The 56,127-nt window shown below is 73.6% G+C and carries 58 protein-coding genes and 1 tRNA gene (1 of these 59 only partly in view); 32 read left to right on the plus strand and 27 right to left on the minus strand.

Translation table 11 applies throughout. The annotated features are described in order from the left end of the window. Positions 1-249: 249 nt before the first annotated feature. The 4 genes from pssA to sodN all read right to left on the minus strand — a co-directional run bounded on the left by pssA (position 250) and on the right by sodN (position 3,558). Positions 250-1,077: a CDP-diacylglycerol--serine O-phosphatidyltransferase gene (gene pssA / locus ACI799_RS16130; RefSeq protein WP_456597999.1), complete on the minus strand. Its 828-nt coding sequence runs from the start codon at positions 1,075-1,077 to the stop codon at positions 250-252. Positions 1,078-1,087: 10 nt separating this feature from the next. After that, complete coding sequence (locus tag ACI799_RS16135) at positions 1,088-1,744, minus strand: phosphatidylserine decarboxylase (protein WP_456589262.1); 657 nt, start codon at positions 1,742-1,744, stop codon at positions 1,088-1,090. Positions 1,745-1,793: 49 nt separating this feature from the next. After that, positions 1,794-3,041 (minus strand): PP2C family protein-serine/threonine phosphatase, encoded by a 1,248-nt coding sequence (locus ACI799_RS16140; RefSeq protein WP_456589261.1) that lies wholly within the window; start codon positions 3,039-3,041, stop codon positions 1,794-1,796. A gap of 112 nt (positions 3,042-3,153) precedes the next feature. After that, on the minus strand, positions 3,154-3,558 hold the full coding sequence (sodN, locus tag ACI799_RS16145; protein ID WP_456589260.1) for a superoxide dismutase, Ni: 405 nt from the start codon (positions 3,556-3,558) through the stop codon (positions 3,154-3,156). Positions 3,559-3,609: 51 nt separating this feature from the next. Here sodN and ACI799_RS16150 point away from each other — a divergent pair, with 51 nt between their 5' ends. Continuing rightward, entirely contained in the window at positions 3,610-4,008 is a 399-nt protein-coding gene (locus ACI799_RS16150; protein WP_456613475.1) for a S26 family signal peptidase, read from the plus strand. Here ACI799_RS16150 and ACI799_RS16155 read toward each other — a convergent pair. Then, positions 3,994-4,596, minus strand: coding sequence for a dTDP-4-dehydrorhamnose 3,5-epimerase family protein (locus ACI799_RS16155; protein ID WP_456613476.1), 603 nt, complete (start codon positions 4,594-4,596; stop codon positions 3,994-3,996). The two genes, ACI799_RS16150 and ACI799_RS16155, sit on opposite strands and share 15 nt — an antisense overlap. 53 nt (positions 4,597-4,649) lie before the next feature. Here ACI799_RS16155 and ACI799_RS16160 point away from each other — a divergent pair, with 53 nt between their 5' ends. Beyond that, the gene (locus ACI799_RS16160; RefSeq protein WP_456589257.1) at positions 4,650-5,846 is read left to right on the plus strand and encodes an NAD(P)-dependent malic enzyme; all 1,197 of its coding nucleotides are present in this window, start codon (positions 4,650-4,652) and stop codon (positions 5,844-5,846) included. A gap of 67 nt (positions 5,847-5,913) precedes the next feature. Here the strand turns inward: ACI799_RS16160 and ACI799_RS16165 are convergent, their stop codons facing one another. Genes ACI799_RS16165 through ACI799_RS16175 form a run of 3 tightly spaced genes read right to left on the minus strand, consistent with a single transcriptional unit; the run spans position 5,914 to position 9,889 of the window. After that, the gene (locus ACI799_RS16165; RefSeq protein ID WP_456613477.1) at positions 5,914-7,341 is read right to left on the minus strand and encodes a pyridoxal phosphate-dependent decarboxylase family protein; all 1,428 of its coding nucleotides are present in this window, start codon (positions 7,339-7,341) and stop codon (positions 5,914-5,916) included. After that, a complete protein-coding gene (locus tag ACI799_RS16170) occupies positions 7,338-8,681 on the minus strand; it encodes an MFS transporter (protein ID WP_456589255.1) in 1,344 nt (447 codons plus the stop codon). The genes ACI799_RS16165 and ACI799_RS16170 overlap by 4 nt, the downstream gene beginning before the upstream one ends. A gap of 20 nt (positions 8,682-8,701) precedes the next feature. Further along, positions 8,702-9,889 (minus strand): RtcB family protein, encoded by a 1,188-nt coding sequence (locus ACI799_RS16175; RefSeq protein WP_456589254.1) that lies wholly within the window; start codon positions 9,887-9,889, stop codon positions 8,702-8,704. Positions 9,890-9,965: 76 nt separating this feature from the next. Between ACI799_RS16175 and ACI799_RS16180 the strand changes: the two genes are divergently transcribed. Then, positions 9,966-10,262, plus strand: a complete 297-nt coding sequence (locus ACI799_RS16180) for a hypothetical protein (protein WP_456613478.1) — start codon at positions 9,966-9,968, stop codon at positions 10,260-10,262. 84 nt (positions 10,263-10,346) lie between these two features. Here the strand turns inward: ACI799_RS16180 and ACI799_RS16185 are convergent, their stop codons facing one another. From ACI799_RS16185 to ACI799_RS16220, 8 genes are all read right to left on the minus strand, one after another. Next, complete coding sequence (locus ACI799_RS16185; protein WP_456613479.1) at positions 10,347-10,592, minus strand: hypothetical protein; 246 nt, start codon at positions 10,590-10,592, stop codon at positions 10,347-10,349. Between the two features lie 219 nt (positions 10,593-10,811). Further along, positions 10,812-11,513 carry a metal-dependent hydrolase gene (locus ACI799_RS16190; RefSeq protein WP_456589251.1) on the minus strand — a complete coding sequence of 234 codons (702 nt, stop codon included), beginning with the start codon at positions 11,511-11,513 and terminating at the stop codon, positions 10,812-10,814. Between the two features lie 62 nt (positions 11,514-11,575). Next, on the minus strand, positions 11,576-12,319 hold the full coding sequence (locus ACI799_RS16195; protein ID WP_456589250.1) for an AAA family ATPase: 744 nt from the start codon (positions 12,317-12,319) through the stop codon (positions 11,576-11,578). After that, a complete protein-coding gene (locus ACI799_RS16200) occupies positions 12,316-12,504 on the minus strand; it encodes a DUF6104 family protein (RefSeq protein ID WP_456589249.1) in 189 nt (62 codons plus the stop codon). Before ACI799_RS16200 ends, ACI799_RS16195 begins: the two co-directional genes overlap by 4 nt. Positions 12,505-12,586: 82 nt before the next feature. Continuing rightward, positions 12,587-16,378: a multifunctional oxoglutarate decarboxylase/oxoglutarate dehydrogenase thiamine pyrophosphate-binding subunit/dihydrolipoyllysine-residue succinyltransferase subunit gene (locus tag ACI799_RS16205; RefSeq protein ID WP_456613480.1), complete on the minus strand. Its 3,792-nt coding sequence runs from the start codon at positions 16,376-16,378 to the stop codon at positions 12,587-12,589. Positions 16,379-16,517: 139 nt separating this feature from the next. Next, a complete protein-coding gene (locus tag ACI799_RS16210; protein ID WP_456589247.1) occupies positions 16,518-17,327 on the minus strand; it encodes an ankyrin repeat domain-containing protein in 810 nt (269 codons plus the stop codon). A 69-nt stretch (positions 17,328-17,396) separates the two neighbouring features. Then, positions 17,397-18,161 (minus strand): ABC transporter permease, encoded by a 765-nt coding sequence (locus ACI799_RS16215; protein ID WP_456589246.1) that lies wholly within the window; start codon positions 18,159-18,161, stop codon positions 17,397-17,399. Further along, positions 18,158-19,087, minus strand: a complete 930-nt coding sequence (locus ACI799_RS16220; RefSeq protein WP_456589245.1) for an ABC transporter ATP-binding protein — start codon at positions 19,085-19,087, stop codon at positions 18,158-18,160. Before ACI799_RS16220 ends, ACI799_RS16215 begins: the two co-directional genes overlap by 4 nt. A 142-nt stretch (positions 19,088-19,229) precedes the next feature. On the opposite strand from ACI799_RS16220, the gene ACI799_RS16225 reads away from it, so the two are divergent. The 4 genes from ACI799_RS16225 to ACI799_RS16240 are packed head-to-tail and all read left to right on the plus strand — an operon-like array spanning position 19,230 to position 23,364. Then, a complete protein-coding gene (locus ACI799_RS16225; protein ID WP_456598006.1) occupies positions 19,230-20,402 on the plus strand; it encodes an MFS transporter in 1,173 nt (390 codons plus the stop codon). 10 nt (positions 20,403-20,412) lie between these two features. Further along, a complete protein-coding gene (locus ACI799_RS16230; RefSeq protein WP_456589243.1) occupies positions 20,413-20,607 on the plus strand; it encodes a universal stress protein in 195 nt (64 codons plus the stop codon). Between the two features lie 14 nt (positions 20,608-20,621). Continuing rightward, positions 20,622-21,695, plus strand: a complete 1,074-nt coding sequence (locus ACI799_RS16235) for an adenylate/guanylate cyclase domain-containing protein (protein ID WP_456589242.1) — start codon at positions 20,622-20,624, stop codon at positions 21,693-21,695. A gap of 31 nt (positions 21,696-21,726) precedes the next feature. Beyond that, the gene (locus ACI799_RS16240) at positions 21,727-23,364 is read left to right on the plus strand and encodes an ABC-F family ATP-binding cassette domain-containing protein (protein ID WP_456599551.1); all 1,638 of its coding nucleotides are present in this window, start codon (positions 21,727-21,729) and stop codon (positions 23,362-23,364) included. A 5-nt stretch (positions 23,365-23,369) separates the two neighbouring features. On the opposite strand, the gene ACI799_RS16245 is transcribed toward ACI799_RS16240, so the two are convergent. From ACI799_RS16245 to ACI799_RS16255, 3 genes are read right to left on the minus strand one after another with little or no spacing between them, the layout of a single operon-like run. Beyond that, positions 23,370-23,912, minus strand: a complete 543-nt coding sequence (locus ACI799_RS16245; protein ID WP_456589240.1) for an N-acetyltransferase family protein — start codon at positions 23,910-23,912, stop codon at positions 23,370-23,372. Between the two features lies 1 nt (position 23,913). After that, positions 23,914-25,038, minus strand: coding sequence for an alpha/beta fold hydrolase (locus ACI799_RS16250; RefSeq protein WP_456599552.1), 1,125 nt, complete (start codon positions 25,036-25,038; stop codon positions 23,914-23,916). After that, positions 24,959-25,381 carry a hypothetical protein gene (locus ACI799_RS16255; protein ID WP_456589238.1) on the minus strand — a complete coding sequence of 141 codons (423 nt, stop codon included), beginning with the start codon at positions 25,379-25,381 and terminating at the stop codon, positions 24,959-24,961. The genes ACI799_RS16250 and ACI799_RS16255 overlap by 80 nt, the downstream gene beginning before the upstream one ends. Before the next feature lie 180 nt (positions 25,382-25,561). Between ACI799_RS16255 and ACI799_RS16260 the strand changes: the two genes are divergently transcribed. Next, positions 25,562-26,332, plus strand: a complete 771-nt coding sequence (locus tag ACI799_RS16260; protein WP_456589237.1) for an SDR family NAD(P)-dependent oxidoreductase — start codon at positions 25,562-25,564, stop codon at positions 26,330-26,332. Here the strand turns inward: ACI799_RS16260 and ACI799_RS16265 are convergent. The 4 genes from ACI799_RS16265 to ACI799_RS16280 form a co-directional block, all read right to left on the minus strand. Next, positions 26,322-26,741, minus strand: coding sequence for a hypothetical protein (locus ACI799_RS16265; protein ID WP_456589236.1), 420 nt, complete (start codon positions 26,739-26,741; stop codon positions 26,322-26,324). The two genes, ACI799_RS16260 and ACI799_RS16265, sit on opposite strands and share 11 nt — an antisense overlap. 56 nt (positions 26,742-26,797) lie before the next feature. Beyond that, the gene (locus ACI799_RS16270; RefSeq protein ID WP_456589235.1) at positions 26,798-27,694 is read right to left on the minus strand and encodes an alpha/beta fold hydrolase; all 897 of its coding nucleotides are present in this window, start codon (positions 27,692-27,694) and stop codon (positions 26,798-26,800) included. Positions 27,695-27,778: 84 nt separating this feature from the next. Further along, positions 27,779-27,913 carry a methionine/alanine import family NSS transporter small subunit gene (locus ACI799_RS16275; RefSeq protein ID WP_456589234.1) on the minus strand — a complete coding sequence of 45 codons (135 nt, stop codon included), beginning with the start codon at positions 27,911-27,913 and terminating at the stop codon, positions 27,779-27,781. Further along, positions 27,910-29,541, minus strand: a complete 1,632-nt coding sequence (locus ACI799_RS16280; RefSeq protein WP_456589233.1) for a sodium-dependent transporter — start codon at positions 29,539-29,541, stop codon at positions 27,910-27,912. The genes ACI799_RS16275 and ACI799_RS16280 overlap by 4 nt, the downstream gene beginning before the upstream one ends. A 262-nt stretch (positions 29,542-29,803) precedes the next feature. Between ACI799_RS16280 and ACI799_RS16285 the strand changes: the two genes are divergently transcribed. Next, positions 29,804-30,190: a cupin domain-containing protein gene (locus tag ACI799_RS16285; protein ID WP_456589232.1), complete on the plus strand. Its 387-nt coding sequence runs from the start codon at positions 29,804-29,806 to the stop codon at positions 30,188-30,190. Between the two features lie 151 nt (positions 30,191-30,341). On the opposite strand, the gene ACI799_RS16290 is transcribed toward ACI799_RS16285, so the two are convergent. From ACI799_RS16290 to ACI799_RS16300, 3 genes are all read right to left on the minus strand, one after another. Beyond that, positions 30,342-30,416, minus strand: a tRNA-Arg gene (locus ACI799_RS16290). Between the two features lie 70 nt (positions 30,417-30,486). Then, positions 30,487-31,149 carry a DUF305 domain-containing protein gene (locus ACI799_RS16295; protein ID WP_456589231.1) on the minus strand — a complete coding sequence of 221 codons (663 nt, stop codon included), beginning with the start codon at positions 31,147-31,149 and terminating at the stop codon, positions 30,487-30,489. A 28-nt stretch (positions 31,150-31,177) separates the two neighbouring features. Then, entirely contained in the window at positions 31,178-31,903 is a 726-nt protein-coding gene (locus tag ACI799_RS16300) for a DUF3105 domain-containing protein (RefSeq protein ID WP_456589230.1), read from the minus strand. Between the two features lie 155 nt (positions 31,904-32,058). On the opposite strand from ACI799_RS16300, the gene argS reads away from it, so the two are divergent. From argS to ACI799_RS16415, 23 genes are all read left to right on the plus strand, one after another. Next, on the plus strand, positions 32,059-33,720 hold the full coding sequence (argS, locus tag ACI799_RS16305; protein ID WP_456613481.1) for an arginine--tRNA ligase: 1,662 nt from the start codon (positions 32,059-32,061) through the stop codon (positions 33,718-33,720). Continuing rightward, positions 33,720-35,213 carry a diaminopimelate decarboxylase gene (gene lysA / locus ACI799_RS16310; protein ID WP_456589228.1) on the plus strand — a complete coding sequence of 498 codons (1,494 nt, stop codon included), beginning with the start codon at positions 33,720-33,722 and terminating at the stop codon, positions 35,211-35,213. Before argS ends, lysA begins: the two co-directional genes overlap by 1 nt. After that, a complete protein-coding gene (locus ACI799_RS16315; protein WP_456599556.1) occupies positions 35,210-36,508 on the plus strand; it encodes a homoserine dehydrogenase in 1,299 nt (432 codons plus the stop codon). The genes lysA and ACI799_RS16315 overlap by 4 nt, the downstream gene beginning before the upstream one ends. Beyond that, complete coding sequence (gene thrC / locus ACI799_RS16320) at positions 36,505-37,581, plus strand: threonine synthase (protein ID WP_456589226.1); 1,077 nt, start codon at positions 36,505-36,507, stop codon at positions 37,579-37,581. Before ACI799_RS16315 ends, thrC begins: the two co-directional genes overlap by 4 nt. Further along, on the plus strand, positions 37,578-38,531 hold the full coding sequence (gene thrB, locus ACI799_RS16325; protein ID WP_456589225.1) for a homoserine kinase: 954 nt from the start codon (positions 37,578-37,580) through the stop codon (positions 38,529-38,531). Before thrC ends, thrB begins: the two co-directional genes overlap by 4 nt. Before the next feature lie 247 nt (positions 38,532-38,778). Next, the gene (gene rho / locus ACI799_RS16330) at positions 38,779-40,917 is read left to right on the plus strand and encodes a transcription termination factor Rho (RefSeq protein WP_456613482.1); all 2,139 of its coding nucleotides are present in this window, start codon (positions 38,779-38,781) and stop codon (positions 40,915-40,917) included. Between the two features lie 136 nt (positions 40,918-41,053). Next, positions 41,054-41,287: a 50S ribosomal protein L31 gene (gene rpmE, locus ACI799_RS16335; RefSeq protein WP_456589223.1), complete on the plus strand. Its 234-nt coding sequence runs from the start codon at positions 41,054-41,056 to the stop codon at positions 41,285-41,287. A gap of 114 nt (positions 41,288-41,401) precedes the next feature. After that, complete coding sequence (prfA, locus tag ACI799_RS16340; RefSeq protein WP_456589222.1) at positions 41,402-42,481, plus strand: peptide chain release factor 1; 1,080 nt, start codon at positions 41,402-41,404, stop codon at positions 42,479-42,481. 11 nt (positions 42,482-42,492) lie between these two features. Further along, positions 42,493-43,335, plus strand: coding sequence for a peptide chain release factor N(5)-glutamine methyltransferase (prmC, locus tag ACI799_RS16345; protein WP_456613491.1), 843 nt, complete (start codon positions 42,493-42,495; stop codon positions 43,333-43,335). A gap of 17 nt (positions 43,336-43,352) precedes the next feature. After that, positions 43,353-44,000: an L-threonylcarbamoyladenylate synthase gene (locus ACI799_RS16350; protein ID WP_456599557.1), complete on the plus strand. Its 648-nt coding sequence runs from the start codon at positions 43,353-43,355 to the stop codon at positions 43,998-44,000. A 172-nt stretch (positions 44,001-44,172) separates the two neighbouring features. Further along, positions 44,173-45,477: a serine hydroxymethyltransferase gene (locus ACI799_RS16355; protein ID WP_456589220.1), complete on the plus strand. Its 1,305-nt coding sequence runs from the start codon at positions 44,173-44,175 to the stop codon at positions 45,475-45,477. A gap of 3 nt (positions 45,478-45,480) precedes the next feature. Continuing rightward, positions 45,481-46,749, plus strand: a complete 1,269-nt coding sequence (locus tag ACI799_RS16360) for a glycosyltransferase family 4 protein (RefSeq protein ID WP_456613483.1) — start codon at positions 45,481-45,483, stop codon at positions 46,747-46,749. Continuing rightward, positions 46,746-47,228, plus strand: a complete 483-nt coding sequence (locus tag ACI799_RS16365; RefSeq protein WP_456613484.1) for a hypothetical protein — start codon at positions 46,746-46,748, stop codon at positions 47,226-47,228. Before ACI799_RS16360 ends, ACI799_RS16365 begins: the two co-directional genes overlap by 4 nt. Positions 47,229-47,356: 128 nt before the next feature. Then, complete coding sequence (locus ACI799_RS16370; protein WP_456589217.1) at positions 47,357-47,572, plus strand: AtpZ/AtpI family protein; 216 nt, start codon at positions 47,357-47,359, stop codon at positions 47,570-47,572. Further along, complete coding sequence (atpB, locus tag ACI799_RS16375) at positions 47,569-48,396, plus strand: F0F1 ATP synthase subunit A (RefSeq protein WP_456589216.1); 828 nt, start codon at positions 47,569-47,571, stop codon at positions 48,394-48,396. The genes ACI799_RS16370 and atpB overlap by 4 nt, the downstream gene beginning before the upstream one ends. 108 nt (positions 48,397-48,504) lie before the next feature. Next, positions 48,505-48,738 carry an ATP synthase F0 subunit C gene (gene atpE, locus ACI799_RS16380; RefSeq protein ID WP_346619795.1) on the plus strand — a complete coding sequence of 78 codons (234 nt, stop codon included), beginning with the start codon at positions 48,505-48,507 and terminating at the stop codon, positions 48,736-48,738. 55 nt (positions 48,739-48,793) lie between these two features. Further along, positions 48,794-49,357 carry a F0F1 ATP synthase subunit B gene (locus ACI799_RS16385; RefSeq protein ID WP_456589215.1) on the plus strand — a complete coding sequence of 188 codons (564 nt, stop codon included), beginning with the start codon at positions 48,794-48,796 and terminating at the stop codon, positions 49,355-49,357. Next, positions 49,357-50,229 carry a F0F1 ATP synthase subunit delta gene (locus tag ACI799_RS16390; protein WP_456613485.1) on the plus strand — a complete coding sequence of 291 codons (873 nt, stop codon included), beginning with the start codon at positions 49,357-49,359 and terminating at the stop codon, positions 50,227-50,229. The genes ACI799_RS16385 and ACI799_RS16390 overlap by 1 nt, the downstream gene beginning before the upstream one ends. 49 nt (positions 50,230-50,278) lie before the next feature. Next, positions 50,279-51,916 carry a F0F1 ATP synthase subunit alpha gene (gene atpA, locus ACI799_RS16395; protein WP_456589213.1) on the plus strand — a complete coding sequence of 546 codons (1,638 nt, stop codon included), beginning with the start codon at positions 50,279-50,281 and terminating at the stop codon, positions 51,914-51,916. Between the two features lie 3 nt (positions 51,917-51,919). Next, entirely contained in the window at positions 51,920-52,891 is a 972-nt protein-coding gene (locus ACI799_RS16400; RefSeq protein WP_456589212.1) for a F0F1 ATP synthase subunit gamma, read from the plus strand. Positions 52,892-52,940: 49 nt separating this feature from the next. Next, positions 52,941-54,383 carry a F0F1 ATP synthase subunit beta gene (atpD, locus tag ACI799_RS16405; RefSeq protein WP_456589211.1) on the plus strand — a complete coding sequence of 481 codons (1,443 nt, stop codon included), beginning with the start codon at positions 52,941-52,943 and terminating at the stop codon, positions 54,381-54,383. 592 nt (positions 54,384-54,975) lie between these two features. Next, complete coding sequence (locus ACI799_RS16410) at positions 54,976-55,353, plus strand: F0F1 ATP synthase subunit epsilon (RefSeq protein ID WP_456589210.1); 378 nt, start codon at positions 54,976-54,978, stop codon at positions 55,351-55,353. A 21-nt stretch (positions 55,354-55,374) separates the two neighbouring features. Then, complete coding sequence (locus ACI799_RS16415; RefSeq protein WP_456589209.1) at positions 55,375-55,776, plus strand: DUF2550 domain-containing protein; 402 nt, start codon at positions 55,375-55,377, stop codon at positions 55,774-55,776. A 9-nt stretch (positions 55,777-55,785) separates the two neighbouring features. Here ACI799_RS16415 and ACI799_RS16420 read toward each other — a convergent pair whose 3' ends face one another. Further along, positions 55,786-56,127, minus strand: the 3' portion of a protein-coding gene (locus ACI799_RS16420; protein ID WP_456589208.1) for a cob(I)yrinic acid a,c-diamide adenosyltransferase. The gene runs 270 nt beyond the window's last position; only the last 342 of its 612 coding nucleotides appear in the window; its start codon lies off the right edge, out of view; its stop codon occupies positions 55,786-55,788.

The raw sequence follows: 56,127 nt of genomic DNA on the forward strand, positions 1-56,127 counted from the left end.
CTGTTGATCGAGAGAGGGTCGCCGGAACCCCCCCCGCCCCCAACACCCCCCCCCCCCCCCCCCCCCCCCCCCCCCCCCCCCCCCCCCCCCCCCCCCCCCCCCCCCCCCGGGCCGGGGAGGCGCCGAACAGGCAGTCGGTGAGCTGCTCCTCGGTCAGCCGGACCTCGGAGAGGGCGCGCTCGTAGTCGGCGAGCTCGCGCACCAGCCCGACCACGGCGGGGACGTCGTCGGGCCGGATCGGCCGCACGCTCACGACAGGACCTCCTTGAGCCGTCCGGGCACCAGCCGGCCCAGCGGGGAGAGCACCGGGACGAGGACCGGGGCCAGCAGGTAGCCGTAGGCCAGCACGCACCCGGTGACGACGGGGAACAGCGCGAAACCGATCACCAGCAGCACAGCCGTGGCGACCAGCCCGTAGGGGCGACCGCTCTTGGGGCTGACCAGCGAGCGGAAGGACCGGAACCGGATGTTGGTCACCATCAGCACGGCCGGGACCGCGACCACCAGCAGCACCCAGAGCCGGTCGCGGCCCTGCATGTCGTCGCCGAACGCGAACACCGACGCGAGCACGACACCGGCCGCACCGGGGCTGGGCATGCCGATGAAGTACCGCTTGTCCGCCGTCGGGTCGATGGTGGTGTTGAAGCGGGCGAGCCGAATGGCCGCGCACGCCACCCAGAGGAAGCAGACCACCCAGCCCACCGGGTCCCACTCGTCGCGGCCCTCGGAGAACAGCGTGAACGCCAGCAGCGCCGGTGCCAGGCCGAAGGAGACCAGGTCGGCCAGCGAGTCGAACTGCAGGCCGAAGGGCGTCACCGCGCCCACCAGCCGGGCGACGGCGCCGTCGGTGATGTCGAACAGCACCGAGAGCCCGATCAGGACGGCGGCGAGGGTGTACTGGCCCCGGATGGAGACCAGGATCGCGCCGAAGCCGCACAGCATGTTGCCGAGGGTGAACAGGCTGGGCAGCGTGGCCAGGGCGCGGCGCCGGCTTCCCCGCACGGATCCGCGGACGAACTCGACGGTGGCCGTGCGACGGGTCTGCGGACGGCGCTCACCGGACGCGGAGCTGGGCACGCCGATGCCCTCAGCCGGCCGAGGGCCAGCGGGCGATGACGGTCTCGCCGCCGCGCACGCGCTGCCCCTTGGTCACGGTGAGGGTGCACTCGCGCGGCACGAAGACGTCCATGCGGGAGCCGAACTTCATCAGCCCCATGCGTTCCCCCGTCGCCAGCGTGCGGCCCGGCCCGGTGCGGGTGACGATCCGGCGCGCCAGCACCCCGACGATCTGGCGGAAGACGACCGTGCGGTCGCCGTCCCGGAGCCGCAGCTCGCTGCGCTCGTTGCGGTGCGCCGATTCCTTGCGGTAGGCCGCCAGGAAGCTGCCCCTGCGGTAGGAGCTCTCCACGACCTCGCCGCGGTAGGGGGAGCGGTTCACGTGCACGTCGACCACCGACAGGAAGACGCTGATCTGCTGCCAGCCGCCCTCGGGGGCGTCGTCGGGCGCCACCCCTTCCTGGGGCTCGCCGGCGACCATGACCACGCCGTCGGCGGGGGAGAGGACGTCGTCCGGATCGGCCGGCACGGTGTCGCACCGCCGGTCGGGATCCCGGAAGAACAGGGCCATGTAGGCCGAGAGGGCCAGAAACGGCCAGACGGCCCACCGGCGTCCGGCCACGCCGAGGCCGGCCGCGGGAAGGAGGGGTCCGGTGATGAAAGGCCACCCGGCCCGGTCGATGCGCATCGTCCTCAGACCGTACCGGCCCCGGCCCGGGATGGTCCGGACGCCGGGTTCAGGCAGGGGGCGAGGTGATGTCAGGGTCGGCCCCCTGCTCGGTGGTGCGCGACCGGGGCGGCCCGCCGTACCAGTCGAGGCAGATCATCGTGGCGTCGTCGCGGAGGTCCCCGCCGGTCTCCTTGAGCACGGCCCGGCCGAGGGCGCGGACCACCTCACGCGGGTGCAGGTCGGCCGTGTCGGCGAGAGCCCTGGCGACGTCCAGGTCGACGGCGTTGCGCTCCTGCATGCCGTCGGTCAGGAAGACGATCCGGTCCCCGGGCTCGAGCGGGAAGGGCTGGACGCCGAAGGACTTGCCGGGCACGACGCCGAACGGCGGTTCGACCCGTAGTTCGATCTCCTCCACCCGGCCGTCGCGCAGCCGCAGTGGGAGGACGTGCCCGGCGTTGACGACGGTCGCGGTGCCGGCGTGCAGATCCACCTCCACCAGCTGCCCGGTGACGAACTGCCCGGCGTCCGCGTTCTCCGCCAGGGAGTCGTTGGCGTACCTGGCCTGTTCGGCGAGGTCGAGGCCGCGGCGTCGGCCGTTGCGCAGGGCGCCGACCAGGAGTGTGGCCAGCAGGGCTGCCGAGACCTGGTGGCCGACGGCGTCGGTGATCGACAGCTGGAGGCGGTCGCGGTCGAGCGTGTAGTCGAAGGTGTCCCCACCGACCGAGCTGGCCGGCTCCAACCAGCCGGCGAGGGTGAACTGGCCGGCCTCGCACGTGTAGGACGCCGGCAGCAGTCGGCGCTGGATCTCCGCCGCCAGCGCGAACGGCGTCGTGCGCTGGCCCCACTCGAAGACGTCGGTGTGCCTGCGGGCGGCGATGACGACGTAGGCGAGCGCGTGCGCCGCGTTGCGGACGTCGGCCATCTCCTTCTGGGAGGGGTATCGGGCCAGCTCTATCTCGATCACGCCGATCGCGTCGCCCCGGTCGGTGACCGGCACGACCATCACCGCCCCGCCGGCGGACTCCCGGACGTCGGCCTCCTGCGTCCGCAGCACCTGCTCGTAGACCGTGCCGTCCAGCGGCAGCGTCTCGGCCTGCTCGGCCCCGCGCTCGCGCGCGCCCTCGACGGGCACGGCGGATGTCAGCCTGACGACGGCCCGGCCGGTGAAATCGGCGATCAGCAGGGTCACCCTGCGGGCCTCGACCATTGCGCCCAGGGCGTCCGTCACGGCCTCCACCGCCTCGATGGGCGGCGCGGCCTCGACCTTCTCCAGGAGGGCCCCGACGTCGATCACGAAGTCCTCCGAATCACGCATGGGCAAACCCTAGGCGCAGGCCCGGCGCCGCCAGGCCCGAAGGGCTGCACGAGACGTGGCTGCCGGGCCGCCCACGTGGGCGGCCCGGCAGCCGAGGGGTCCTGCGGGAGGCTCAGGCAGCGGCCTTGGTCTCCCAGAAGATCTTGTCGATCTCCGCGATGTAGTCGAGCAGCTTCTGGCCCTCGGCGGGGTCCATGCTGCCCTTGCCGCCGGCCGCACCTGCCTGCTTCGTGGCCTTGTTGAACAGCTCGTGCAGGTGCGGGTACTTCTCGAAGTGCGGCGGCTTGAAGTAGTCGGTCCACAGCACCCACAGGTGGTGCTTGACCAGGTCGGCCCGCTGCTCCTTGATCATGATCGCGCGGGTCCGGTAGACCGGGTCCTCGTTGCTCTGGTACTTCTCCTGGATGGCCTTGACCGATTCCGCCTCGATGCGGGCCTGGGCCGGGTCGTACACGCCGCAGGGGAGGTCGCAGTGCGCGGTGGCCTCCACGGCGGAGAACATGCGGAACAGACGCATGAGAGATGCCTCCGGGTTCGTGGGGTTGGATCTTCTGCGACCCTACCCCCGGTGATCAGCGCGAACACGTCGGGCGGTCGCGGTCCGGAGGGCGTTCCCGGGCTGCCGGCGCGCTGGGTGCTGGCCCGGGTGACCGGCCCGTCGATGTCACCCACCGTCCGGCACGGGGACCGGCTGGTCGTGCGGCGGCTGCCCGTCGGGTGGCCGGTCCGCCCCGGTGACGTCGTGCTGGCCCGCTTCCCGGCCCGACCGGAGCTGCTGGTGGTCAAGCGGGTGCGCCGCGCCGTCGACGGCGGGTGCTGGGTCGAGGGGGACAACCCGTTCCTGACCGACGACAGCCGGTCCTTCGGTGTCGCCGTCGCCGTCGGCCGCGTCGTGGGCCGGCTCTGGCCGCGCCCCGGCCGGCTCCCGGACGCCCCTCCGCCGGGTCCGCTCTCAGACCTCGCGTAGCTGGGCGTACCGCGCGGCGCACTCGGCCATGGTCGGCAGCAACCCCTGCTCGCGCGCCTCGGCGAGGGTGGGCGCGTTCCGGTCCTTGGCCGACAGCTGGAGCTCGAGGCCCGACGGCCAGGGCAGGTCCAGGTCGGGGTCCAGGGGGGAGATGCCGAACTCCCGGCCCGGGTCGTAGGCGGAGGAGACCAGGTAGGTGACCGAGCTGCGGTCGGCGAGGGCGACGAACGCGTGGCCCAGCCCCTCGGCCAGGTAGACCGCGCGCGGCTGCTCGCTGTCCAGCAGCACCGCGTCGTGCACGCCGAAGGTGGGGGAGTCGACGCGCACGTCGACGACGACGTCGAGCACCCGGCCGGAGGGGCAGTAGACGTACTTGGCCTGACCGGGGGGCACCAGGGCGAAGTGCACGCCGCGCAGGGCGCCCGCGCTGGAGACGCTGTGGTTGGCCTGCGCCAGGGTCAGCGGGTGTCCCAATGTCTGGGACAGCAGGTCGGCGCGATACCACTCGGTGAAACTGCCCCGCGTGTCCCCGTGCGGCGTCAGATCGATGACGTAACTGTCGGGCACGGCGAGCTCGCTGATCTCCACGTGCGCACCGTAGCGACAGGGCGGCCTCCGGCCGTGGTTACGCTGCTGTGCCCATGAGCGGAAATCCGGCCTCCGGGGACCACGTCGGCACCGACCGCTTCGCCGCCGATCCGGCGTTCGCGGTGCACGAGGGCGGGAAGCTCTCCGTGTCCTCCACCCGCTCGATCGGCTCCATCGCCGACCTCGCCCTCACGTACACGCCGGGCGTCGCCCGGGTGTCCAGCGCGATCGCCGCCGAGCCGGAGCTGGCCCGCCGGTTCACCTGGGCGCCCCGTGTCGTCGCGGTGGTCTCCGACGGCACCGCCGTCCTCGGGCTCGGCGACATCGGCCCGGCCGCGTCCCTGCCGGTGATGGAGGGCAAGGCCTGCCTGTTCAGCGAGTTCGCCGGTCTCTCCTCGGTGCCGATCGTCCTCTCCACGACCGACGTCGACGAGATCGTCGAGACGGTCGCCGCCATCGCGCCGTCGTTCGGCGGGATCAACCTCGAGGACATCAGCGCCCCCCGCTGCTTCGAGATCGAGGCCCGGCTGCGCGAGCGCCTGGACATCCCCGTCATGCACGACGACCAGCACGGCACGGCGATCGTCGTGCTCGCCGCGCTGCGCAACGCCGCGGCGGTGGTCGGCCGGGAACTGGGGGACCTGCGGGTCGTCGTCTCGGGCGCCGGCGCCGCCGGCGTCGCCTGCACCAAGATCCTGCTCGAGGCGGGGGTGGGAGAGATCGCCGTGGCCGACTCGCGCGGCGTCCTGCACCTCGGCCGCGACGGGCTGACCGGCACCAAGCGGTGGCTCGCCGAGAACACCAACCCGTCGGGGTTCGCCGGCTCCATGGTCTCGGCGCTGCGCGGGGCCGACGTCTACCTGGGGGTCTCCGGGGGCTCGGTCCCCGAGGAGGCGATCGCGTCGATGGCGGAGAACTGCATCGTGTTCTCCCTGGCCAACCCGACGCCCGAGGTGGATCCGCAGATGGCCGCCAAGTACGCCGCCGTCGTCGCCACCGGCCGCAGCGACCTGCCGAACCAGATCAACAACGTGCTCGCCTTCCCGGGGGTCTTCCGCGGCGCGATCGACGCCGGCGCGACCAGCATCACCGAGGAGATGAAGCTCGCGGCCGCCACGGCCATCGCCGGCGTCGTCGGTGCCGACCTGCGGCCCGACTACATCGTGCCCAGCCCGCTGGACCGCCGGGTCGCGACCGCCGTCGCCGAGGCCGTGGCGGCCTGTGCGCGCGACCAGGGCGTCACCCGCTGATGGAGGACCTCGTCCTCCCCGCCCTTCGCACGCTCAGGGCGGGCCCCGGGACGGGGCCGGAAGGACATCAGGGCCGGTAGACCCGGCCGAGGACGCCGGCCAGCAGCCGCTCGGCGACCGGTCGGGGCAGCGCCGCGACCAGGGCGTGCACCGGGGCCATGCGCTCGGGGAGCGAGCCGCCGGAGATCCCGGCCAGCTCGAGCAACGCCTCCACCTCGGCCACGGTCAGCGCCGCGGGGTCGATCGTGGCGGCCGCCGCCACCAGCTCGGGATCGGGCACGGGGCGGGGGAGCGCGGCGGCCGCCCGTGCCGCGTCGCGGAGATCGGCCAGCAGGGCCGTCACCCGGTCGGCGGTGGCCGCCGTGACGGTGAGGTGCAGGGTGGCCGGGAGGTCCCCACCGTCCTGGGTGAAGGGCGGCTGCGGCTGCAGCAGCCAGCCGCGGGCGGTCATCTCGTCGGCGAGGTTCAGGACGTCCACGCCGTCCGGGCCGTCCGCGGCCAGCGCCACGAGCGTGGTGGCGGGGCGCCCGACCACGCGCACCCCGGGGATGTCGCCCACGCCCTCGACCAGGGCGCACGTGGCCCGGCGCGCGCGGGCGGCGAGCTCCCGGTAGCCGTCGTCGCCCAGCCACCGGTGCACCGCCCAGGCGGCCGCCATGGCCCCGGCCGGGCGGGTGCCGGCCAGGGTCGGGTTGACCACCGGGTAGCCCGGCCAGCCGGCGGTGGTGAACCAGTGCGCGTGCCGGAGCTCGGGGGTGGCGGTCAGCAGCACCGAGACGCCCTTGGGCGCGTAGCCGTACTTGTGCAGGTCCACCGACAGCGACGTCACCCCCGGTACCGACAGGTCGAAGGGCTCCGGGACGTCGTCCAGGAAGGGCAGCACCCAGCCGCCGATGCAGGCGTCCACGTGGCAGGGCACCCCGGCGCCGGCCGCGAGCCCGGCGATCTCCCCCACGGGGTCGAGCACTCCGTGCGGGTAGGACGGCGCGCTGACGACCGCCAGCACGGTGCGCTCGTCCAGCTGCCGCACCACCGCCGACGGGTCGGCGCGGCAGGTCTCCGCGTCGACCGGGATGTCGACGACCTCCACCCCGAACAGGTGCGCGGCCTTGCGGAAGGCCGCGTGGGCGGTGACCGGCAGGAGCAGCCGGGGCCGTCCGGCCCCGCCCCGCGCCCGCCACTGCTCGCGCGCGGCGAGGACGGCGAGCTCGCAGCTCTCGGTGCCGCCGCTGGTCAGCGTCCCCACGGCATCAGGCCCGCCGCCGAGCAGTCCGAGCGCGGCGCCGACCAGGTCGTTCTCGATGCGGGCCACGCTGGGGAAGGCGGTCGGGTCCAGCGCGTTCGTCCACTGGAACGCCGCCTGGGCGGCCGCCGCCAGCTCCTCGACCTCGGCCCGGCCGGAGTCGTAGACGTAGGCCATGGTGGCGCCCCCGTGGGTGGGCACGTCGCCGGCCTGCAACGCGGTCAGTTCGGCGAGCACGTCCTGCGGGTTCACGCGGGGACCTCCTGGGCGGTCGCGGGGGTGAGGCGGTAGCGGGCGAGCACGGGCAGGCTGGCCAGGACGAGCACGGCGGGCAGCACGCTGAAGCCGAGCCGGACGGCGGTGAGCGCGGTCGAGGACTGGGTCACCGTCTCCCCACCGGTGGAGGAGACGTAGCCGGCCAGCGCGAGCAGTCCGCCGAGCAGCCCCGGGCCGATCGCGAGCCCGAGGGTCTCGGCCGCCGTCCAGACCCCGGTGAACACGCCGGCCCGTCGCCGGCCGGACGCCGCCTCGTCGGCGGCGATGACGTCGGGCAGCATGGCGAGCGGGAACATCTGCATGCCGGCGTAGCCGATCCCCACGAGGACGACGAGGGCCAGCACCAGCCCGGTCCCGCCCGCGTCGCCCACCGCCAGGCCCGCCGCCGCGGCCGCGAAGAGAGTGGCCGAGGAGAGCAGCCCGGCGCGCTTGCCCACGGTGCGGCTGACCCGCAGCCACAGCGGCATGACGAGGATCGCCGGGCCCACCAGCGCGGCGAACAGCAGCGATCCGGCGGCCGGGTCGCCGAGGACCTGGCGCGAGTAGTACGGCACCCCGGCCAGCATCACGCCGATCCCCAGCGCCTGGACGACGAACCCGGTGAGCAGCACCCGGAACGGCCGGGACCGCCACGCCAGCGCCAGCGCGGCGCCCAGCCGCTCCTCGCTGCGCACCTGGGTGAGCGTCGGCGCCCGCCGGGTCCCGGCGACCGCGCCCAGCATGCCGACCGCCAGCAGCACGGCCACGAAGACCGCCATCGCCAGGTGACCGCCGCGCCCGCCGCCGGCCAGGTCGACGACGGCGGGCGCCCCGGCGCCGGCGAGCAGGATGCCGACGGCGAGCGCCGCCACGCGCCACGACATCAGGGTGGCCCGCTCACCCGGGTCGTCGGTGATCTCCGCCGGCTGGGCGACGTAGGGCACCTGGAACAGCCCGTAGGCGGTGGCCGCCAGCAGGAAGGTCACCGCGACCCAGGTGGCGGCCACCCAGGGCGGGGCGCCGGGGCCGGCGAACACGAGCACGAACAGCGGGGGCAGGGTGACCCCGCCGGCCAGCATCCACGGCCGGCGGGGCCCCCAGCCGCTCACCGTGCGGTCCGACCGGCTGCCGATCCACGGGTTGAGCCAGACGTCCCACGCCTTGGGCAGGAACACCACCAGACCCGCGACCCCGGCGGCCACGCCCAGCACGTCGGTCAGGTAGTACAGGAGCAGCAGCCCCGGCACCGTGCCGAACGCCGCCGTCCCGATCGAGCCCAGCGCGTACCCGAGGTGGACGCCCCGGTCGAGCCGGGGACCAGGTGAGACGGCCGTCACAAGTGCTGCACGGTAGCGGCTCAGTCGCCCTTCACGTTCACCAGCTGGCGCAGCGTGTGGCGCACCTCCACCAGGTCGGCCGCGTCGGCCATGACGACGTCCACGTCCTTGTAGGCGGCGGGGATCTCGTCGAGGAACGCGTCGCTGTGCCGCCACTCGATGCCGCGCATCGACTCCTCCAGCTGCGCCCGGGTGAACGTCTTGCGCGCCTTCGTGCGCGAGAACACCCGGCCGGCGCCGTGCGGCGAGCTGTTCAGCGACTCCGGGTTGCCCAGGCCGGTGACGACGTAGCTCGCCGTCCCCATCGAGCCGGGGATGAGCCCCGCCTGCCCCTTCTCCGCCTGGATCGCGCCCTTCCGCGACACCCACAGCTGCTCGCCGAAGTGCTTCTCGTGCTGGCTGAAGTTGTGGTGGCAGTTGATCCGCTCGAGCTCCGGCGTGCTGTCGGCCCGCATGTGCCGGGCCAGGCAGTCGGCGACCCGGTCCATCATCTCCTCGCGGTTGAGCAGCGCGAAGTGCTGCGCCCAGCGCAGCTCGGCGACGTACCGGTCGAACTCCGGAGTGCCCTCGTCGAGCCAGGCGAGGTCGCGGTCGGGCAGGTCCAGGCCGTCCCGCCGGGCCCGCTCCTGGGCGATCGCGATGTGCTTCTGGGCGATCTTGTTGCCCACTCCGCGGCTGCCCGAGTGCAGGAACAGCCAGACGCGGTCGCGCTCGTCGGCGGTCACCTCGATGAAGTGGTTGCCGGAACCGAGGCTGCCCAGCTGCATCGCCCAGTTCGGCGCCGTCGTCGTGACCGAGGCCAGCACGCGGTCGCCGAGCTCCTCGGCCTTCGCCTCCAGCTCCTCCACCCGCCGCCGGGCGGTCGCGGTGAGCTTCTTGTTGTACCGGCCCGCCGACAGCGGGACCGCCCGCTCGATGTCCCCGCGCAGCGGCGCCAGGGGGCCACGTGCCCGCACCTCGTCCACCGACCAGGGTGTGCGGACGGCGATCATGCCGCAGCCGATGTCGACGCCGACCGCCGCCGGGATGATCGCCGCGCGCGTCGGCAGCACCGACCCCACGGTCGCGCCCTTGCCGAGGTGCGCGTCGGGCATGAGCGCCACGTGGGGGTCGACGATGTCGAGGGAGGCGGTGCGCTCGGCCTGCCGGCGGGTCTCGTCGTCGAGGATGCTCGCCCAGTTCAGGAGCTTGTCGGACAGTCTTTCCACCCCTGGAGTCTGCGGGTCCCGGCCGATCACGGCGAGCGGTTTGTCCCAGGGGCCGATCGTGGGTACCGAACCGCGCATGGGAACCAGCAGGGCGGCCGTCGCCGCCTCGGGTCAGTGGGTCGATCCCGACGACGGGATCCGGTACCCCGCCGGGGAGGTGCACGCCTGGGAACGCGGGCGCAACGAGACCTCCTGCGGGCTGTCGCTGCACCGCTCGCGGCTCACCCGCTTCCCGCACGTCGGCTGGCCGGACGTGCAGCCGGAGTCGGGCCGGCACGCCGAGGAGGTGCAGGAGGTCTGCCGCCGCTGCCGGGCCGCCCAGGGAGCCCGGCGGGACGACCGAGGGTGGACGCGCACCAACCCCCGCCCGTGAGCTGTGCCCAGCCGGTGCCGAGTTCGACAGCACGGTGTGCTGCGCCGTCCGCACGCCCTGACCCCCGCTGACAGCGTCGCCAGGTCAACGTGAGCGCTTGGCGGCCCTGCGTTCGGCCTTGCGTTCGGCCTTGAGTCGGGCCTTCCGCGCGCGGGCCTCGACGGCCTGGCGGGTGGTGCGGCCGTCCCTGCGGCCGAGCAACCAGCCCAGCAGTCGCGCGAGGGCCAGGTCGGGTCCGGCGTGGTTGCCCGGGGTGCCCTGGGACTGCTCGCCGAGGAAGTTCGGGTCCGGGGCGTGCCAGGGGTCGTGGCGGGGATCGGGACGAGGCATCGCGGACCTCCGGGTGTGGTGACGTCGACGGTGGGGCGCCAGTCGCTGCCCGGGGCGCCCGGCTCGGCGGGGAGCTGCGGAGTGTTCCCGCAGATGGCGAGGTGCTCGGCCTCGGCGAGCGCGCAGCCGGCGGACGGCTCCGGTGCCGGCGTCCGGCGCCGGTCCGGCCCGATGGCCCCGCTCGGACCTCCGCACACCTGGCGCACCGTGCTGCCGAACTCAGCCGGCGGTGAGCAGTCGGTCGACGGCCAGGTGCAGCTCGGTGTTCGTGTAGGCGAGCACGACGGTGGCGACGACGAACAGCGGCACCAGGGCCACCCGCTCCACGGTCGCGCCGGTGCGGATGGGGGAGAGCGCGAGCCGCTTGCGCTTCCCCAGCCAGAGCAGCGGCACCGGCACCCCGGCGGTGGTGATCGCGTCGCCGGCGATGTGGGTGAGCACACCGGCCGCGACCGCCCAGGGCAGCCAGGACGGGGAGGTCGTGTGGTCCAGCAGCAGCCAGGCGCCGCCCCACGACAGCACCAGGTTGCCCAGGATCGTGGTCTCGGTGCGACCGGGGATGACGAAGTGCAGGGCGCGCAGCGCCAGCCCGATGGCCAGCGCGAGCAGCAGCAGGCTGGACCAGAACGCGCCGGAGGCCGCCATGGCCAGCGCTCCGAAGGCGATCGGGGCGAGGACGGCGTCGTGGGTGCCCCAGCGGTGCCCGCCGGACAGCGCCCCGATCGCGCCCGCGGGCACGTCGGTGACCGGGCCCCACATGTCCGAGACGGTGGAGTTGCGGTGGTCGAGGTCGGGCAGCATCGCGAAGCCGCCGACGGCGGCGACCCAGGCCGCCTGGCCGACCGCTCCCTGCACGGGGGCCCACGGCAGGGTGGCGGCGCCTGCGGCCAGGCCGGAGAGCGCGTGGGAGTGACCGAGCACGTGCCCAGCGTGCCGCCGCGCCGAGCCGCGGCCGGGCAGGCGCTGCGGCGTGTCCCCGTCGATCAGTCGTCGAGCAGGTGGCGCAGCAGCCGCTCGGGCGCGGCGAAGAAGGTCTGCCAGTCGCGCACCAGGTCCAGCTCGGCCCACGGGCGCTCGGCGAACCCCGTCTCGTCCAGCTCGTAGACGCGGGCGCCCGGGAGCGCGGCCAGCACGGGGGAGTGGGTGGCCAGCAGCACCTGGGATCCGGTGCCGGCGACGCCGTGCAGCAGCGCCATCAGCCGGAGCGACGACCGGAACGACAGCGCCGACTCCGGCTCGTCGAGCACCCACAGCCCGCGCTCGAGGGTCCGGGACTCGAGGAAGGCCAGGAAGCCCTCGCCGTGGGAGCGCGCGTTGAGCGGCACGCCGTCGAAGGCGCGGGTGGCCGGGGAGGCGTCCATCCCGGCGAAGTGGTCGTGCATGGCCTCCGCCCGGAGCCAGACGCCTCCCTGCGGCCGTGGGCGCTGGCCGTCGAGCAGCAGGTCACGGTGCAGCTCCGAGTCGTCCACGGCCGGGGCCAACGGCCCCCAGTGCTTCACCTGCGCGGTGAGCGACGCGCCCCACGCACGGGCGACCGCCTCCAGCAGCGTGGACTTGCCGCTGCCGTTCTCCCCGACGACCACCGTCAGCGGAGCGAGCTCCATCCCGCCGGAGCGCAGCTGGGCGACGCCCGGCAGGTCCCAGAACCAGGCGTCGGGATCGGCGACGTCGGCCCGGACACGCACCCGCGACAGCGGGAGATCCGCGCCCGCGGCGGGGCCGGTCACTCGTCGAGGTCGTCGTCGTCCGTGCCGCCGCGGGCCAGCCAGGTGGCCAGCCGCTCCACGGGCACCTCGAAGTCGGGGTGCTGGTCGACGAACGCCTGCATCTGGTCGGCCAGCCAGGCCAGGGTCACCTGCTCCTCGCCGCGCCGTCCGGCCAGCTCCTCCAGGCCCCGATCGGTGAAGTACATGCCCCAGAACCTACGACGCCCGGTCCCCGAGCGGATCGGGGACCGGGCGTCGCACGGTCCGGTGCCGGCTCAGCCGGCCAGGTCAGCCGGCGAAGGCCTCGGCGACCAGCTTGCGCTGCTCGACCTCGTGCACCTTCGCCGAACCGACCGCCGGGCTGGCCGACGCCCGGCGGCTGACCCGACGCAGCTTCCGCCCCTCCGGCAGCTCCTCGGGCAGGTTGACGGCCATGAACTGCCAGGCGCCCATGTTCGCCGGCTCCTCCTGCACCCACACCACGTCGGTGGCGTTCGGGTAGCGCTCCAGCTCGGTGCGGATCTGCTCGGCCGGCAGCGGGTACAGCTGCTCGACCCGCACGATCGCGGTGTCGGCGCGGCCGTCGGACTCCCGCTGTGCCATGAGGTCGTAGGCGACCTTGCCGCTGCAGAGGAGCACGCGCTTCACCGCGCCGGCGTCCAGGGCCTCCCCGCCGACCCCCGTGTCGGGCAGCACCGGGCGGAAGTTCTGCTCGGTGAAGTCCGCGACCGGGCTGACCGCCGCCTTCGCCCGCAGCAGCGACTTCGGCGTGAAGACGACCAGCGGCCGGTGCACGTCCGACAGCGCCTGACGGCGGAGCAGGTGGAAGTAGTTGCCGGGGGTCGTGCAGTTGGCGACGGTCATGTTGTTCTCCGCCGACAGCTGCAGGAACCGCTCGATGCGGCCGCTGGAGTGGTCGGGACCCTGACCCTCCATGCCGTGCGGCAGCAGGAGGACGACGCCGGAGCGCTGGCCCCACTTGGCCTCGCCGGAGCTGATGAACTCGTCGATGACCATCTGGGCGCCGTCGACGAAGTCGCCGAACTGGGCCTCCCAGAGCACCAGTGCCTTGGTGTTGGCCACCGAGTAGCCGTACTCGAAGCCGAGCGCCGCGTACTCGCTCAGCAGCGAGTCGTAGACGAAGAACTTCGCCTGGTCCTCGGTCAGGTTGGCCAGGGGGGTGTACTCCGCGCCGTTCTCCCGGTCGATGAGCACCGAGTGGCGCTGCACGAAGGTGCCGCGGCGGGAGTCCTGCCCGGCCAGCCGGACGGGCACGCCCTCCATCAGCAGCGAGCCGAACGCCAGCAGCTCGCCCATGGCCCAGTCGATGCCGCCCTCGCTGGCCATCGCGGCCCGCTTCTCCAGCATCTTCTGCAGCTTCGGGTGCGGCGTGAAGTCCGGCGGGAAGGAGACGTGCGCGTCACCGATGGTCTTGAGGACCTCCTGCGTGACGGCCGTCTGCACCGTGGACTCCTGCGGCGTGCGCGGGTCCATCACCGGCTCGGGCTTGGAGGAGTCCTGCGCGTCGTGGGTCTCGGCGAAGGCGCGCTCCAGCTGGCCGCGGTAGTCCTTGAGGGCCTCCTCGGCCTCCTCGAGCGTGATGTCGCCGCGACCGACCAGCGCCTCGGTGTAGAGCTTCCGGACCGAGCGCTTGCGGTCGATGATGTCGTACATCTGCGGCTGGGTCATCGAGGGGTCGTCACCCTCGTTGTGCCCGCGCCGGCGGTAGCAGACGAGGTCGATGACGACGTCCTTCTTGAACTGCTGCCGGTACTCGACCGCAAGCCGGGCCACCCGCACGCAGGCCTCGGGGTCGTCCCCGTTCACGTGGAAGATCGGGGCGTTGACCATCCGCGCGACGTCGGTCGAGTAGAGCGTCGAGCGCGCCGAGCCGGGGCTGGTGGTGAAGCCGACCTGGTTGTTGATGACGACGTGCACGGTGCCGCCGGTGCGGTAGCCGCGGAGCTGGGAGAGGTTCAGCGTCTCCTGGACCACGCCCTGGCCGGCGAACGCGGAGTCGCCGTGCAGCAGGAGCGGCAGGACCGTGAAGCCCTGCTCGCCCTTGTCGATCATGTCCTGCTTCGCGCGGACGATGCCCTCGAGGACGGGGTTGACCGTCTCCAGGTGGGACGGGTTGCTGGCCAGCGAGACGGCGATCTCGGCGTCGGTGCGGAACGGGTTGCGGAACGTCCCGGTGGCGCCGAGGTGGTACTTCACGTCGCCGGAGCCCTGGACCGTGCCCGGGTCGATGTTGCCCTCGAACTCACCGAAGATCTTGGCGTAGCTCTTGCCGAGCACGTTGGCCAGGACGTTGAGCCGGCCGCGGTGGGCCATGCCGATCGCGACCTCGTCGAGCCCGTGGTCGGTGCCGGCGATGAGCACCTCGTCGAGGATCGGGATGACCGACTCCCCGCCCTCCAGGCTGAACCGCTTCTGCCCGACGTACTTCGTCTGCAGGAAGGTCTCGAACGCCTCGGCGGCGTTCAGCCGGCCGAGCACGTGCTTCTGCTTCTCGCGGTCGGGCTGCTCGTGCTTGATCTCGATCCGCTGCTGGAGCCACTCGCGCTCCTCGGGATCGGTGATGTGCATGTACTCCACGCCGACCGTGCGGCAGTAGGAGTTGCGCAGCACGCCGAGGATGTCCCGCAGCGGCATGAGCCGCTCACCGGCGAAACCGCCGACCGGGAACGTCCGGTCCAGGTCCCACAGGGTGAGACCGTGCTGGAGGATGTCGAGGTCGGGGTGGGTGCGGACCTTGAACTCGAGCGGGTCGGTGTCGGCCATGAGGTGGCCGTTGCGCCGGTAGGACTCGATGACCTCGATGACCCGGGCTTCCTTGTCGATCTGCCCCTCGCGCGTGACCCGCACGTCCGGCATCCAGCGCACCGGCTCGTAGGGGATCCGCAGCGAGCGGAAGACCTCGTCGTAGAAGCCGTCCTCACCCAGCAGCAGCGAGTGCAGCTTGCGCAGGAAGTCGCCGGACTCCGCGCCCTGGATGATCCGGTGGTCGTAGGTCGAGGTGAGCGTGATGATCTTCGAGACGCCCATGTCCGTGAGCACCTCGGGGCTCATCCCCTGGAACTCGGCGGGGTACTCCATGGCCCCCACGCCGATGATCGCGCCCTGCCCGGCGGTCAGCCGCGGCACCGAGTGGTTGGTGCCGATCGTGCCCGGGTTGGTCAGGCTGATGGTGGTGCCGGAGAAGTCCTCCATCGTCAGCTTGTTGTTCCGGGCGCGCCGGATGATGTCCTCGTAGGCGGCCCAGAAGGCGGCGAAGTCCATCTCCTCGGCGGCCTTGATCGACGCCACCACCAGGGACCGCGAGCCGTCGGGCTTGGGCAGGTCGATGGCGAGCCCGAAGTTGACGTGCTCGGGCGCCACCAGCACCGGCTTGCCGTCGACCTCGGCGAAGGCGCTGTTCATGTTCGGGAACGCGTCGAGCGCCCGGATCAGCGCGTAGCCGATCAGGTGCGTGAAGGAGACCTTGCCCCCGCGTGCGCGGGCCAGGTGGTTGTTGATGACGATGCGGTTGTCGACCAGCAGCTTCGCCGGGACCGCGCGCACGCTCGTCGCCGTCGGCACGGTCAGCGAGGCGTTCATGTTCTTGACCACCGCGGCGGCAGCGCCGCGCAGCGGGGACTGCTTGCCGTCGCCGGCCGACGGCTTGGGCGCCGGCTTGGCGGCGGGGGCGGCCTTCTCCGCGGGGGCGGCCTTCTGCGCGGGGGCGGCGGGCTTCGGGTTGCTCTTCTGCACGGGTGCGCTCCCGGTCGGCTCGGACCCGGCGGCCGGGCGCTGGACGTCCGGCGCTGCCGCGCCGGCGGGCTCCGGCGCCGCGCTGGGCGCCGGAGCGGACTGCGGCGGGGACGCCGGTGCGGGGGTGCCCTTGGCGGGCGGCGCCTGCTCGCGGTCACCGCCACCGACGGGGCTGCCCGGCCGGTAGTCGGCGAAGAACTCGTGCCACGCCTGATCGACGCTGGACGGGTCGGCGAGGAACTGCTGGTACATCTCCTCGACCAGCCACTCGTTGGTGCCGAAACCGGCGACCGGGGACGAGGTGGACGACGGGCGGGATGAGTTCACGCTTGACACGGGGTCGAGTGCCTTCTTCGTCTTGGGGCTGCGTCTGAGGGGCGTCGCTGGACCGGGTGTCGAGTCTACGCCCGTGCCGGGTCGCCGACCCGGCACGGAGCGGGGACCGCGCGCCCGTCCCGCATGGTGGTCAGTGCGTCGCGCCGTGGGCCACGAGCAGTTCGACCAGGGCGTCGTTGCCGCTGGCCTCGTGCTCGTCGGCCCGCCGGTGCCGGGCCGCCGCCACGCGGCTGATGTCCAGCGCGCTGGCACCGTCGTGGGTGGTGGCGTTGACGTCGGCTCCCGCGTCCAGCAGCAGCCGGACGATCTCGGGCACGTCCCCCGTGGCGCCCGCCGCGACCGCCGCGTGCAGCGGCGTGCGGCCGGTGTCGGGATCCCGGCGGTCGACGTCCGCGCCGGCGTCCAGGAGGAGCCGCACCAGCTCCGCGCTGCGGCCGGTGGCGGCCGCGTGCAGCGCGCCGCCATCGGGGTCGGCGCCGCGTGCCAGCAGCAGCCGGGCGGTGCCGGCGGCGCCGCCGAACGCGGCCCACGCGAGCAGGTCGACCCCCGTGGCCGGGTCGGTCAGCGCTGCGCCGCCGTCGAGCTCGGCGGTGAGCCGGTCGACGTCGTCGAGGTAGGCCGCGCTGGGGGCGTCGACCACCGCGCCCAGCTCCACCAGCACCGGGACCAGCCCGGGCGCGTGCTCGAGCGCCAGGTGCAGCGGCGTGCGGTGCTGGTCGGTGCGGGCCGAGAGGTCGGCGCCCGCCCCGGCCAGCACGCGGACGACGTCGACCCGGTCGCAGGCGACCGCCAGGTGCAGCGGGGTCCAGCCGTCCTGGCCGTCGCGCTCGACGGTGCCCTGGACCAGCTGAGGCGACTCGGCGACCGCCGTCCGGACGGCATCTGTCTCCCCGTCGGCGATCAGCCGGCCGAGTCGTTGGACCGTCATGCGAGTGGTCACGCGTTCTCCGTTCTGCGTTCGGGGCTGCTGTTCGACCGGAGCAGGGGTCGTAGGCCTGCCACTGGCGCCTCAGGCGATGTCGCGGCGGACCGCCAGGAAGGTGCCCAGGAACGCCGCCAGGAGACCGTAACCGAGCAGCAGGAGGCCGCCCTGCCACGGCGTCAGCAACTCGGGTGCCTCGAAGTCGGACGTGAGGGCCTGCACCGCCCCGCCGGGCAGCCACTTGTAGGCCGCCTGGATGGCCCCGACGGAGGCCACGATCGGCTCCACGACGTAGAGGTAGACCAGCGCACCGACGATCGCGCCGACCTGGTTGCGCAGCAGCGCGCCGACCCCGACGCCGATCACGGTGAACAGGACCAGCACCAGACCCGACAGGGCGATGGTGCGCAGGTTGTCCCCGGCCAGGGACGGCGTGGCCCCGCGGGCACCCGCGTAGACGACCGCGACCAGGACGTTGACCGCCAGGACCACCAGCGCGAACGGGAGGGCGACGAGCGCGTACGCGAGCAGCTTCGCGCCGACCACCCGGCCGCGGTGCGGGGTCGTCAGGAAGGTGGGGGTCGCGGTGCGGTGCCGGTACTCCTGGGTCATCCCGATGATGCCGAGGATGAGCAGCAGCACGCTGGCGTTGGAGCCGACGGAGAAGATCAGCTCCTCGTAGGCGGGGGTGCCGACCGCCGGCAGTCCCGGCTGGCCCTGCTGCTCCACGCCGGCCAGGGCGGTGAACAGTGCCGTGAAACCGCCGGCCAGGACGCAGGCGCCGATCAGCAGCCCGATCCACACCCGGGTGGTGAAGAGCTTGGTCCACTCGGCGCGGACGAGGTCGGTCATCGGGAGACCTCCGGGGACGTGGCGCCGGCGGCGTACTGCTCCTGGCCGGCCGTGAGCTGGAAGTAGATCTCCTCGAGGCCGCTGGTGCGGGAGCGCAGCTCGTGCAGCTCCACCCCGGCGGCGAAGGCGCGGGCGCCGACCTCGGCGGTGGTCCGGCCGGAGACGGTCAGGGAGTCGCCGTCGAGGGTGACCGGCATGCCCGCGGCGCGCAGCGACTCGGCCAGCCGCGCGATCTCCGGGCTGCGCACCAGCACCGTGCCGCCGCTCTCGGCGCCGGAGCGGAGCTGCTCCATCGAGGCCTCGCGGACCAGCCGGCCGGCGCCGACGATGACGACGCGATCGGCGGTCTGCTCGACCTCGGCGAGGAGGTGGCTGGAGACCAGCACGGTGCGGCCCTGCTCGTGCGCGAGGTGGCGGAGGAAGCCGCGCAGCCACTGGATGCCCTCGGGGTCCAGCCCGTTGGCGGGCTCGTCGAGCACGAGGACGGCGGGGTCGCCCAGCAGCGCCGTCGCCAGACCGAGCCGCTGGCGCATGCCGAGGGAGTAGCCGCCCGCCCGGCGGCCGCCGGCGTCGGCCAGGCCGACCTGGGCCAGCACCGCGTCCGCGCGCTGCAGCGGCAGCCCGGCGGCGCGGCAGTAGACGCGCAGGTGGTTGCGGCCGGAGCGGGCGGGGTGGAACGCCGTCTCCAGGACCGCCCCGACGGTGCGGATCGGCTCCCGCAGGCCCGCGTACGGGGTGCCGTTGAACGTGGCGGTGCCCGCGTCGGGCTGCACGAGCCCGAGCAGCATGCGCAGCGTCGTGGTCTTCCCCGCGCCGTTGGGGCCGAGGAACCCGGTGACGGTGCCCGGCTCGACGGTGAACCCGAGATCGCTCACCGCCCGGACGGCGCCGAAGGACTTGGTGAGCCCCTGGACCTCGACCCGCACGGGGCCGGTCGTGGGGGCGGGGGCGGTGGAAATGTCGCTCTCCTCGTCTGCTGGCCCGTGTTCCCCACCCATCCAAGCGCACGCGGGTGACCTTCCGGGAGCCCGTGGGTGCACGTTCCCCGCCACGTGGTCGACTGGGTGCGTGGGACCGGTGCGGCTGGGGCGTGCGCGGCTGGCGGTGACCGTCGTCTTCGCGGCGAACGGTGCCCTCTTCGGGAACTGGGCGGTGCGGATCCCCGCGGTCAAGACCGCCCTCGGGCTCTCCGACGCAGCACTCGGCGGCGCCCTGCTCGTGCCGGCGGTCGGGGCGCTGATCGCCATGCCGCTGGTCGGTGCGCTCAGTGCCAGGCTCGGCAGCCGGACGACGACGGTGGCCACCGCGCTGGCCTTCTTCGCGGTCCCGGTCCTGCTGGGGCTGGCGCCGTCGCTGCCCTGGCTGGTCCCGGCGCTGCTGGTGTTCGGGCTGGCGTTCGGCGGCCTGGACGTGGCCATGAACGCCCAGGCCGTCACGGTGGAGCGGGCGATCGCCCGGCCGGTGATGTCGTCGTTCCACGCGGCGTTCTCGGCCGGGGCCCTGGTGGGGTCGCTGACCGGTTCGCTGGCCGCGGCGGGGGACGTCGGGCTGCCCTGGCACCTGGGCGGCACCGGCCTGGCGCTGCTGCTCCTGACCGCGCCGCTGTTCCCGGCGCTGCTGCGGGAGCAACGGACCGAGGGGGAGGCGGGGCCGCTGTTCGCGTGGCCCCGCGGCCGGCTCCTGCCGCTGGCCCTCATCGCGCTGGTCGTCCTCCTCGCGGAGGGCGCGGTCGGCGACTGGAGCGCGGTCCACCTGCGCGACGAACTGGGTGCCTCCGCCGGGGTGGCGGGGCTGGCGTTCACCGCCTTCAGCCTGACGATGGTGGCCGGCCGGCTGGCGGGCGACCGCGTCGTCGCTGCGTGGGGGAGGGTCCGCACCGTCCGCACCTCGGCACTGGTGGCCACGGCCGGCGGGGTGCTGGTGGTCGCCGGCCCGACCGTCGCCGTGGTGCTGGTCGGCTTCGCCGCCCTGGGGGCCGGGCTGGCCTGCACGGTCCCCCTGGTCTTCTCCGCCGCGGCGGAGGGCGAGCCGGAGGCCGGGCCGGCGCTCGCCGCGGTGAGCACCCCCGGGTACCTCGGCTTCCTGCTCGGCCCGCCGGCGATCGGGGGCCTGGCCGAGCTGGTGGGGCTCTCCGCGGCGCTGGCGCTGCTGCCGCTGCTGCTCGCCGCGGTGGCGCTCCTGGCCGGCCGCACCGGCCCCGCCCGCGTGACCCCGGGCACACGGGCGGTCGTCGTCCCCTAGAGTGCCCGCCGTGAGCGAGCCCGTGACCGCCTACTCCACGGTCGTCGTCGGAACCGACGGCTCGCAGTCCTCGCTGCGCGCCGTCGCCCGGGCAGGAGCGCTGGCCGGCGCCTGCGGGGCGACGCTGGTCGGCCGGCTGCTGGGCTCCGTGCCGGCCGATGCCACCCGCGGTCGCGGTGCGCTGATCGTGCACACCACCGACTGAGGTCTGCGACGGGCATGGTTGATCCCGGGGAGGGTCCGGACCCCGGCGCCCGGGAGGCGCTGGAGCGGCTCCTGCTCGGCGGGCCGCGCCGGTACACCCGGCTGGAGGTCGGCCGGATGGCGGGGATGCCGCCGGAGCGGACCCAGCGGCTCTGGCGGGCGCTGGGTTTCCCCGACGCCGCCGACGACGACCCCGCCTTCACCGACGCCGACATCGCCGCTCTCGGGGTGCTGTCGACACTGATCGACTCCGGCTTCGTCGACCCGGAGAGCGAGGCCTCCATCGCCCGGGCGATGGGGCAGTCGCTGTCCCGGCTGGCCGACTGGCAGACCGACATGCTGGCCGACGCGCTGCTCCGCGGCGCGCAGGCCGGCGAGGACCCGGCCGCGACCACCGAGCGCGCGGTGGCGGCCGCGCAGGCGCTCCTGCCCCGGCTGCGCGAGGTGCAGGACTACGTCTGGCGCCGGCACCTCGTGGCCAACGTCGACCGGCTGCTCGCGGCCACCGGCCCCGGCGACCGGCGGGAGCTGGCGGTGGGGTTCGCCGACCTGGTCGGCTACACCTCCCGCAGCCGCGGCATGGGCGGCCGCGAGCTGGGCGCGATGGTGGAGGACTTCGAGAGCACCGCCGCCGAGGTGATCGCCCGGCACCACGGCCGCGTCGTGAAGACCGTCGGTGACGGCGTGCTGTTCACCGCCTGGTCGGCCACGGACGCCGCGGACATCGGACTGGAACTCCCTGACGCCTGGGCGGCCGCCGACCGTCCGCCGCTGCGGGTGGGAGCCGCCTACGGGGCGGTGCTCACCCGCCTCGGCGACGTCTACTCGCCGGTCGTGAACCTCGCCAGCCGGCTCACCTCGCTCGCCCGGCCCGGCGCGCTGCTGGTCGACCGGGACCTCGCCGACCGGCTGCGCGGGCTGCCGGACTACCGGGTGCGGCCGCTCCGCCGGGTCTCGGTGCGCGGCTACGACCACCTCCAGCCGTGGCTGGTCCGGCGGAGCAGGACGACGAGCGGCGAGGACGCCGACAGCGGCTACGGCGACGACGCCTTCGACGTCGAGGACGACCCGTCGGCGAGCCGGGGCTGACCCCGACCGGGCGGCTTGGCAGGCTGGAGGGGTGAGCGCCACCCTCGTCGCCCGCGGACTGGCGGCCGGCCACGGCGCCCGCGTGCTCTTCTCCGACCTCGATCTCGTCGTCGCCCCGGGCGATGTCGTCGGCCTGGTCGGGGTGAACGGCGCGGGCAAGTCCACGCTGCTGCGCACCCTGGCCGGGGAGCTCGCCGCCGAGGCCGGCAGCATCGCCCTCAGCCCGCCGACGGCCACCCTGGGCTACCTCCCGCAGGAGCACGAGCGGCGACAGGGGGAGACGGTCCTCGCCGCGCTCGCCCGGCGGACCGGTGTCACGGCCGCCCAGGCGGCCCTGGACGCCGCGACCGATGCGCTCACCGCCGGCGCGGCGGGCGCCGACGACGCGTACGGCGACGCACTCGAGCGCTGGCTCGCGCTCGGCGGCGCGGACCTCGAGGAACGGGCGGCCGAGGTGGTCGCCGAGGTGGCGCCCGGCGTCGCGCTGGACGCGCTGATGACCGGGCTCTCCGGCGGGCAGGCCGCGCGCGTGGGGCTGGCCTCGCTGCTGCTGTCCCGCTACGACCTCCTGCTGCTCGACGAGCCGACCAACGACCTGGACCTCGCCGGGCTCGACCAGCTGGAGCGGTTCGTGACCGGTTCCCGGGCCGGTGTCGTCGTCGTCAGCCACGACCGCGAGTTCCTCGCCCGCACGGCCAACCGGATCGTCGAGCTCGACCTCGCCCAGCAGCTGGTGCGGGTGCACGACGGCGGCTACGAGGCGTACCTGGCAGAGCGGGAGGTCGCCCGCCGGCACGCGCGCGAGGAGTACGAGGAGTTCGCCGAGACCAAGGCGGGGCTGGAGGCGCGCGCCCGGATGCAGCGCAACTGGATGGCCAAGGGTGTCCGCGACGCGGTCAAGAAGCAGAAGGACCCCGACAAGTTCATCAAGGCGCACAACCGGGCCTCGGCGGAGAAGCAGGCGGCCAAGGCCAAGCAGACCGAGCGGATGATCGAGCGGCTGGACGTGGTCGAGGAGCCCCGCAAGGAGTGGGAGCTCCGCATGGAGATCGCCGCCGCGCCGCGGGCCGGCGCCGTCGTCGCCACGCTGCGCGGCGCCGTCGTCCGCCGGGGCGGCTTCACCCTCGGCCCGGTGGACCTGCAGGTCGACTGGGGCGACCGGGTGGCGATCACCGGCGCCAACGGATCGGGGAAGTCGACCCTGCTGGCCGCTCTGCTCGGCCGCGTTCCCCTGGACGAGGGGTCGGCGTCGCTCGGGCCGTCGGTCCGGATCGGCGAGATCGACCAGGCCCGGGAACGCTTCCTCGGTCAGGAGCAGCTGCTCGACGCGTTCGGCGCGGAGGTCCCCGACTGGCCGACGGCGGAGGTGCGGACGCTGCTGGCGAAGTTCGGCCTCACCGCCGACCACGTGCTGCGCCCGGCGGTCACCCTGTCGCCGGGGGAGCGCACCCGCGCCGCTCTGGCGCTGCTGCAGGCCCGAGGCATCAACGTGCTGGTGCTCGACGAGCCGACCAACCACCTCGACCTGCCGGCGATCGAGCAGCTGGAGCAGGCGCTGGCCGGCTACACGGGCACGCTGCTGCTGGTCACCCACGACCGGCGGATGCTCGCCGCCGTCGCCACCGACCGCCGGCTCGAGGTCGACGGCGGGCGGGTCACCGAGCGCTGAGCCGGTCAGCCGGCGGGGGCCCCGAGCTCGTCGGCGATACCGACGGTGTCCATGCCCGCCCACGTGTCGGACACGTGGTGCGCCAGCACCATCAGGTCGCGCAGCTCGCCGCTGCGATCGCGGATGTGGTCGCGCAGCAGGGCCTCACCGCTGAAGCCGAGGTCGCTGAAGAGCGCCAGCGCCGCCCCCTGCTCGGCGACCACCTCGACGACGAGCTTCGACAGCCCCGAGGAGACCGCGCCGACCAGGGCCTGCCGGGCCAGCTCCCGCCCGAGCCCGCTGCCGCGGCGGGACGGGGCGACGACCAGGCGGACCTCGCCGACGTGGTCCGACCAGCCCGGCAGCGGCCGGACGGCGACGTAACCGGTCACCTCGTCGCCCTCGACCGCCACCCAGCGGCCGCCGGCGGAGTCACCGGTCGCCCACGAACGGACGGTCTCGGGGTCGGTGACCTCCTCCTTGATGAAGGTCAGGTCTCCCTCGGGGAGGTCACCGAAGAACCGCAGCAGCGCGTCGCAGCGATCGGGTCCCAGTTCCACCACCGTCACGTCAGGCCTCCTGGCTGGTCTCGTCGGCGTCGAGCGGGTCGCTGCGCCGGCGGACGAAGTCGATGATCGTGGGCACCGTGGTCTTCGCCGCGGTGCGCCCGACGACCAGCCCCATGTGTCCGGCGTCGAGGCAGAGCTCGTGCTTGTCGGGGGAGCCGACCAGGTCGATCAGCGGTGCGGTGGCGTCCGGCGGCACGATGTGGTCGCGGTTGGCCCGCACGGTCAGGAACGGCACCTGGATGTCGGCGAGGTGCACCGGGTCCCCACCCACGGCGAGCCGGTCGTCGACCATGCCGTTGTTCCGCACCAGCATCTCCGCCGTCTGCCGCGCGGCGGCGCCGGGGAAGGGCACGTGGTCGTCCGACCACCCCGTCATCGCCTGGTAGGAGGCGACGTACTCGTCGTTCCAGAGCCGCTCCCACAGGGTGACGTAGCGGGTCACCTCCGCCGTCGGGGTCAGCGCCCGGAAACCCTGGACGACGACCGAGGGCGGGACGTTGCCGTCCGCGTCGAGGACCGAGCCGACGTCCATCCCGCCGACGGCGAAGATGTCGGCGAGCGGCCCCATGTGCCGGAAGTCGACCGGTGTCGCCAGCACGGTGAGGCTGCGCAGCGGCGCGTCGGGGTGGTGCGCGGCGTAGAGCAGGGCCAGGTTCCCGCCGAAGCAGTAGCCGAACAGGTTGACCTCGTCGGCGCCGGAGAGCTCGAGGACGCGGTCGACCCCGGCGGGGATGTAGTCGTCGACGTAGTCCTCGAGACCGTTGCCCGCGTCGCGCTCGTCGGGCTCGCCCCAGTCGAGCATGTACACGTCGAAACCGGCCTTCAGCAGCTGCTCCACGAAGCTGTTGCCGGGCGTCAGGTCGAGGATGTAGCTCTTGCTGATCATGCTGAACACGATCAGCAGCGGTGGCCCGTAGCGGACGCCGCCATAGGGGTCGGGGTCGTTGCGGTAGTGCCAGAGCTGGGTGCGGCCCCGCTGCCAGACGACGTCCTTGGGGGTCTGCCCGACACCGGGCCGGTCGACGCCGGCGACGAGCTTGATGCCGTTACGGGCGCGCAGGGTGTTGCGCTCGACGTCGCGCCGGACGCGGTCGAGCACCGTCTGCGGGCTGGGCACCGTCGGCATCGCTGTCCTCCGTGGTCGGGGCGGTCGTCGTTCGGGCCGGGCCGGGGCGCGACGGAGAGCCGCGTCGCCGCTCCTGCTCCAGCTGGATGGTCAGCCGGCGCACCTCGCGGTCCAGGGAGCCGATCTGCGCGCGCAGTCGGCTGATGTCGCTGCCCGCGGGCAGGTTGACCAGGTGCCAGGCGCGCGCGCTCAGGTCCCGGACGGAACTGCCCGCGACGGTCTGCGCGCGGCGCAGCAGCGCGGTGGCCAGGGAGAAGTACTCGCTGCGGACCAGGTCGTCGGCCCGGGGCGCGATCGCGCGTTCGGCGGCGTCGTAGGCCTGCCGCCACATCGGGGCGCTCACCGGCGCTCCCCGGTCGCCGGCGCCGCGCGGTCGAGCGGCTGCTGCGCGAGGTCGGTCATGGTCGGTCTCCCTGTGCCCGGTGTCTGGACCCAGCGCCCCTACCCGGCTCGACCGGTGATCTACCGCACACGGCCGATACGGTGGCGGGACACCCCATCGTCTGCGAGGAGATCCCCGCTCATGCCCGACCGCTCGATCCTCGACCTGTTCCGCCTCGACGACCGCGTCGCCATCGTGACGGGGGCGTCCTCCGGGCTGGGGGCGGTCTTCGCCCGCACCCTGGCCGAGGCCGGCTGCGACGTCGCCCTGGGGGCCCGCCGGGTCGACCGGCTGGCCGACACCCAGCGCGCGGTGGAGGCGGCCGGGCGGCGCGCGATCAGCGTGGCCACCGACGTGTCCCGGCCCGAGGACTGCCAGGCCCTCGTCGACGCGGCCGTGGCGGAGTTCGGCAAGGTCGACATCCTGGTGAACAACGCCGGTGTGGGCACCGCCGCGCCGGCGACCAGGGAGACGCCCGAGCAGTTCCGGCAGGTCATCGACGTCAACCTCAACGGCTGCTACTGGATGGCCCAGGCCTGCGGCCGGGTGATGCAGCCCGGCAGCTCCATCGTCAACATCTCCAGCGTGCTGGGGCTGACCACGGCCGGCCTGCCGCAGGCGGCCTACGCCGCGAGCAAGGCGGGGCTGATCGGGCTGACCCGTGACCTCGCCCAGCAGTGGACCGGGCGCAAGGGCATCCGCGTCAACGCGCTGGCGCCGGGGTTCTTCACCTCGGAGATGACCGACCAGTACCCCGAGGGCTACCTGGAGTCGCAGCTGTCCCGGGTCCTCGTCGGGCGGAAGGGCGAGCCCGAGGAACTCGCCGCTGCGCTGGTCTTCCTGGTCAGCGACGCCGGCGGGTACGTCACCGGCACCACCATCCCGGTCGAGGGCGGGATGCTCACCAGCTGAGCGACGGGTCCGCGGCGGCGAGGTCGGCGCGGGCGGTGCACGGGCGGACCCGGTCGGCGTCGGGGTCCGGTTCCGGCAGCGCGGCCGCCCCGCTGTCGCGCAGCGGTCGCGGGCGGCGGGGGTGGCGGCTGCCGCTCCCGCCGCCCCGGTGCGGGTAGACCAGGACGCCGTTGACCGGGTCGGGCGCGGCGTCGAGCGCCGCCCGCACCGCCGGTGCGTCGCGGAAGCCGTCGCGCTGGCCCTCCTCGTCGAAGACGAACTCCAGGACGACGCCCCAGCGGTGCTCGTGCTCGTCCCAGAACCGGGCGCCGGACGTCACCGCCGTCTCGACGAGCAGGTCGTGCCAGGCGCGCAGCCATCCCGAGGCGGGGGTGCCGCCGTCGAAGACCTCGATGGTGACCCAGTTCACAGTTGTCCGACGCTATGCGGTTCCGCCGGTCACCGGTAGGGCCGCCGGAGCGGCGGTCACGCTCGGCGTTCGACGCGCTCGATCAGCGCGGTGATCCGGTCGGTGAGCTGCGGCCAGACCTCGCGCGGCAGGTCGTGGCCCATGCCGTCGACGACCAGCAGCTCCGCCCCCGGGACCGCCGCAGCCGTCGCGCGACCGCCGGAGACGTTCACCAGGCTGTCCTGCTCGCCGTGGATCACGAGGGTGGGCACGGCGACCCGGGCGAGGTCGGCGGTCCGGTCGTGCGTGGTGAGGATGGCGGCCAGCTGCCGGGCCACGCCGGCCGGGTCGTACGCCCGGTCGAAGGAGAGCCCGGCCCGGTCGCGCACCGCGGCCTCGTCGAACTCGAAGCCAGGAGAGCCGATCACCCGGTAGGTGTCCACGACGCGCTGGATCGCGCCCTCGCGGTCGCCCGCCGGTGCGGCCAGGAGCACCCCCATCGCGGCCTCGTCCGGGGCGCCCACGGCCGGGTCGCCGGTGGTCGACATGATTGAGGTAAGGCTGCGCACCCGGTCGGGGTGGGAGATGGCCACCAGCTGGGCGATCATCCCGCCCATCGAGGCGCCGACGACGTGCGCGCTGTCGAGGCCGAGGGTGTCGAGCAGGCCGACGGTGTCCTCGGCGAGGTCGGTCAACGAGTACGCGACCGAGGAGCGGTCGCCGCCGAGGATCGCCAGGACGTCCGGGGCGCCGGCGCCGTCGAGGTGGGTGGACAGCCCGATGTCGCGGTTGTCGAAGCGGATGACGAACAGCCCCTGCTCGGCCAGGCCGCGGCAGAAGTCGTCGGGCCAGCCGATCATCTGGGTGGCCAGCCCCATGACGAGCAGGACCGGCGGATCCGCCGTCTCGCCGAACGTCTCGTAGGCGAGCTCGAGATCGCCCACCCGGGCCATGTGGATGCCGCTGGTCTCCATGCAACGGACGCTAGTGCAGCCGTCCGGCACTCAGGTCGCGGCCCGGGCGGGCGAGGGGCTGTCAGGCCTGCCGTGTGCGCCGGGTCAGCGGTCCCGGTGCCCGTTCTCGGCGCGGTCCTCGACGTTCCCGTGGCGCAGCAGGCTGGCGACGGCCAGCACGAGGCCGCCCCAGATGACGACCATCGCCACCACCATCATCGCGATCGCCTCGGCGCTCATCGCCGGCCTCCCTCGTCGTGCCCGGTTCCCGGGCGGTTCGGGTCCGCCGCGGAGGTCGCGTGCAGCGGCGCCGCGGGGTCGGAGCCGGGTGGCGGCCCGTCCAGGTGGGTCCCGGAGCGCCACGGCAGCCGGGCGAGGAGGAAGCCGACCAGCGGGAGCGCCACAGCCATCAACCAGCCGAAGACCAGCAGCAGCCACGTCGGGTAGTCCCCGGCCCCGTAGGGCGCGGTGAGGTCCTCTCGCACCGTGAAGACGAGCACGATGGCCAGGCCCGCCGGGGCGACGACGCTGGTCAGCACCCGCCAGCCGGTGCCGACCCGCGGCCGGCCGTGGACGTTGAGGTGCTCGCTGAGACGGGGCAGAGCCCGCACCAGCCAGGAGACGACCAGCATGCTGACGAGCGCCACGACGAGGATGCCGTACTGGTTGACGAAGCGGTCGACGACGTCGAGCACGTAGATGCCGCTCGTCGTGCTGAAGAGCACCAGGCTCAGCACCGCGGCCGGCACGCCGACCGCGAGGGTCGCGGTGAGGCGGCTCGTGTCGAGCTTGTCGCGGACCGCCGAGATCACCACCTCGATCACGCTGATCAGCGAGGTGATGCCGGCGACGACGAGCGACCCGAAGAACAGGACGCCGAGGAGGGCGCCGGCCGGCGCCTCGCTGATGATCGTGGGGAAGGCGATGAAGGCCAGGCCGATCCCGCCGTCGACCACGTCGCCGACCGCGTCCCCGCTCGCCTGGGCCATGAAGCCCAGGGCGGCGAACACGCCGATGCCGGCGAGCAGCTCGAAGCTGGAGTTCGAGAAGCCCACGACGAGGCCGGAGCCGATCATGTCCTCGCGGCGGCGGACGTACGACGCGTAGGTGATCATGATGCCGAAGCCGACCGACAGCGAGAAGAAGATCTGGCCGAACGCGGCGGCCCAGACGGGGGCCGAGGTGAGCGCCGACCAGTCCGGCGTGAAGAACGCGTCGAGGCCCGCGCCCGCGCCCGGCAGCAGCAGCGCCTGCACGACGAGGGCGGCGAAGGCGAGCACCAGCACCGGGATCAGGACCAGCGACGTCATACCGACCCCGCGCTGGACGCCGAGGGCCATGATCACGAGGACGGCCAGCCAGACCAGCGCCAGGGGCACGAGCACCCCGGGCACCACGTCGGCGGTGACCTCGACGTCACCGGCCTGCAGGAACTCGCCGAAGAAGAAGCCTTCCGGGTCGGCGCCCCAGGCCTGGTCGAGCGAGAAGAGGGTGTAGCGCAGCGCCCAGGCGAGCACCGCGGCGTAGTAGACGGCGATGACGAAGCAGATGCCCACCTGCCACCAGCCGAGCCCCTCGGTGCCGCGGCGCAGCCGGGCGAAGGAGAGCGGCGCGGAGCCGCGGTGGCGGTGGCCGATCGCGTAGTCGAGCAGGAGGAACGGGATGCCGGCGGTGAGCAGCGCGACCAGGTAGGGCAGCAGGAAGGCGCCGCCGCCGTTCTCGTAGGCGACGTAGGGGAACCGCCAGATGTTGCCGAGCCCGACCGCCGAGCCGATCGCCGCCAGGATGAAGACGCGGCGGGAGCTGAACGCGCCGCGCCGGCGCTCCTCGTGCGTCTGCGGGGTGCCGTCTCCCGCTGTCGTGCTCATCTGACCTCCTGCGTGGTGGTCTGCCGATCCTGCGAGCACCTCGAACACCGGTCCCGATGGGCCGTCGGCGGGAGGTGCCAGAACTGGGGCCACGTCGAACGCCCGGACTCTAGCGGGCCGGGCCGCGGTCCGGGTCCTGATCCCCAGCGTCCTGGTCGTCGGCACCTGGAGCCGTCCTCCCGACCGGCCGCGGGGCGAGCACGGGGCCGCGCCGCACCGCAGAACGGGGTTGCGCCGGCGTCTCCCGGGGCAGCCCGGTGGCATGGAACCCGTGGTGCGCACCGCAGCCGAGGCCGAGACCGAGGTGTGGGACGACCCGGTCCGGGGCCACGTCGCCTTCCAGGTGCTGATCAGCCGGGACCGGACGCCGACGTCCTCGCTCTACACCGGCCTCGCCGAGCTGCCCCCCGCCGGCTGGCTCGGTCGGCACCGGCACATCCAGGCCGAGGTCTACCACGTCATCGCGGGCACCGGGGTCGTCGTCCTGGACGGGGTCGAGCACCCCGTGGCCGGCGGGTCGGCCGTCTTCATCCCCGGGAACGCCGAGCACGGCATCCGGAACACCGCGGAGGAGCCGCTGCGCTTCGTGTACGCCTTCGCGACCGACTCGGTCGAGGACGTGGTGTACCGGTTCTCCGGGGAGGAGTGAGCCGGCACGCCCGTGGCGTCGCGCGGCGGCGTCGGCCCGTCCGGAACGCGCGAGAGGCCCCGCTGGCACCCGTCTCCGGGGCCGGTGGGGCCTCTCCCGCTGTTCGTCCGCGGCCAACGGTCGGTCCACGCGGGCGACGGTCAGCGGCTGGTGGTGCCCCCGGCAGGATTCGAACCTGCGCACCCGCCTCCGGAGGGCGGTGCTCTATCCCCTGAGCTACGGGGGCTCGGTGGTGGGGCAGGGGAGAAGTTACCAGCCCCCGACCCCGCCCCGTGCGGCGGCTCCTGCGCCGCGGGTCACGGCTCGGGGAGGGGGGTTCCGCCCCGGGCCGTGAGCATCCGCGTCATCGTCGTCGTCTCCACGCCCTGCGCCTGCTCGATCGACCGGGCGAGGTCGCGCACGGCCTCCACATCGGCGTGCTCGGCCGCGTAGCGGGCCATGTCGAAGCCGCCCTGGTGGTGGCGGATCATCAGCTGGAGGAACCGGACGTCGAACTCCGTGCCCGACAGGCTCCGCAGCTCCGCCAGCTCCTCCGTGGACGCCATGCCGGGCATGTCCGCGGCGGTGTCCATGGCGCCCATGTCGTGACCGGCGTGCTCGTCCGCGGGCATCCACGTCATGGGCTCGCCGGACTGGGGCAGCCCCCAGAGCGCCAGCCAGCCCTGCATCCGCCCCGCCTGGTTGGTCTGCGCGGCCGAGATGTCGAAGGCCAGGTGCTCGAGCTCGGGGTCGTCGCTGCGCTCGTCGACCAGGTTGGCCATCTCGACGCCCTGCAGGTGGTGCCGGGACATGTCCCGGGCGAAACCGGCGTCGACCGAGTCGGCGGCCGGCGTGGGCGTGCCCCGCCCGATGCCCAGCGCCACGGCGAGCCCGCCGCCGAGCAGCACCAGCCCGACGGCGATGACGGCGAGCAGGGCGGTGCGCAGGCCGCGGGTGGGCGAGCGGTCGGGCGCGGTCACGGGGTCACCTCCCGGTGGACGGTGGCGGTCACTGGTCGGACGTCGCGCCTGCGTCCGCACTCTCCAGCAGCGGGTCGGCCAGGAAGGTCGGGCTCTCGCAGGTGGCGCCGGGCTCCGGGAAGCTGTCCGGCTTGTAGGTCATGAGGTCGGCGAACTGCTTGATCCGCTCGTCGTCGGCGCTGTCGACCTTCAGCTGGTGGCCCCACGACTGGACGCTGATCGGGGTGTCCTGCCCCTCGTACGGCGAGAGCATCCGGCCGGAGACGCCGTCGACCAGCTCGGCCAGCTTGTCCACGTCCGCGTCGGAGACCTCGTCGGGGTTGTAGGTGATCCACACCGCGCCGTGCTCCAGGCTGTGCACCGCGTTCTCGTGCCGGATGTCGACGTCGTAGACGGTGCCCGTGCAGTCGGCCCAGAGGTTGGCGTGCTCGCCGCCGACCGGCGGGGACTCGCTGTACTCGATGGGGCCGTCGTTGTGTAGGCCGCCCTCGTACTCGTAGGTCTGCGCGCCGGCGATCTCGTCGATCGAGTCCACGCGCGAGGCGTCTGCCGCCCGCACCTGGACGACGGCCCAGGTGATGACGGCCGCGGCGAAGACGACCACCGCCACCGCGGCGGCGATCAGCCCCCACGGCCGCTGCTGTGCCACGACCTGCGTCGGCGGCCGGGTGCGGCCACCGGTCGCCCGCCCACCGGACCGGGTGGCCCCACCACCGCTGGCTCGGCTCTTGTCGGGCGTGCGGTCCTTGGCCAAGGCCTCTCCTCGTTACGGGGCGCATCCGCGCCGCTGCGTTCCGGCGCGCAGGTAGGCCCCGCTCACCGCGGGCGAGTCTAGGTCGCGCGCCTGTGCGGAAGCTGGGAGCCGGGCGGCCCGGCGGGCCACTGGAAGCCGGTCAGTACGCTCGCCGGGTGACACCGGAGCAGCTTCAGGACGTCGTTCGTACCGCCGTGGCCGCGGTCGTCGAGCGAGGCGCGCTGCCCGTCGATGTCCCCGCGGAGGTCGTCGTCGAGCGGCCGCGCAACCCCGAGCACGGCGACTACGCCACCAACGTCGCCCTGCGGCTGGCCAAGCCCGCCGGTCGCCCGCCGCGTGAGGTCGCCGACCTGCTGGCCGCCCAGCTGCGCACGCACGCGGGTATCGCCGGCGTCGACATCGCCGGGCCGGGCTTCCTCAACATCACGCTCGCCCAGGGCGCGCTCGGCCTCATCGCCGTCCAGGCCGTGACCGCCGGGGACGCGTACGGGCGCACCGGGGCCCTCGCCGGGCAGCGGCTGAACGTCGAGTTCGTCTCGGGCAACCCGACCGGCCCGCTGCACATCGGGCACACCCGGTGGGCCGCCATCGGGGATGCGCTGTCCCGGCTGGTGGAGGCCGCCGGCGCCGAGGTGACCCGCGAGTACTACATCAACGATGCCGGCGCGCAGATCGACCGGTTCGGCCGCAGCCTGCAGGCCGCGGCCCACGGGCGGGCGGTGCCCGAGGACGGGTATGCCGGCGCCTACATCGACGAGATCGCCCAGCAGATCCGCATGTCCGAACCGGATGTGCTGGACCGCGACGACGCCGCCCAGCTGCACGTCTTCCGCGAGCGCGGCATGGAGTTGATGCTGACCGAGATCCGGCAGTCGCTGCTCGACCTCGGTGTCGAGTTCGACGTCTGGTTCAGCGAGCGGGAGCTGCACCGGTCGGGAGCCCTGGACAAGGCGCTCGCCCGGCTGCGGGAGCAGGGCCACGTCTACGAGGCCGACGGTGCGGTCTGGTTGCGGACGACGGACTTCGGCGACGACAAGGACCGGGTGCTGGTCAAGGCCGACGGCGAGACCACCTACTTCGCCTCCGACTGCGCCTACTACCTGGACAAGCGGGCCCGCGGGTTCGACCGGGTCGTCATCGTGCTGGGGGCCGACCACTCGGGCTACGTCGGCCGCTACAAGGCGCTCGTCGCGGCGACCGGCGACGATCCCGAGGCGAACCTGGAGATCGTCCTGGGCCAGCTGGTGAACCTGGTGCGCGACGGTGCCCCGGTCCGCATGAGCAAGCGGGCAGGGACGATCGTGCTGCTCAGCGACGTCGTCGACGCCATCGGGGTGGACGCGGCGCGCTACGCCCTGGCACGTGCCTCGATCGACCAGCAGATCGACATCGACGTCGACCTGTGGAGCCGGCGCACCAACGACAACCCGGTCTTCTACGTCCAGTACGCGCACGCCCGCATCTCCTCGGTGCTGCGCAACGCCGCCGACCTCGGGATCGCGCTGGGCGAGGCGGCCGATGTCGACGGCGCCGCCCTGGTGCACGAGCGGGAGAACGACCTGCTGCGGGCGATCGGCGAGTTCCCGCGGGTGCTCACCTCCGCCGCCGAGCTGCGCGCGCCGCACCGGGTGGCCCGCTACCTGGAGGAGCTGGCCGGCACCTACCACCGCTTCTACGACGCCTGCCGGGTGCTGCCCCGCGGCGACGAGGAGACCACCCCGCTCACCACCGCCCGGCTGTGGCTGTGCGCGGCGACCTCGGTGGTGCTGCGGAACGGCCTCGGGGTGCTCGGCGTCACCGCGCCGGAGCGCATGTGATGCGGGCCCACCCCGCAGGGCCGCTGCACGGGACCATCACCCCGCCGACGGCCGCCGGCGCGCCGCCGGCCGAGCTCGGGTCGCTCGACCCGCACGTCTGGCCCCGGACGGCGCGGCGGGTCGACGGCGAGCTGCACCTCGGCGGCCGTCCGGTGACCGATCTCGCCCGCGCGCACGGGACGCCGCTGTTCGTCCTGGACGAGGACGACTTCCGGGGGCGCGCCGCGGAGTTCGCCGGGGCGTTCGCCGACGCCGACGTCCACTACGCCTCCAAGGCGTTCCTCTGCGGCCAGGTGGCCCGGTGGATCGCCGACGACGGGCTGCACCTGGACGCCTGCAGCGGCAACGAGCTGGCGCTGGCCCTGGCGGCCGGCTTCCCCGCGGAGCGGATCGCGCTGCACGGCAACAACAAGTCCCTGGTCGAGCTGCAGCTGGCCGTCGACTCCGGCATCGGCCACGTCGTCCTGGACTCCTTCGACGAGATCGACCGGCTGGTGCCGCTCGCCGAGAAGCGGGTCGCCGATGGCGGGACGCCGGTGCCGGTGCTGATCCGCGCGACGGTCGGCATCGAGGCGCACACCCACGAGTTCATCGCCACCGCGCACGAGGACCAGAAGTTCGGCTTCTCCCTGGCCACCGGTGACGCGCTCACCGCGGCGGTGCGGGTCATCCGCGAGCCCGCGCTGCGGCTGACCGGCCTGCACAGCCACATCGGGTCGCAGATCTTCGACACCGCCGGCTTCGAGGCCGCGGCGCACCGGGTCGTCGGGCTGATGGGGCAGGTGCACCAGGCCACCGGCCAGGTGCTTCCCGAGCTCAACCTCGGCGGCGGCTTCGGCATCGCCTACCTGGCCGAGGACGACCCGGTCAGCCCGGTGGACGTCGCGACCCGGCTGCGCGCCGTCGTCGCCGCCGAGTGCGCCCAGCTGGGGCTGCCGGTGCCGCGCCTGGCGGTCGAGCCCGGTCGTGCGATCGCGGGCCCGGGCACGGTCACGCTGTACGAGATCGGCACGATCAAGCCGGTGCGGCTCGGCGCGAGCGGGGCCCCGGGCGCACCCCAGGTGCGCAACTACGTGTCGGTCGACGGCGGGATGAGCGACAACATCCGCACCGCCCTGTACGACGCGGCCTACACGTGCGTGCTGGCCAACCGCGTCTCCGATGCCCCGCCGGCCCTGTGCCGGGTGGTCGGGAAGCACTGCGAGAGCGGCGACATCCTTGTCCGGGACCTGTGGCTGCCCTCCGACGTCCAGCCGGGTGACCTGCTCGCCGTCGCCGCCACCGGCGCCTACTGCTGGTCGATGGCGAGCAACTACAACTACCTGCTCAAGCCCCCGGTGGTCGCCGTCCGGGACGGCGCCGCCAGGGAGATCGTGCGACGTCAGACACTGTCGGACGTGTTCGCCCTCGACGCGGTCCTCGCCGACCGCCCTGCCCCCTCGCCGGCCATCGACCAGCCGGCGCCCGAGCACCCCGCGGGAGCGACCTCGTGAACGGACCCCTCAAGGTGGCCCTGCTGGGCTGCGGGACGGTCGGCGGCGCGGTGCTGCGGGCGCTGCAGGAGCAGGCCGACGACCTCGGCGCGCGGATCGGCCGCCCGGTGGAGGTGGCCGGCGTCGCCGTGCGCCGCCCGGCGCACCACCCCGACGTCCCGGCGCACCTGCTCACCACCGACGCGCACGGGCTGGTGACCCGCGACGACGTCGACCTCGTCGTCGAGGTGATCGGCGGCATCGAGCCGGCGCGCTCGCTGATGCTGGCGGCGTTCGAGGCGGGCAAGTCGGTGGTCAGCGCGAACAAGGCGCTGCTGGCCGAGGACGGCGTCGCCCTGCACGCCGCGGCCGCGAAGGCCGGGGTGGACCTCTACTACGAGGCCGCGGTGGCCGGGGCGATCCCGATCCTGCGGCCGCTGCGCGAGTCGCTGGTCGGTGACCAGCTGTCCCGCATCGTGGGCATCGTCAACGGGACGACCAACTACATCCTGTCGCGGATGGCCGAGACCGGCGCCGGCTTCGGCGAGGCGCTGGCCGAGGCCACCGAGCTGGGCTACGCCGAGGCCGACCCGACCGCCGACGTGGACGGTTTCGACGCCGCCGCGAAGGCCGCGATCCTCGCCTCGCTGGCGTTCCACACGCCGGTCTCGGCCGCGGACGTCCACCGGGAGGGCATCTCCACGGTGACCGCCAGCGACGTCGCCCGCGCCGCCGAGATCGGCTGCACGGTGAAGCTGCTGGCCATCTGCGAGCGCGTGCCCGCCACCGACGGCGACGGCGACTCGGTGGCCGTCCGGGTGCACCCGGCGATGATCCCGACCGCCCACCCGCTCGCCTCCGTCGGCGGCGCGTTCAACGCCGTCTTCGTCGAGGCCGAGGCGGCCGGGCAGCTGATGTTCTACGGCCAGGGCGCCGGGGGAGAGCCCACCGCCAGCGCCGTCCTGGGGGACCTCGTCGCCGTCGCCCGCAACCGCGTGGCCGGCGCCTCGGGCCAGGGCCCCACCGGCTACGCCGACCTCGCCGTCCGTCCCATGGCCGAGACGCCGACGCGCTACCACGTCAGCCTCGACGTGGCCGACAAGCCGGGTGTGCTCGCCGCCGTCGCGCAGGAGTTCGCGCAGCACGGCGTGAGCATCTCCACGGTCCGGCAGACCGGCCGCGGGGACGCCGCGACGCTGGTCATCGTGACCCACAGCGCCCCGGACGCGGCGCTGTCGGCCACCATCGCCGCGCTGCGGGAGATGCCCGCGGTCCGGGGCGTCACCAGCGTGCTGCGCGTGGAGGGTCTGTCATGACGGTCTCGTCGTCGGTCGTGTCCCCGGGCTGGCCCGGTCTCATCGAGGCCTACCGGTCCCGCCTGCCGGTCTCCGGCACCACCCCGGTGGTCACGCTGCAGGAGGGCGCCACCCCGCTGGTGCCGGCGCGCGAGCTGTCGCGGCGCACCGGCTGCGACGTCTACCTCAAGGTCGAAGGGGCGAACCCCACCGGCTCCTTCAAGGACCGCGGGATGACGATGGCCATCACCAAGGCGCTCGAGGAAGGGGCGCAGGCGGTCATCTGCGCCTCCACCGGCAACACCAGCGCGAGCGCCGCGGCCTACGCCGCCCGCGCCGGCATGACCTGCGCCGTCCTCGTGCCCCAGGGCAAGATCGCGATGGGCAAGCTGGCCCAGGCGCTGGTGCACGGCGCCAAGCTGCTGCAGGTCGACGGCAACTTCGACGACTGCCTGGCGCTGGCCAGCAAGCTGGCGATCGACTACCCGGTCAGCCTGGTCAACAGCGTCAACCAGTACCGGATCGAGGGGCAGAAGACCGCCTCCTTCGAGATCGTCGACGTGCTCGGCGACGCCCCGGACATCCACTGCCTGCCGGTGGGCAACGCCGGCAACATCACCGCCTACTGGCAGGGCTACCGCGAGTACGCCGACGACGGCCCCGCCACGCGCACACCGCGCATGTGGGGCTTCCAGGCCGCCGGCGCGGCCCCGATCGTCACCGGCCAGGTGGTGGAGAACCCGAGCACCATCGCCACCGCCATCCGCATCGGCAACCCCGCCTCGTGGACGAAGGCGCTGGCCGCGCGCGACGAGTCCGGCGGGCGCATCGACGCCGTCACAGACCGGGCGATCCTGTCGGCCTACCGGCTGCTGGCCCGCAGCGAGGCGGTCTTCGTCGAGCCGGCGTCGGCGGCGTCGGTCGCGGGCCTCCTCCAGGTGGCCGACGCCGGGGAGCTCGAGCCCGGCCAGCGGATCGTCTGCACCGTCACCGGGAACGGTCTCAAGGACCCGGAGTGGGCGATCTCCGGCGCGCCGGCGCCGCTGACCGTGCCGGTCGACGCCGCGGCCGCCGCGGCGCAGCTCGGGCTGTGAGCGTCCTCGACCCGGACCGGGTGACGATCCGCGTCCCGGCGACCAGCGCGAACCTGGGGCCGGCGTTCGACTGCGCCGGCCTGGCGCTGACCCGCCACGACCACGTCTCCTTCGCGGTCGAGCCCGGCGGGCTGTCGGTCGAGGTGCAGGGCACCGGTGCGGGCGAGCTGCCCACCGACGAGTCGCACCTGGTGGTGCGCGCCTTCCGCGCCGCCTGCGCCGAGCTGGGCTGGACGCCACCGGGCCTGCGGGTGGTCGCCGAGAACGCGATCCCGCAGGGCCGGGGGATGGGCTCCTCCGCCGCGGCCGTCGTCGCGGGGGTCCTGGGGGCCTGGTCGCTGTGCCCGGACGTCGACACGGTCGACGGGAACGCCGTCCTGCGGCTCACCACCGAGCTGGAGGGTCACCCCGACAACGTCGCCGCCTGCCTGCTCGGCGGGCTGACGTTGTCGTGGACCGGTGAGCGGGGTGTCGGCGCGGACAGCCTGCCCGTGCACGAGGACGTGCTCCCCGTGGTCCTCGTGCCGGACGCGACGCTGTCGACGGAGGTGGCCCGCGGGTTGCTGCCGGACGTCGTGCCGCACGCCGACGCCGCCTTCAATGCGGGCCGGTCAGCGCTGCTGGTGCACGCCCTGACCTCGGGCACCTCGATGCTCGAGGCCACCGAGGACCGCCTGCACCAGCGGCAGCGCACCGCGGCGATGCCGGGCACCCTCGCGCTGATCGACCGCTTGCGCGAGGCCGGGCACGCGGCGGTCGTCTCCGGCGCGGGGCCGTCGGTCCTGGTGCTGGGCCGGCGGACGGTGCGGAGCGACGACCGGGCGGCCGGGGCCGAGGAGATCGAGGAGATCGCCGCGCTGGTTCCCGGGAACTGGTCGGTGCTGCCGCTCGAGGTGGACCCGACGGGGGCGCGCGTCGACCGCCCCGTGCGCCAGGTATCGTCTCGATAACGGGGAACACGCCGAGATCATCCGGTGTTGTCCTGCCCGTGAGCTGCGACTAGGCTCACGGCGTAGCCGCCCACTCGGGTGAGCCTCGCGCGGGGCCGAAGCAGATGTCCGAACCTCTTCGCCGCTGATCCGCCTCGCACCTCTCGACCTGTCTCCTGACGCGCACCCGCCCTCCGGGCCGGTCCGCCGGGGACCGGGCACCCCCTGCGCTGAGACGCGCAGGTCACCCGCAGGGAAGGACCTGTACGTGAGCGAAACCACCGACCTCGGCACGACCGGCGCGCCCGATGCCGCCGCCTCCGCCGAGGGCACTGCCGCTTCTGGGACGGCGGGCCGTCCCCGCCGCCGCGGCAACGGGCTGTCGGGCATGCTCCTGCCCGAGCTGCAGCGCCTGGCCGGCGAGCTGGGCATCCCCGGCACCGGCCGGATGCGCAAGAGCGACCTGGTCGCCGCCATCTCCGCCCGCCAGGTGGGCGCCGGCTCCGAGGGCGGCGCGCCTGCGCCGCAGACGGAGAGCGGCTCCACCGGCGGCACCGACGCCCCGGCCGGCGTCGCCGCGTCGGCGGCCCCCCTCGAGGCCCCGGTCAGCGGCGGCGCCAACGGCGGCCCCCTGACCACGGAGGCGCCGGTCCGCACGCGGCGTGCGGCCAGCCGCCCCGCCGGATCGCCCGGCGCCCCCACCGAGGGATCCGCGCCGGCGGTGTCCGCCCCGGCGGAGGCTCCCACCGAGGCCCCGGCGGTCCCCGCAGCTGAGTCGGCACCGGCCGGCCCGCGCGAGGACGAGCAGCGCGACGGCGACCGTCCGCAGCGCACCCGCGGCCGCAACCGCGGCGAGCGGGACGGCAGCCGTGACGGCGGCCGGGAGAACAACGACCGCGCCGAGCGGGGCACCCCCCGCGACGGGGGCGAGCGCGCCGGCAACCGCGACGGCGGCCGGGAGAACAACGACCGCGCCGAGCGCGGCGCCACCCGCGACGGCGGCGACCGCGCGGAGCGGGGCAACCGGGACGGCGGCGCCCGCGACGGCAACCGGGGCCCCGACCGGGACCGCAACGACCGGGGCGGTCGGCCGGACAACCGCACCGACAACCGCACCGACGGCGGCCGCAACGAGCGCCCCGCCGAGGACGACGACGAGGACTTCGAGGGTGGCCGCGGTCGCCGCGGTCGCCGGTACCGCGACCGCAACAAGCGCGGCGGCGGCAACCGGGACCGCTTCGAGGCGGGCGAGCCGACCGTCAGCGAGGACGACGTCCTGCTGCCCGTCGCCGGCATCCTCGACGTCCTGGACAACTACGCGTTCGTCCGGACGTCGGGCTACCTGACCGGGCCGAACGACGTGTACGTCTCGCTGTCGCAGGTGCGCCGCTACGGGCTGCGCCGCGGTGACGCCATCACCGGCGCGGTCCGCCAGCCGCGTGAGGGCGAGCGCAAGGACAAGTACAACGCGCTGGTCCGCCTCGACACGGTCAACGGGCTGGACCCGGAGCAGGCCCGCAACCGGCCGGAGTTCACCAAGCTCACCCCGCTCTACCCGCAGGACCGCCTGCGGCTGGAGACCGAGCCGCACCTGCTGACCACCCGGGTCATCGACCTGGTCATGCCGATCGGCAAGGGGCAGCGCGCGCTGATCGTCAGCCCGCCCAAGGCCGGCAAGACGATGGTGCTCCAGTCGATCGCCAACGCGATCACGACGAACAACCCCGAGTGCCACCTGATGGTCGTCCTGGTCGACGAGCGTCCGGAAGAGGTCACCGACATGCAGCGCTCGGTGAAGGGCGAGGTCATCGCCTCGACCTTCGACCGGCCGCCGGCGGACCACACCACCGTGGCGGAGCTCTCCATCGAGCGGGCCAAGCGCCTGGTCGAGATGGGCCACGACGTCGTCGTCCTGCTGGACTCGATCACCCGCCTGGGCCGCGCCTACAACCTGGCGGCCCCCGCCAGCGGGCGCATCCTCTCCGGCGGTGTCGACTCCACGGCGCTCTACCCGCCCAAGCGCTTCCTCGGCGCGGCCCGCAACATCGAGAACGGTGGCTCGCTGACGATCATCGCCTCGGCGCTGGTCGAGACCGGCTCCACGATGGACACGGTCATCTTCGAGGAGTTCAAGGGCACCGGGAACGCCGAGATCAAGCTGGACCGCCGGCTGGCGGACAAGCGGGTCTTCCCGGCGGTCGACGTCAACGCGTCGGGCACCCGCAAGGAGGAGATCCTCATGTCGCCCGACGAGCTGGCCATCGTCATCAAGCTGCGCCGGGTGCTCGCCGCGCTCGAGCCGCAGCAGGCCCTGGAGCTGCTGCTCGACAAGCTGAAGAAGACGCGCAACAACGTCGAGTTCCTCATGCAGATCCAGAAGACGACGCTGGGCCCCGGCGGGGAGTGACCCTCCCGCCCGCCGGCGGGGCTCGAGCATCAGGGATACTGAGCAGCTGAGCCCCGTCGGCGCGGCCGGAAATAGCCGTCCGGTCCCCGGCGTTCACAGCACTGAACGACACAGACTCCGCAGAAGAGGCGCAGCCATGAAGCCCGACATCCACCCGGCCTACAACGTCACCACCGTGACCTGCGGCTGCGGCAACACGTTCACCACCCGCAGCACGAGCCCGACCGGTCAGCTGACCGTCGAGACCTGTTCCGCCTGCCACCCCTTCTACACCGGCAAGCAGCGCATCCTCGACACCGGCGGTCGCGTCGCCCGCTTCGAGAAGCGGTTCGGCAAGCGCGCCGCCGGCGCCTCGACCGACGCCCAGTAGCACCCCCGACGGCGCCCGTCCCACCCTCGCGGTGGGACGGGCGCCGTCGTCATGTCCAGCTCCGTCCGGCTGCTCCACGGTGGTGGGGCACCCCCGTCCCGAGAGGCAGCAGCGATGAGCAGTACCGAGACGTCGGCGCCCGACCGGCTGGCCGGGCTGCTCGCCGAGCACGCGCGCCTCGAGCAGGAGCTGGCCGACCCGGCAGTGCACGCCGACCAGTCCCGCGCCCGCCGGATGGGTCGTCGCTACGCCCAGCTGGCTCCGCTCGTGGAGACCGCTCGCGCGCTCGACGAGGCGCGCGACGACCTCGGCGCGGCCCGGGAGCTCGCCACGGAGGACGCATCCTTCGCCGCGGAGGCGACCGCGCTCGAGCGGCGGATCGCCGCGCTGACCGACCGGCTGCGCGAGCAGCTGCTGCCCAAGGACCCCGACGACGACAAGGACGTCATCCTCGAGATCAAGGCGGGGGAGGGCGGCGCGGAGTCGGCGCTGTTCGCCGGCGACCTGATGCGCATGTACCTGCGCTACGCCGAGCGGCGCGGGTGGTCCACCGAGGTGCTCGACGCCGTCGAGGCCGAGCTCGGGGGGTACAAGGACGTCGCGATCGCGGTCAAGTCCCGCACCGACGAGGGCATCTGGTCGCGGCTGAAGTTCGAGGGCGGCGTGCACCGGGTGCAGCGGGTGCCCGTGACCGAGAGCCAGGGGCGCATCCACACCTCCGCGGCCGGGGTGCTCGTGCTGCCCGAGGCGGAAGAGGTCGACGTCAGCGTCGACCCGAACGACCTGCGCATCGACGTCTTCCGCTCCTCGGGCCCGGGCGGGCAGAGCGTCAACACCACCGACTCCGCGGTCCGCATCACCCACCTGCCCAGCGGCATCGTGGTCAGCTCGCAGAACGAGAAGAGCCAGCTGCAGAACCGGGAGTCCGCGCTGCGCGTGCTGCGCGCCCGGCTGCTGGCGGCCGCCCGCGAGGAGGCCGCGGCGACCGCGAGCGACCAGCGGCGCAGCCAGGTGCGCACCGTCGACCGCAGCGAGCGGGTGCGCACCTACAACTTCCCCGAGAACCGCATCTCCGACCACCGGGTCGGCTACAAGTCGCACAACCTCGACCAGGTGCTCGACGGCGACCTCGACGGCGTCATCGACGCGCTGGTCAGCGCCCACACCGCCGAGCTGCTGGCGGCCGGCTCCTGAGCGCCCGCGCGCTGCTCACGGCGGCGTCCCGCCGCCTCGCCGAGGCCGGCGTCGAGTCGCCGCGGGTGGACGCCGAGCTGCTGCTCGCCCACGTCCTCGGGGTGACACGCACCCGGCTGCTGACCCTGGACGCCGTCGACGACGCGGCCGCCGAACGGTTCGAGGAGCTGCTCGGCCAGCGCGCCGACCGGGTGCCGCTGCAGCACCTGACCGGCCGGGCGCCCTTCCGGTACCTGGAGCTCGCGGTCGGGCCCGGGGTGTTCGTGCCGCGGCCGGAGACCGAGCAGCTGGTGGGCTGGGCCCTCACGCGGCTGGCCGGCGTCGCGGCGCCCGTCGTCGTCGACCTCGGCTCCGGCTCGGGGGCGATCGCCCTCTCCCTCGCCCACGAGCACCCCGGCGCGCGGGTGACGGCGGTGGAACGCGATCCCGGGGCGATCGGCTGGACTCGGCACAACGCCGCTGCCCGCGCCGCGGCGGGGGACACCCCGGTCGACGTCGTCGCCGGGGACATGACCGATCCGGAGCTGCTGCGGGAGCTGGACGGCGCCGTCGACCTCGTGGTCAGCAACCCGCCGTACGTGCCCGACGGCGCGCGGGTGCCCCGGGAGGTCGCCGACCACGACCCCCCGCTGGCCCTCTGGGGCGGCCCCGACGGGCTGGACGTCGTGCGCGGGCTGCTGGTCACCGCGGCCCGGCTGCTGCGGCCCGGCGGCTGGCTGGGCATCGAGCACGCCGATCAGCAGGGGGAGGCACTGCCCGCCGTCGTCCGCGCCCACGGCGGGTTCACCGACGTCCACGACCACCCCGACCTCGCCGGCCGCCCCCGCCACACCACCGCTCGCCGCTCCGGCTGAGCCCTGCGGAAGACTGCATGTCCGTGGCCGACCTCTACGACTGCTCCGACCCCGAAGCCCGCGCCGCCGGCCTGGACGCCGCCGCGGCGGCCATCAGCCGGGGTGAGCTGGTGCTGCTCCCGACCGACACCGTCTACGGCGTCGCCGCCGACGCCTTCGCGCCCGCAGCGGTGACCCGGCTGCTGGCCGCCAAGAACCGGGGGCGGGCCATGCCGGTCCCGGTGCTCGTCGGCGAGGCCTCCACCCTGGCCGGGCTGGTGCTGCAGACCCCCGCGGTCGCCACGCGCCTGGCGCAGGAGTTCTGGCCCGGTGGGCTCACCCTCGTGCTCGAGCACGCCCCGTCGCTGGCGTGGGACCTCGGTGACGCCGAGGGCACGGTGGCCGTCCGGCTGCCCGACGACGAGCTCACCCGCGACCTGCTCCGCCGCACCGGGCCGCTCGCCGTCTCCAGCGCCAACCGCTCCGGTCGCCCCGCGGCGACCAGCGCGGAGGAGGCCGTGCAGCAGCTCGGCGAGCACGCCGCGGTCGTGCTCGACGGCGGCCCGCGGGACAGCTCGGCGGCGAGCACGATCGTCGACTGCACCGGCCCCGCACCTCGGGTGCTGCGCGTCGGCGCCGTCCCGGTCGAGCGGCTGCGCGAGATCGCGCCCGAGCTCACCGACTAGGAGGACCCCCGTCCTCCCCAGCCTGCGCACGCTCAGGGCGGGCTCCGGGACGGGGCCGCTTCTCGGGTCACCTGTTCGCACGCGTCGGAGGGATACCGTGGAGCACTGACCGCCGCGCGCCCGGAGCCGGGTACCGCGGGCGCCCGCACGGACGTTCTGGAGCGCGACCGAGATGAGCACGCCCTACTGGGGACCGGACTTCGGGGCCCTGGCCGCCGTCGATCCCGACATCGCCGACGTGGTCACCGACGAGCTGGACCGGCTGCGCGGTGGGCTGCAGCTGATCGCCAGCGAGAACTTCACCAGCCCGGCCGTCCTCGCGGCGCTCGGCAGCACGCTGTCGAACAAGTACGCCGAGGGTTACCCGGGGCGCCGCTACTACGGCGGGTGCGAGGTCGTCGACCGCGCCGAGGAGATCGGCATCGCCCGGGCCAAGGAGCTCTTCGGCGCCGAGCACGCCAACCTCCAGCCGCACTCCGGCGCCAACGCCAACCTGGCCGCGTACGGCGCCTTCCTCCAGCCGGGTGACACCCTCCTCGCCATGGCGCTCCCGCACGGCGGGCACCTGACCCACGGCGCGAAGGTCTCCTTCTCCGGCAAGTGGTTCAACGCGGTGCAGTACGGCGTGGACCCGCGCACCGAGCACATCGACTACGACCAGGTGCGCGACCTCGCCCGGGAGCACCGGCCCAAGATGATCATCTGCGGCGGCTCGGCCATCCCGCGGCTGATCGACTTCCCGCTCTTCCGGGAGATCGCCGACGAGGTCGGGGCGATCCTGATGGTCGACGCCGCGCACTTCATCGGCCTGGTCGCCGGCAAGGCGATCCCGAGCCCGGTGCCCTACGCCGACGTGGTCACCTTCACCACCCACAAGGTGCTGCGCGGGCCGCGCGGCGGCGCGATCGTGTGCAAGGCGGAGCACGCCAAGGCCATCGACAAGGCGGCCTTCCCGATGATGCAGGGGGGCCCGCTCATGCACGCCGTCGCCGCCAAGGCGGTGAACTTCAAGGAGTGCCTCCAGCCGGAGTACCAGGCCTACGCCCGCCAGGTGATCGCCAACGCGCAGGCGCTCACCGAGGGCCTGGCCGCCGAGGGGCTGCGGCCGGTGGCCGGCGGCACCGACACCCACCTGGCGCTGCTGGACCTGCAGGAGACCGGGGTGACCGGTGCCGACGCCGAGGCCCGGTGCGGCGCCGCCGGCATCGTGCTGAACAAGAACGCGATCCCGTTCGACCCGCAGCCGGCCTCGGTCGCCTCGGGCATCCGGGTCGGCAGCCCCGCGGTCACCACCCAGGGCATGACCGAGGCCGACATGAAGTCGATCGCCTCGCTGATCGGTGCCGCGATCCGGGACGCCGACGGCAGCCGCACCGCCGAGGTGGCCGCGGGTGTCCGCGAGCTGGTCGGTGCCCACCCCGCCTACCCCCACCCGACCCGGCCGACTGCCTCCCCCGAGCCGACGCGGACCGTCTGACCCGTGCGCGAGTACGTCGTCGTCCTGCTCACCGCGGCGCTGGTCACCTTCCTGGCCACGCCCGTGGTGCGGATGATGGCGATCCGGCTGCGGATGATGGCGGCCCCGCGTGAGCGCGACGTGCACGTCATCCCGACCCCGCGGGGCGGCGGCGTCGCCATGTACCTGGGCGTGGTGGCCGCCGTCCTGGTCGCCTCGCGGCTGCCGGCGCTGCAGCGGACCTTCGACGACACCCAGGTCTACGCGGTGCTCGTCGCGGGCGGGCTCATCTGCGCGCTCGGGGTGCTCGACGACAAGTGGGGCCTGGACGCGCTGACGAAACTCACCGGTCAGATCGCCGCCGCGGGCGTGATGGTCCTCATCGGCGTGCAGCTGGCGTTCCTCTTCCTGCCGTTCGCCGACATCGGCACCGTCTCGCTCGGCCCGGACGTCGGTGTGCCGCTGACCATCCTGCTGACCGTGTTCGCGGTGAACGCGCTGAACTTCATCGACGGGCTCGACGGCCTCGCCGCGGGGGTCTCGGCGATCGCCGCGCTCGCGTTCTTCGCCTACAGCTACAACCTGGGGCTGACCGGCTACGGCGACGTCGCGAGCGCCCCGGCACTGATCACCGCGGTGCTGGCCGGGACCTGCCTGGGCTTCCTCCCGCACAACTTCAGCCCGGCGCGGATCTTCATGGGCGACTCGGGCTCGATGCTCGTCGGGCTCATGCTGTCGGCCGCGGTGGTCACCGCCACCGGGCGGGTGGACGCGCAGACCTTCGGCTCCGCCGCCAGCCTGCTGCCCCTGACGCTGCCGCTGCTCGTGCCGATCGCCATCCTCTTCATCCCCTTCACCGACCTGGTGCTGGCCGTCGTCCGGCGCACCCGCGCGGGACGCTCACCGTTCTCTCCGGACAAGATGCACCTGCACCACCGGCTGCTGTCGATCGGGCACTCGCACAAGCGCGCGGTGCTCGTCATGTACTTCTGGGCGGCCCTGCTCTCCTTCGGCGCGGTCGGGCTCTCGATCACCGGTGGGCAGGTCGAGCTGCTCGTGGCGATCGCCGTCCTGCTCGTCGTCGGCGTGGTCGTCGTGCTCAGCCCGCGGGCGCGCCGGGCGGCCCGGGAGGCCCGCGCCGCCGAGCTGGAGGCGCAGCGCCGGCGCAGCCGGGCCGACCACCCGACCGCACGTGCCGCCGTCCCCCGGGCGGCGCCGCACCGCCGGGCCGCCGGGGTTGCACCACCCGCCGCTGGGACCAGTTCCCCTGATCCCCGGGAGACCGTCGGATGAGCACCTCGCGCACCACCCCGCCGGCCACCGGCGGCACCTGGGACGTCTCCTTCCTCCGCGTCGGGGCCCTCGTCACCGCCGCCGTCGCGGTCGTCGCGGCAGCGCTGGCGTGGCTGCTGGGGGAGGGCAGCGACGCGGTGGCGGTGCTGGTCGGCGCGGTCATCGTCACGGGGTTCTTCGCCGTCTCCGGCCTGGCGGTGGCCTGGGCCGGCCGGATCGGTGACACGCTCACGCTCCCGGTGGCGCTGCTCGCATTCATGGTGAAGGCGATGGTGCTCTTCGGCGTGCTGCGCGCCCTGCCCGAGGAGGGCTGGCTCGACCAGCGGACGCTCGCGTGGTCGGTCGTGGTCGGCGCGCTCCTCTGGAGCGGGATCCAGCTGCGCTGGGTGTGGACGCGGCAGGTGTTCTACGTGCCCCCGCCGGCACCACCCGGACGGGGGACCGTCGAGCACCCGCCGAGCGGCGGCGGGGACGGCTGATAGTGTCCGAGCCGATGGCCGACAAAACCTCCGGAGACGGAGGCGCTCGTCCACGCCCTGCGAGCCCGGCTCGTCAGCCCTCCGGGGCGGACGCTGGCTGGGCGGTCACCGGGACGATCCTCTCCGGGATGGCCGTGTGGGGCGGGGTCGGGTGGGTGCTCGACCGGTGGCTGGAGACGCGGTTCTTCCTGCCGGTGGGCATCCTTCTCGGAGTCGCGGTTGCCATCTACGTGGTCGCCGTGAAGTTCGGGGCCTTCGACCCGCTCCCCGGGTCGGAGGAGGCCAGCAGCACCCAGGGCGGGCGACGAAGCCCGCCCGGCAGGACGCAGAAGGGACGAAGGTGACCTCCAGCGCTTCCGCGCTCAGCGGCGTGCTCGCTGTGGAGAGCGATCCCGGCGGCGGTTTCACGCCCCCGGGGATCGGCGAGTTCTTCCCCGAGACCCTCTTCGGCTTCTCGTTGCTCGGCATCCAGTTCGACTTCGACCGGATCATCCTGGCGATGTGGCTGGCCACCGCCGCGATGCTGGTCTTCCTGGTGCTGTCGGCGCGCAAGGCGGCGATCGTCCCCGGCCGGCTGCAGTTCATCGGCGAGTCGGGCTACTCGCTGGTGCGCGACGGCATCGCCCGCGACGTGGTGGGCCCCAAGGGGCTGCCGTTCGCACCCTTCCTGGCGTCGCTGTTCTTCTTCATCCTGGCCAACAACCTGCTGGCGATCATCCCCGGCATCCAGATCTCGCCGATGGCGCGGTTCGCCTTCCCGCTGGTCCTGGCACTGATCTGCTGGGTCGTCTACATCGGGGTCGGCATCAAGAACCAGGGCCTGTGGCCCTACTTCCGCGACATCATGTTCCTGCCGGGTGTGCCGAAGCCGGCCTACATCCTGGTGACGCCGCTGGAGATCCTGCAGAACTTCGTCGTGCGGCCGTTCACCCTGGCGATCCGGCTCTTCGCCAACCTCTTCGCCGGCCACATGCTGCTGGTCACCTTCGCGCTGGGCGCCACCTACCTGTTCACGGTGGGCAACTTCTCGGCCGTCTTCGGCCCGCTGTCGGCGCTCATGGCGATCGTGATGACGTTCTTCGAGCTGCTGATCATCTTTCTGCAGGCCTACGTCTTCACCATGCTGATGGGCACCTACCTCAACGGTTCCGTCGAGGCCGCGCACTGATCTGATCAGGTGGCCGCGCCGCGGTCGCCCCACGCACTGCACCACCCGCACGATCCCGCCAGCCGCCCGGTAGCTACCGGGCGACCGACACAGGAGGAACACCCCGCAATGGACGTTACGGCAGAACTGGTCGGCAGCATCGGCTCGGTCGGCTACGGCATCGCCACGATCGGCCCCGGCATCGGTGTCGGTCTGGTCTGGGCCGCCTACATCCAGGCCACCGCCCGCCAGCCCGAGTCGGCCGGCCTGACCCGTACCTACGCCTTCCTCGGCTTCGCCCTCGCCGAGGCGCTGGCCCTCATCGGCTTCGTCGCCCCCCTCGTCTACGGCACGGGCAGCTGATCCCTACCCGTCGCACGGGTACGGATCACCGATTCCAGACAGGGACGTGCAGAGCATGAGCATCCTGGCCGCCGAACAGCCGAGCGTGCTTCTCCCACCACTCGGCGAGATCATCATCGGGCTGATCGCCTTCTTGATCCTGCTGTTCGTGATCGCCAAGTTCGTCGCGCCCCGCTTCGAGCAGGCCTTCCAGGCCCGCCGCGAGGCGATCGAGGGCGGCATCGAGCGCGCCGAGGCCATGCAGGCCGAGGCGAAGGCGGCGCTCGAGCAGTACCGGGCGCAGCTCGCCGAGGCGCGCACCGAGGCCGCGCAGATCCGGGACCAGGCCCGCGCCGAGGGCCAGCAGATCCTCGAGGAGCTGCGGGCGCAGGCGCAGGAGGAGTCGGCGCGGATCGTGGCGCGGGGCGAGGAGCAGATCGCCGCTTCCCGCCAGCAGGTCGTGCACGAGCTGCGCGGCCAGATCGGTGCTCTCGCCGTCGAGCTCGCCGGGCGGGTCGTCGGGGAGTCCCTCGCCGACGAGGCGCGCCGGCAGGGCACCGTCGACCGCTTCCTCGACCAGCTCGACGGCATGGTCGGGACCGGTCGGCGTGGCGGCGCGACCGCCGAGAGCGCGCGCTGATGGAGGCCTCGAGCCGCGCCGCGCTCCTCGTGGCCCGGGAGCGACTGGCCGAGCTGACCCGGGACCCCTCGGGGCTCCTCGGCCGTGCGCGCGACCGGATCACCGGTCAGGCGCGGGCCACCTCCGCCGAGGACCTGCTCACGCTGGCCGGTGAGCTGTTCTCGGTCGCGCGACTGCTCCAGGCGCAGCCGTCGCTGCGGCGGGCGCTGTCCGACCCCGCGGGCAAGCCGGAGGAGCGGGCCGCCCTGGTGCAGCGGCTGTTCGCCGACCGCCTCTCCCCGGTCGCGCTCGACCTGCTCGGGGTCAGCGTGCGGCAGCGCTGGTCGCGTCCCCTGGACCTGGTCGAGGCCGCCGAGAACCTGGCGACCGAGGCAGCGCTGGACGCCGCCGACGTCCGGGGTGAGCTGGACGACGTGGAGGACGAGCTCTTCCGCTTCGGCCGGATCGTCTCGGGCGACCGTGAACTCTCGCGCATCCTCAGCGACCGGAGCGCCTCCCCGCAGGGCAAGGGGGAGCTGCTCGAGCGGTTGCTGTCCGGCCGGGTCAGCCCGGTCACCGAGCTGCTGCTCCGCAACGTCCTGACCGGCTCGCACGTCGGTCAGGCCGCGGTGGCCGTCGAGCGGCTCTCCGAGGCCGCCAGCCGCCGTCGTGGTCAGTCGGTCGCCCGGGTGACGACGGCGGTGCCGCTCACCGCCGCCCAGGAACAGCGGCTGACCGAGGTGCTCGGCCGCCTGTACGGGCGGACCATCGGGCTGCAGGTGACCGTCGACCCGACGGTGCTCGGCGGCCTCCTCGTCCAGGTGGGCGACGAGGTCATCGACGGCAGCATCGCGCATCGGCTGGAAGCCGCCCGACGGCAGCTCGCCGGCTGACCGCCCACCACCACTGATCACGACCCCGCAGGGAAGAGGACTCCACGCCATGGCCGAGCTGACGATCTCCGCAGACGAGATCCGCAGTGCCATCCAGAACTACGTCACCGAGTACTCGCCTGACGTGTCCCGCGAAGAGGTCGGGATCGTCACCGAGGCCGGCGACGGCATCGCCCGGGTCGAGGGCCTGCCCTCGGTCATGACCAACGAGCTGCTCGAGTTCGAGAGCGGCGTCCGCGGCCTGGCGCTGAACCTGGACACCCGCCAGATCGGTGTCGTCGTCCTGGGTGACTTCGCCGGGATCGAGGAGGGGCAGCAGGTCCGCCGGACCGGGGAGGTCCTCTCCGTCCCCGTCGGTGACGGCTACCTCGGGCGCGTGGTCGACTCGCTCGGCAACCCGATCGACGGTGCCGGCCCGATCGCCACCACCGGCCGGCGCGCCCTGGAGCTGCAGGCGCCGACCGTGGTGCAGCGGCAGTCGGTGCACGAGCCGATGCAGACCGGCATCAAGGCCATCGACGCCATGACGCCGATCGGCCGGGGGCAGCGGCAGCTGATCATCGGTGACCGGCAGACCGGCCGGACGGCGATCGCGATCGACACCATCATCAACCAGCGCCAGGCCTGGGCGACCGGCGACCCGAAGCAGCAGGTCCGCTGCATCTACGTCGCCGTCGGCCAGAAGGGCTCGACGATCGCCTCCATCCGCGCGGCCCTCGAGGACGCCGGCGCCCTGGAGTACACGACGATCGTCGCCGCCCCCGCCTCGGAGGCCGCCGGCGTGAAGTACATCGCCCCCTACACCGGCTCGGCCATCGGCCAGCACTGGATGTACGAGGGCAAGCACGTCCTGATCGTCTTCGACGACCTGTCCCGCCAGGCCGAGGCCTACCGCGCCGTCTCCCTGCTGCTGCGCCGCCCGCCGGGCCGCGAGGCGTACCCGGGTGACGTCTTCTACCTCCACTCCCGGCTGCTGGAGCGCTGCGCCAAGCTCTCCGACGAGCTCGGCGGTGGCTCCATGACGGGTCTGCCCATCGTGGAGACCAAGGGCAACGACGTGTCGGCGTACATCCCGACCAACGTCATCTCGATCACCGACGGCCAGATCTTCCTCGAGACGGGTCTGTTCAACTCCGGTGTCCGCCCCGCCATCAACGTCGGCATCTCGGTGTCCCGCGTCGGCGGCTCCGCGCAGATCAAGGCGATGAAGTCGGTCGCCGGCCGGCTGCGCCTGGACCTCGCGCAGTACCGCGAGCTCGAGGCGTTCGCCTCGTTCTCCTCCGACCTGGACGCCTCCAGCCGGGCCACCCTGGAGCGCGGTCAGCGTCTGGTCGAGCTGCTCAAGCAGGGCCAGTACTCGCCGTACCCGGTGGAGCGCGAGGTCGTGTCGCTGTGGCTGGGTACGACCGGCAAGCTCGACCGCGTCCCGGTCGCCGACGTGCGCCGCTTCGAGTCCGAGTTCCTGGAGTTCGTCGGCCGCGGTGACAACGCCGTCTTCGAGTCGATCCGCCAGACGAAGAAGCTGGAGGACGACGCCGTCGCCAGCCTCGAGCGGGCGGTGGAGACCTTCTACGGGCAGTTCACCACCTCCGAAGGGCAGTCGCTCGCGGGCAACGAGCCCGAGGCCGAGGCCATGGACGCCTCGGAGCGGGGCCAGGAGCGCGTCCAGGTCAAGCGGGGCAGCTGACCCATGGCCGCTTCTCTCCGCGCGCTGCGGCGCCGCATCCGCTCCACCCAGTCGACGAAGAAGATCTTCTCGGCCCAGGAGCTGATCGCCGGTGCCCGCATCGTGCGCGCCCAGGCCCGGGTGGAGGCGTCCAAGCCCTACGCCCGGGAGATCACGCGCGTGCTGTCGGCGCTGGCGTCCTCGGCGTCGCTGGACCACCCGCTGCTGACCGAGCGGGAGAACCCGCGCCGGGCGGCGGTCCTGGTGATCACCTCCGACCGCGGGTTCGCCGGGTCCTACAACGTCAACGTGCTGCGGCGGACCGAGGAGCTGCTCGCCCTGCTGCGGCAGGAGGGCAAGGAGCCGGTGCTGTACGTCGTCGGCCGGAAGGGGGAGACCTACTACTCCTTCCGCGACCGCCCGACGGCCGGCACCTTCACCGGGTTCTCGGAGCAGCCGGGCTACGCCGACGCCCAGGAGGTCGGTCGCGTCCTCATCGACGCCTTCACCGCGGGTGAGGACGACGACGAGTCCGGGGCCGGCGCCGACGGCGTCCAGGGCGTGGACGAGCTGCACATCGTCTACACCGAGTTCCGGTCGCTGCTCTCGCAGGTCCCGGTCGCCCGGCGGATGGCTCCGCTGGAGGTCGAGGAGGTCGACGAGTTCGACTACGAGCGGGAGGAGCGGGCGTCCGGCGGGGCCGGCGACACCGGCATCCCGACGTCGTACGAGTTCGAGCCCTCGGCCGAGGGGCTGCTCGACGCCCTCCTGCCGAAGTACATCACCACGCGCATCTACGCAGCGATGCTGGAGGCGGCCGCCTCCGAGTCCGCCTCGCGTCGCCGGGCCATGAAGTCGGCCTCGGACAACGCCGAGGAGCTGGCGAAGAACCTGTCCCGGCAGGCCAACCAGGCGCGCCAGGCGGAGATCACGCAGGAGATCAGCGAGATCGTCGGCGGCGCCGACGCGCTGGTCTCCTCCGGCGCCAACGACTGACCCCACCGAACAGCAGACACCCGAGCCCCAGGGCAGGAGAGCAGTACAGATGACCGTCACCGAGGACCGTCCGACCACCTCGCAGACCACCGGCACCGGCCGGGTCGTGCGGGTCACCGGGCCGGTCGTCGACGTCGAGTTCCCGCGCGACGCGATGCCCGACCTGTACAACGCCCTGAAGGTCGACGTCACGCTCGCCGACCTCGGCAAGACGCTGACCCTCGAGGTCGCCCAGCACCTGGGTGAGAACGTCGTCCGCACCATCTCGATGGCGCCGACCGACGGGCTCGTCCGGGGCGCCGAGGTCACCGACACCGGGAACCCGATCATGGTCCCGGTCGGCGAGGTGGTCACCGGGCACGTCTTCAACGCCCTGGGCGAGTGCCTCGACACGCCCGGCTACGCCGCGGACGCCCTGCGCTGGTCGATCCACCGGAGCGCACCGCGGTTCGACCAGCTCGAGGGCCGCACCGAGATGCTGGAGACCGGCATCAAGGTCATCGACCTGCTCACGCCGTACGTGGCCGGCGGGAAGATCGGCCTGTTCGGCGGCGCCGGGGTGGGCAAGACCGTCCTCATCCAGGAGATGATCCGCCGCGTCGCCCAGGAGTTCGGTGGTGTGTCGGTGTTCGCCGGCGTCGGCGAGCGCACCCGTGAGGGCAACGACCTGATCACGGAGATGACCGAGTCCGGCGTCATCGAGTCCACCGCGCTGGTGTTCGGGCAGATGGACGAGCCGCCGGGCACCCGGCTGCGCGTCGCGCTCTCCGCGCTGACGATGGCGGAGTACTTCCGCGACGAGATGAACCAGGACGTCCTGCTGTTCATCGACAACATCTTCCGGTTCACCCAGGCCGGGTCCGAGGTCTCCACGCTGCTGGGCCGCATGCCCTCGGCCGTGGGGTACCAGCCGACCCTCGCCGACGAGATGGGTCAGCTGCAGGAGCGGATCACCTCGACCCGTGGCCGGTCGATCACCTCCATGCAGGCGATCTACGTGCCCGCCGACGACATCACCGACCCGGCGCCGCACACCACGTTCGCCCACCTCGACGCGACGACCGTGCTCTCGCGGCCGATCTCGGAGAAGGGCATCTACCCGGCCGTGGACCCGCTGGACTCCACCAGCCGGATCCTCGACCCGCAGTACGTGGGCTCGGAGCACTACGAGATCGCCCAGACCGTGAAGCAGGTGCTGCAGCGCTACCAGGAGCTGCAGGACATCATCGCCATCCTCGGCATCGACGAGCTCTCCGAGGAGGACAAGGTCACCGTCCAGCGGGCCCGGCGCGTCGAGCGCTTCCTCTCGCAGAACATGTTCGTGGCCGAGGCCTTCACCGGTCAGCCGGGCTCGTTCGTGCCGCTGGCGGAGACGCTCCAGGCGTTCAAGGCGATCACCGAGGGCGAGTACGACAACGTCCCGGAGCAGGCCTTCTTCATGTGCGGTGGTCTCGAGGACCTCGAGAAGAACGCCGCGAAGCTCCGGAAGTAAAGGGATCCCGCTGCCCCCCACGCCGCGCTCCGCGCGGCGTGGGGCCCCGCAGCGGGACCGATCCAGTACGTCCCGACGGCCGGGTTCCCGAGAGGGGGCCCGGCCGTCGGCGTTCCGGAGGTGGGGATCGCCCGATCGAGTGGTTCTGCGCTCCGGGGTCTGCGGGGAGGCCGCGCACCTGCCGACCATGCCCGCAGGCGCGCCCGGGAGACGGGCGCCGGCACGAGGGGCGACGTGGAACGGGACAGGGCGCTACTGCCGTCCGGGAGCCGGAGTGCTCCCGACTGGACCTGGCCGCCGTGCGCGCCGGTGGACCGGCGGATCGCGGACTTCGACACCGAGCGCTGGGCGGCGGCCAGCTGCGTCCGGCACCCGTGGGTGCGCGTCGGCCGCTGGACGCTGCTCTACCGTCGCGCCGCCTGAGGAAGGACGCCTCTGCCCCCACCGCTCGCGGTCCGGGCAGGCCCTGGGCGGGGGCCACGCGCGACACGCCGGTACAGTGGCCGCATCGTCCGCCGTCCCGCCCGGGCCGGCGGAGCACGAACCGCAGCGCACCTCTTCCCCGGTGGAGAGGTGGACCCCGAGGAGTGTCGTGGCGACCCTGCAGGTCGAGTTGGTGGCCGTCGAGCGCAAGATCTGGTCGGGCGAGGCCACGCGCGTCATCGCCCGCACCACCGAGGGCGAGCTCGGTGTCCTGCCCGGCCACGCGCCGCTGCTCGGCCAGCTGGCGGACGGCGGCGTCGTCACGATCCGCACCGAGTCGGGCGAGGACATGGTGATCGCCGCCCACGGTGGCTTCCTCTCCGTCACCGAGCGGGGTGTCTCCATCCTGGCCGAGACGGCGGAGATCTCCTCGGAGATCGACGTGGAGCGCGCTCGCGAGGCGCTGCGGCGCGCCGAGAGCGACGGGGACTCCCCGGCCGCGCGCCGCGCGCAGTCGCGGTTGAGGGCGGCCGGCCAGGGCGACTGACCCGACCGGCGAGCGCGCGGGATGACCACCGCCCTGTGGGTGCTGATCGGCGTCCTGCTGCTGCTCGTCGTCGTGGTCTTCCTGCTGCGCCGCCGGTTCCTGCTCTCGGGGCTCGGCGCGGTCACCATGTGGCTGCGCCCCGAGGGGACGCCGCGCTGGTCGGTGGGTGTCGCCTGGTACGGCGGCGACGCCCTGCTCTGGTACCGGGCCCTCTCGCTCTCCGTGCGCCCGCAGCAGCGGCTCACCCGGGCCGGGTTCCGCGTGCTCGCCCAGCGACCGGCGGGACGCGAGGATCTCGCGCTGCCCGCCGACGTCCACGTGCTGTCGTGCAGCACCGCGCAGGGGCGCCGGGAGCTGGCCATGGACCGCTCCACGGTGACCGGCTTCCTGTCCTGGGTGGAGTCGGCGCCCCCCGGTAGCTGAGCGGGCGGCTCAGTCCTCCCGCGAGGCAGCGCGGCGCTGGGCGTGGACGCCACTGTGCGCCCCGGGCTCCCACAGGATGTCGCCCTCGGGGTTGGCCACCCGGCCGAGGATGAACACCAGGTCCGACAGGCGGTTCAGGTAGCGCGCGGTCTCGGGGTTGGTGCGCTCGGCGTCGCTCTCCAGGAGCGCCCAGACGCTGCGCTCGGCCCGGCGCACCACCACCCGTACCTGGTGGAGCAGCGCGGCCAGCGGGGTACCGCCGGGCAGGATGAAGCTGTCGAGCTTCGGGAGCGTCTCGTTGTAGGTGTCGCACGCCGCCTCGAGCCGCTCGGTGTAGGCGGCCGTCACCCG

The sequence above is a fragment of the Blastococcus sp. SYSU DS0753 genome (assembly GCF_054051175.1).

Excerpts from the sequence above, each read along its gene's own strand:
- ACI799_RS16135 (WP_456589262.1), bottom strand. The coding sequence starts at position 1,744 with ATGCGCATCGACCGGGCCGGGTGGCCTTTCATCACCGGACCCCTCCTT.
- ACI799_RS16140 (WP_456589261.1), bottom strand. The coding sequence starts at position 3,041 with ATGCGTGATTCGGAGGACTTCGTGATCGACGTCGGGGCCCTCCTGGAG.
- sodN (WP_456589260.1), bottom strand. The coding sequence starts at position 3,558 with ATGCGTCTGTTCCGCATGTTCTCCGCCGTGGAGGCCACCGCGCACTGC.
- ACI799_RS16160 (WP_456589257.1), top strand. The coding sequence starts at position 4,650 with ATGAGCGGAAATCCGGCCTCCGGGGACCACGTCGGCACCGACCGCTTC.
- ACI799_RS16180 (WP_456613478.1), top strand. The coding sequence starts at position 9,966 with ATGGGAACCAGCAGGGCGGCCGTCGCCGCCTCGGGTCAGTGGGTCGAT.
- ACI799_RS16185 (WP_456613479.1), bottom strand. The coding sequence starts at position 10,592 with ATGCCTCGTCCCGATCCCCGCCACGACCCCTGGCACGCCCCGGACCCG.
- ACI799_RS16200 (WP_456589249.1), bottom strand. The coding sequence starts at position 12,504 with ATGTACTTCACCGATCGGGGCCTGGAGGAGCTGGCCGGACGGCGCGGC.
- ACI799_RS16215 (WP_456589246.1), bottom strand. The coding sequence starts at position 18,161 with ATGACCGACCTCGTCCGCGCCGAGTGGACCAAGCTCTTCACCACCCGG.
- ACI799_RS16235 (WP_456589242.1), top strand. The coding sequence starts at position 20,622 with ATGGTTGATCCCGGGGAGGGTCCGGACCCCGGCGCCCGGGAGGCGCTG.
- ACI799_RS16250 (WP_456599552.1), bottom strand. The coding sequence starts at position 25,038 with ATGCCGACGGTGCCCAGCCCGCAGACGGTGCTCGACCGCGTCCGGCGC.
- ACI799_RS16260 (WP_456589237.1), top strand. The coding sequence starts at position 25,562 with ATGCCCGACCGCTCGATCCTCGACCTGTTCCGCCTCGACGACCGCGTC.
- ACI799_RS16270 (WP_456589235.1), bottom strand. The coding sequence starts at position 27,694 with ATGGAGACCAGCGGCATCCACATGGCCCGGGTGGGCGATCTCGAGCTC.
- ACI799_RS16275 (WP_456589234.1), bottom strand. The coding sequence starts at position 27,913 with ATGAGCGCCGAGGCGATCGCGATGATGGTGGTGGCGATGGTCGTCATC.
- ACI799_RS16280 (WP_456589233.1), bottom strand. The coding sequence starts at position 29,541 with ATGAGCACGACAGCGGGAGACGGCACCCCGCAGACGCACGAGGAGCGC.
- ACI799_RS16285 (WP_456589232.1), top strand. The coding sequence starts at position 29,804 with ATGGAACCCGTGGTGCGCACCGCAGCCGAGGCCGAGACCGAGGTGTGG.
- lysA (WP_456589228.1), top strand. The coding sequence starts at position 33,720 with ATGCGGGCCCACCCCGCAGGGCCGCTGCACGGGACCATCACCCCGCCG.
- thrC (WP_456589226.1), top strand. The coding sequence starts at position 36,505 with ATGACGGTCTCGTCGTCGGTCGTGTCCCCGGGCTGGCCCGGTCTCATC.
- rpmE (WP_456589223.1), top strand. The coding sequence starts at position 41,054 with ATGAAGCCCGACATCCACCCGGCCTACAACGTCACCACCGTGACCTGC.
- prfA (WP_456589222.1), top strand. The coding sequence starts at position 41,402 with ATGAGCAGTACCGAGACGTCGGCGCCCGACCGGCTGGCCGGGCTGCTC.
- ACI799_RS16350 (WP_456599557.1), top strand. The coding sequence starts at position 43,353 with ATGTCCGTGGCCGACCTCTACGACTGCTCCGACCCCGAAGCCCGCGCC.
- ACI799_RS16355 (WP_456589220.1), top strand. The coding sequence starts at position 44,173 with ATGAGCACGCCCTACTGGGGACCGGACTTCGGGGCCCTGGCCGCCGTC.
- ACI799_RS16365 (WP_456613484.1), top strand. The coding sequence starts at position 46,746 with ATGAGCACCTCGCGCACCACCCCGCCGGCCACCGGCGGCACCTGGGAC.
- ACI799_RS16370 (WP_456589217.1), top strand. The coding sequence starts at position 47,357 with ATGGCCGTGTGGGGCGGGGTCGGGTGGGTGCTCGACCGGTGGCTGGAG.
- atpE (WP_346619795.1), top strand. The coding sequence starts at position 48,505 with ATGGACGTTACGGCAGAACTGGTCGGCAGCATCGGCTCGGTCGGCTAC.
- ACI799_RS16385 (WP_456589215.1), top strand. The coding sequence starts at position 48,794 with ATGAGCATCCTGGCCGCCGAACAGCCGAGCGTGCTTCTCCCACCACTC.
- ACI799_RS16390 (WP_456613485.1), top strand. The coding sequence starts at position 49,357 with ATGGAGGCCTCGAGCCGCGCCGCGCTCCTCGTGGCCCGGGAGCGACTG.
- atpA (WP_456589213.1), top strand. The coding sequence starts at position 50,279 with ATGGCCGAGCTGACGATCTCCGCAGACGAGATCCGCAGTGCCATCCAG.
- ACI799_RS16400 (WP_456589212.1), top strand. The coding sequence starts at position 51,920 with ATGGCCGCTTCTCTCCGCGCGCTGCGGCGCCGCATCCGCTCCACCCAG.
- atpD (WP_456589211.1), top strand. The coding sequence starts at position 52,941 with ATGACCGTCACCGAGGACCGTCCGACCACCTCGCAGACCACCGGCACC.
- ACI799_RS16415 (WP_456589209.1), top strand. The coding sequence starts at position 55,375 with ATGACCACCGCCCTGTGGGTGCTGATCGGCGTCCTGCTGCTGCTCGTC.